We start from the raw sequence: 56884 nt of genomic DNA, 5'->3' as shown, positions 1-56884 counted from the left end.
ACTCGGGGAAGCCGCCGTGCGGGAAGGGGGGCGGCGGAGGACGTGTCCGCCGGGCCGCGGCGAGCGTCGAAATTCGGGAAAAGGCCCAAGATTCGCTCCGCGCGCCGAAGGTCGATGCGGCGCTTCGGACGCAGGCTGAGGCCGGCTTGTTAAGGCGGCCCTAAATCGGCGCGGCGGCCGCGCCACATTCGCCCCAAATGGGCGCCCCGCCGGCGCAAGGGCGCGGCGAAACTTTCGCCATGGTGTAGAAATCCTTGCCAAATCCGCTGCTTGGCCGCCTCTGCGCGCTCGCGTGCGGGGACCGGATGATTCCGTTAACGAAACGCCGCCAGAATGAGAGCGGAGCGTCCGGCGTCACGGTTGAGGGGAGCGATGGGGCTTTTGCTGCGCGCCGCCTTCTGGCTCGCGATCGTCTTCGCGTTCCTGCCCTGGCCGGCCGGCTCCGGCCTCGGCGAGATGGCCGCGGCGATGCGCACGCTAGGCGGCGACGCGGCGCAGGCGGCGTTGACGGCCGCCGTCGAGGGGGCGCGCGAGCGCGCGCTCAAGGGCTGCGCGCAGGATTTTCACGCCTGCGCCGGCGACGTCGGAGCGCTTGCGCGGCTGGCCGCCGGGGCGGGCGCGCCCGAGAGCGCCAGGGAACGTTTGAAGGAGAGCCCGCCGCCGCATGTCGTGAGCGCGCAGGCGTCCGATCCGCCGCGTCCGCCGCGCCGCCCCCCGTGAGGCGGCCGATATTTCTCTGGCCCTTCGCGCGCGCGAAAATATATATAGTGGCGCAGAGCGCGTCCGCGCGGCGCCCGCCGCGCTCCGGCGGCGCGGGCGCGTCGCGAATCAGGTCGGGCGAAGCCGCGCCGGCTTCCGCCCGCCAGCCGACAAGACGCGGCCCGCATGACCATCGACGAAATCACCGAGAACTTCAGCTATCTCGACGACTGGGAAGACCGCTACCGCTATCTGATCGAGCTCGGCCGCACGCTGAAGCCGCTCGACGCGGCGGCCCACACCGACGCCAACAAGGTGCGCGGCTGCGCCAGCCAGGTCTGGCTCGAGACGAAAGCCGGGACCGACGCGTCGGGCCGCACGATCCTGGTCTTTTCCGGCGACAGCGACGCCCACATCGTGCGCGGCCTCGTCGCCCTCGTGCTGGCGCTCTATTCGGAACGCACGCCCAAGGAGATTCTGGCGACCGACGCGCAGGCGCTGTTTTCGCAGCTCGGGCTGTCGCAGCACCTTACGCCGCAACGCAGCAACGGCGTGCGCTCCATGGTCGAGCGCATCAAGTCGGACGCGCGCGCCGCCGCCGCGGCCGCCTGAGCCGACGCGTCCGAGCCGACGTCGAAAGCTCTTTTCAGGAGCGTTTGTCAGGAAAGCGCCGCGCAAAATCCAGCTGCGCCGGCCGCATCGGGAAGCCGCCATGAATCAGCGCCGGAGCGCGTCGCGGCGGCTCGCCGGGCGATTCGTCGCCTTGAAGAGCGCGGGCGCGGCTCCGGCCGGAGCGGCCGCCGCGCCCGGCCGAATCACGCCCGCCGGCGCTGCTGGCCGAGGCCCATCTGCTTGGCGAGATTGGAGCGCGCCTTGGCGTAATTGGGCGCCACCATGGGATAGTCGGGCGCAAGGCCCCACTTCTCACGGTATTCGTCCGGCGACATGTTGTACTGGGTGCGCAGATGCCGCTTCAGCGACTTGAACTTGCGCCCGTCCTCGAGGCAGACCAGAAAATCGTTGGTGACCGACTTCTTGGCCGGCACCGCGGGCTTCGGCGCCTCGACCACGGGCGGATTGGTCCCCGAGGTGACGCGCAGCAGGGCGGAGTGAACCTCGTTGATGAGGGCGGGCAGATCGCTGGCGGGCACCGAATTGTTGCTGACATAGGCGGAGACGATGTCCGCCGCCAGTTCGATGTAGCTGTTGGACCCTGACGAATCGCTCATGGCGTTAGTTATCCCGAATAGAAGAGTCCGACGCCGCGCCGCCCAAGAGACATGAGAGCCGCGCCGGCTGCAAAGAGCGCCGAAACCCTGTTAACCCAAAGTCGTCACAATCGGCCGCCCGAATCGACTCGTGTGAACCTCTTTCATTATTAAAACTCGATTTGCACATCCGCAAGTAGCGTCGAGCAAACTTTCGTGCGGACAAACAAAAAACGTCGCCACGCCCGGGGTCGCCAATTGAGGCGACGATGAAAGGCCGTCGACGACCTGACGATTGTTGGAGAATGCGTCCCGGGGCAGACGCTAGACCGCGCCAATGCCGCCGCTCCCGCCGCCCGCGCCTTGTCCGGAGGAGCTTGTTTGCATAATTTGTGAACAGCGTCGGCCCCGGCGCCGCTTCAGCTCGCGCACATACGCACAGGATTTCCGCCGTGACCCCATCGCCGCAAGCGCCCGTCCCCCCGCCGCCTGCGGCCCGCGAGCCGCACGTGGCGCGCGTCCATGGCGTCGAGCTCTCCGACGAATACGCCTGGATGCGGGCCGAAAACTGGCGCGAGGTGCTGCGCGACCCTTCCGCCCTGCCCGCCGACGTGCGCGCCGCGCTCGAGGCGGAGAACGAATACGCGGCGCAGACGCTTCTTCCCTTCGAGGCGCTGCGCCGGACCCTCGTCGCCGAGATGCGCGGCCGCGTCAAGGAGGACGACGCGCAGGCGCCCCTGCCGGACGGGCTTTATCTCTACTACGCCTGTTACGACCAGGGCGCGCAGCATCCCTCCTTCCGCCGCTCGCAGGAGGACGGCGGCAAGGTCGAGGTTCTCCTCGACGCCGAGGCCGAAAGCCGCGGCAAGCCCTTCTTCGACCTCGCTCACGCGCGCCACACGCCCGATCACGCGAAGTTCGGCTGGTCGGCCGACGAGAAGGGATCGGAGCTGCATCTCATCCGCGTGCGCGACCTCGCCACGGGAAAAGACCTGCCCGACGTCGTCGCCGACACGGACGGCTCCTTCGTGTTCGGCGCGGATTCCGCTCACTTCTATTATGTGCGCATCGACGACGACAACCGCCCGGCGCAGGTTCTGCGCCATCGCCTCGGCGAGGATCCAGCGCGCGACGAGATCGTCTTCGCCGAAGCCGACCCGCGCTGGTTCATCCATCTGAAGCGCAGCCAGTCGGGCGCCTTCGCCGTGATCAGCGTCAGCGACCACGACGCGGCCGAAGCCTGGCTCATCGACCTCGCCGATCCGCAGGCGAGGCCGCGTCGCGTCGAGCCGCGCGCGCCCGGCCTGCGCTACGAGGTCGAGCACCGCGGCGGGCGCCTTTACATTCTGACGAACGCCGACGGCGCGCAGGATTTCTTCCTCGCGAGCGCGCCGCTCGAGGCGCCCGGCAAGGCGTCATGGAGCTGCGAGGTTCCGCATCGCCCCGGCCGCATGATCGTCGATTTCGCCGTCTTTCCCGAGCACCTCGTCTGGCTCGAGCGGGAGAACGGCCTGCCGCGGCTGATGGTCCGCCACGTCGAGAGCGGCGAGGACCACGCCGTCGCCTTCGACGAGGAGGCCTATTCACTCGGCCTCGAGGAGCGCCTCGCCTTCGACCAGCGCAGCGTCCGCTTCGTCTATTCCTCCATGACGACGCCGCGCGAGACCTACGACTACGATCTTTCGACGCGCGCGCGCGTGCTGCGCAAGCGCCAGGAGATCCCGAGCGGCCACGACCCGGCAGCCTATGTCTCGCGCCGCGTCTACGCGCCGGCCGCCGACGGCGAACTTGTGCCGGTCTCGCTCATCCATCGCCGCGGCCTCGACCTTTCCGCCGGCCCGCCGCTGCTGCTGTACGGCTACGGCGCCTATGGCCACTCCGTTCCGGCGGGCTTCTCCGCGCCGCGTCTCTCCCTGATCGACCGCGGCTTCGTCTTCGCCATCGCCCACATCCGCGGCGGGACCGACAAGGGCTGGCGCTGGTACCTCGACGGCAAGCTCGAGAACAAGAAGAACACCTTCACGGACTTCATCGCCGCCGCCCGTCATCTGATCGCGCAAGGCTTCACGCGCGAGGGAAACATCGTCGCGCACGGAGGCAGCGCCGGCGGCATGCTGATGGGGGCCGTCGTCAACATGGCGCCCGAGCTGTTCGCCGGGATCGTCGCCGACGTGCCCTTCGTCGACGTGCTGAACACCATCCTCGACGCCGAGCTGCCGCTGACGCCGCCCGAATGGCTCGAATGGGGCGATCCGATCCGCGAGCCGGCCGCCTTCGCGCGCATAAGATCCTATTCGCCCTACGACAACGTCGAGGCGAAGCGCTATCCGCCGATCTTCGCGCTCGGCGGGCTGACCGATCCGCGCGTCACCTACTGGGAGCCCCTCAAATGGATCTCGCGCCTGCGCGCCCGCGCGGACGGCGGGCCGTTCCTGTGCCGCACCAACATGGCGGCGGGCCATGGCGGCGCCTCCGGGCGCTTCGACCGCCTCGAGGAGGCGGCGCTGCAGCAGGCCTTCGCGATCGCCTGCGCGCAAGGGGCGTTCCGCGCCGGCCGCGAGCCCGTCAGCCCGACGCCTGCTGCTCCATGAAAGCCTTGAGCTCAGTCATGGAGGAGAAGCGGAACACGCCGCGCGGCGACGTCGCCTCGATCGAGCCGTCGGCGAACATCACATAGGACGTGCCTTCGGACTCATAGCGTCCGATCGCCGCGGCGTCCGACGGCGGCGCCGGCGGTTTGCGCGCCGGCGCGGCTCCCGCGCCCTCCGCAGTCCCCGAGCGCGGCCCGAGGCCGTCGAGGCCGACGGCGCGCGGCAGATGGAAGGACGACGCCGCGGGACGGCGGCGCGGAACCTCCCGGTCCAGCGTCTTGCGGCGCTCGTCCTGACCGGCCGAAGCGTCAGTCCGGTCCTGCGCCGCCGCATTTTGCGCGCCGCTCATGTCCTGCGCGATCGGGTCCGCCGGCGGCCCGGCCGAGGCCGCGCCGGGCGCCTCCGTCCGCGATCCCTGCGCTCGCGGCTCTTGCGCGCGGGGAAGCGGCTCGCCCGGCTGCGGCGGAGCGGCCCTCGCGGCCTCGGGCGGCGGCGGCGCGGCGGTCCGCTCCCGGATCGTCTGGGCGACGACGCGGCGGACGTCGTCGATCGAGGCCTCCGGCGTGTTGTCCGGCGGCGCGGGCGCCTCGACCCGACGGGAAGGCGCGTCGGCCGCGGCATTTTGCGCCTCGTCCCGGCGATCGGGCCGATCCGCCCAAACGACCGCGCGGCGCTCCGGCGCGCCGGAGACGGCGGGGGGCCGCGACGCCTCTTCGCCTCCGGCCTTCGGCGGCTCCCGGGGCGCTTCTCTCGTCAAAACCTTGGGCGCTTCCTCGAACGCGGCGGCGGCGGGCTGCGGCGGGGCGAGGCTCTCCGCCGGCTCGAAAACGAGCGCCGCGTCCTGCGACGGCGCGTCGAGCCGCTCCGCCTCCTCCTGCGCCGCGCCCGCAGGCGCCCGCGTTTCGACGAGGGCGGCGCGCAGCCGCGCGACCTGCGCCATGACCAGGGCGAGCGCCATGACGACAAGGCCGCCCGAAAGCAGCGCCGCTCCGGCTATGAGGCTCGCCCAGCCGCGCTCGACGGCGACGATGCCCCAACCGAAATTCATCGCATAGGCGCCGAAGGCGGCCGCGAGCAGTCCGACGATGAAGGTTGCGTAGCTCATGGTCCGCTTCCGGCCGCCCGTTGAGCGGCGCTCAGTTCCGGCCGCCGCGCCGGCGGCGTTGATGGCTCGCGCTTGCGGCGAAGCCAAGGCGGCGCGCCGCGATTTTGTCCGGCGATCCTTATCGCCCTCTTAAGCGTTGGCCCTGCGCCGGATCGCCGTCCGCCGGCGGTTGCCGCGCGCAGGCCGGCGGTCTACGTAAGCTTGAGCGGCCGCGCCCGCCCCACGTCAGGAGCAAACTCCATGTCCTTCACCCTGCCTGAGCTTCCCTACGCCTATGAGGCGCTGCAGCCTTACATGTCGAAGGAGACGCTCGAATATCACCACGACAAGCACCATCAGGCCTATGTCACCAACGGCAACAACCTGCTGAAGGGCAGCGGCCTCGAGGACAAGTCGCTCGAGGATATCGTGAAGGAGTCCTACGGCAAGAACGCCGGCCTCTTCAACAACGCCGCCCAGCACTACAACCATCTGCATTTCTGGCGCTGGATGAAGCCGAACGGCGGCGGCGCCATCCCCGGCGAGATCGAGAAGGCGCTCGTCCAGAGCTTCGGCTCGGTCGACAAGTTCAAGGAGGAGTTCACCCAGGCCGGCGCCACGCAGTTCGGCTCGGGCTGGGCGTGGCTGTCGCTGAAGGACGGCAAGCTTTCGGTCAGCAAGAGCCCCAACGGCGAGAACCCGCTGCTCCAGGGCGCGACGCCTCTCCTCGGCGTCGACGTCTGGGAGCACTCCTACTACATCGACTACCGCAACCGCCGGCCGGACTATCTCAAGGCGTTCATCGACAATCTCGTCAACTGGGACTACGTCGCCGAGCTTTACGCCAAGGCCGGAAAATGAGCGCCGCGCCCTAGGCGCGCCGCCCGTCTGGGCGCTCGCCGGCCGGACGGAGCCGTCCGGCCGACGGAAAACGCCATAGCCGCGGCGGGCGAGCCTGCGCGCGCCGCCTCATGAATCGGCCGGCGCGCCTCCCTTGTCCTGCGCCCGCGCCTTGACCCTCGCCGCGGCGTCCGCTTCGGCGACGACGTAGATCGCGCTCGCCTGCGGCCCCATCGGCCCCTCGGCCGGCGAGCGCGTCACCTCGACGAGCATGCCGACCTCGAGCGCGTCGAAGTCGCCGCGCATCACGCAATGACGCGCGAAATAGAGGTCCGGGCCGCCGCGCACCTCGATGAAGCCGTGGCCCTGCTCGGGAAACATGCGCGCGACGACGCCCGTCTCCGGCGCGTTCTCGAGCCGGCGCTGGGTGTTCTTGGAGAATTCCGCGTGCTGCTCGAGCCGTCGCTCGACGAGGTCGAAGGCGTGGTTGACGAGCGCCGTCTGCTCGCCCTTGCGCTTGGCCTCGGCCTTGGCGACGACCATCGGACGGCCGGGAACGTCGACCTCGACGGTCAGGCAGAGCGGCGCCACGGGCGCGCTGCGATGGGCGGCGCCGACGACGACCCGGCAGCCGATGACGTGCGAAAAGGCGTTCTCGAGCCGCTGCGCCCTGTCCGTTATGAGAGTCTCCAGCGCGTCGGAGTGCTGGATGTCGCGGAAGACGATCTGCAGCTTTCGATCCATGCCTCATCTCCTCCAGAAGGCCCGCGCCCAGGGGGAGGACCGCCGAGCGCCGGCGAAAGGACTTAACCTATGGCGCTGGCGCAAGTTCCGTCAATGACTTCGCGCGTGGCGCCAAGCCGTGGTCGACAAAAGGGATAATCGCCCTCCCTTGCGGAACGCAGAGCGAACAGATAAGGTCTGTTCACTCTTTGTGCGGACCGATTCGCGGTGGACGCGCCTTGCGCGCCGCCAGATTGCAGGTTTCGCGCGCGCCGGGGCGATCCGAATGCTGACCAGAAAGCAGAGCGAGCTTCTCCGCTTCATCAACGAGCGCATGAAGGAGACCGGCGTGCCGCCCTCCTTCGACGAGATGAAGGACGCGCTCGACTTGCGCTCCAAGTCGGGCATCCATCGCCTCATCATCGCGCTTGAGGAGCGCGGCTTCATCCGCCGGCTGCCGAACCGCGCCCGCGCCATCGAGGTGCTGCGCATGCCGGGCGGCGACGCCGAAGCGCGCGGCCGCAGGTTCGAGCCGAGCGTGATCGAAGGCGACCTCGGCCGCGTGCGCGCCCCCGCGCCCAGCCGGGAGGACGAGCCTCGCGAGATCGTCGCCATCCCGGTGATGGGGCGGATCGCCGCCGGCACGCCGATCAGCGCGCTGCAGAACCGCAGCCACACCATCGCCCTGCCGCCGGAGATGCTGCCGCAGGGCGAGCACTACGCCCTCGAGGTGCGCGGCGATTCGATGATCGAGGCGGGCATCTTCGAAGCCGACACCGTCGTCATCCGCCGCCAGGACACGGCCGAGACCGGCGACATCGTGGTGGCGCTCATCGATGACGAAGAGGCGACCCTGAAGCGCCTGCGCCGGCGCGGCGCCTCAATCGCGCTCGAGGCGGCCAATCCCGCCTACGAGACCCGCATCTTCGGCCCGGACCGCGTGCGCATCCAGGGCAAGCTCGTCGGGCTCTTCCGCCGCTACTAGAGCGTTTTCACCAAAAGTCGCAGACTTTTGCGTTGAGAAAACGCGTTTAAACAAATAGCTAGAGCGCGTTCGGCGAACTGGATTTCGCTGAACGCGCTCCAGACTTTCGCTTCCCGCCGGCCGCGCGCGCTATTCGAGCGGCGAGCCGTCGTCGCCGTCGGAAGCCTCGCGCGAGGCGGCGCCGTCCTCGCGCCAGTCGGGCGCCGCGCCTGCGTCGGCGGGCTCGGCGGAGGCCGGAGCGAAGGTCGGCTGCGGCGCAGGCTGCGCCTTGCCCCAGCGCCTCGGCGGCGCCGGCGACCACGGCCGGTCCTCCTCCGGCGCGCGCGCGGCGACGCGCTCGATCCCGCGCGTTCCGCCGCGGAAGGCGAGCGCGCCGCTCACGCGCAGGACGTCCCGGTCGATCACCAGCGGCGCGGCGCAGCCGCTCGGCGCGAACAGCGGCGTCACGACGACGTCGGCGCGCTCGCAGTCCTCGGCGAAGGCGGCGCGTTTCAGGACGAGAGAGACCATGCGGCCGTCGGCGAGGCGCCCGACGCAGGCCGTCCTGTCGCAGAAGTCCTTGCGCAGCGCCTCCCGCGGCGGGCGTCCGTCGGCGTCCGCGCGCAGCCACTGCTCGATCGAGAACAGGTTCGGCCGCCCGGCGAGCGCGACGAGGCGCCCCTCCGCCTCGCGATAGACGAGGGCGTCGCCGCCCGGCGACACGAGGAGGTCGAAGCGCGGACCTGACGCCGCGCCGACGAGCCCGACGACGAGCGGCGGCAAGGCGAGCAGCCTGAACGCCGGCGTGCGCCATAACGTCGCGCACAAAACGGCGAGGGCGAGGAAGGGCAGCGCCCAGGGCGCGAAGGCCGGCAGATTGACGCTGGAGCCGGGCAGCGCGCCGATCAGCCGCGCCGCATGCATGATCGCGTCGACGCCGAGCCCGATGAAGCGCCACACCGGCGCGTCGAGGCCGAGCGGATAGAGCAGCGTCCCGAGCAAGGCGCCGGGCACGGCGAAGAACTCGATGACGGTCAGCGTCAGCGGATTGCCGATGAGGACATAGGGGCTGAACTCGTGGAAACCCGCCGCCATGAAGGAGGTCGTCGCCGCGGTGGCGCAGAAGGTCGCGAACAGCACGCCGCCCGGCCCGTGCGCGAGCCTTTCGCGCAACGCCCGCCAGACCTCGCGCGCGGCCTCGCCCCTGACCGGCTCGGCCTTCAGGGCGCGCGCGCTCTCGAAGGCTTCGGCGCGCGCCGCCATGCGTCCCTCGTAGACGGCGACGAGCGCGGCGACGGCGGCGAAGGAGAGCTGGAAGCTCGCGCCAAGGATCGCCTCGGGCTCGAAGGCGACGACGTAGAGCGCCGCGAAGGCGAGGTTGCGCATGGTGAGGGCCTGCCGGTCGAACAGCGCCGCCCCGAGCATGATCAGCGTCATGACGAGGGCGCGCTCGGTGCCGACGCGCGAGCCGGTGGAAAGGTCGTAGGCGAGCGCCCCCGCCATGGCGGCGAGCGCCGCCCATTTCTTGATCGGCCAGCGCAGCGCGAGGCCCGGGACGAGCGCCAGCGCCCGGCGCAGGCCGACGAAGAAGATCGCCGCCACCAGCGTCATCTGCACGCCGGAGATGGTGATGATGTGGAAAATGCCAGCTTCGCGGATGGTCTCGCGCGCCTCCTCGGAGAGAAGGTCGCGCTTGCCGGTCACCATCGCCGCGGCGATCGCCCCGGCGTCGCCGCCGACCACCGCGTCGACGCGGCGCGAGAGCGCGTTGCGCGCGCGGTCGAGCGCCATCGCCGCGGACAGGAGCAGGCCGGGCGGCGCAGGCGGCGCCGTCGTCTCGACGCGTCCCAGCACATTGCCGACGCCGCCGATCCCGGCGAACCAGGCGTCGCGGGCGAATTCATAGCCGCCCGGCAGGCTCGCGCGCGCCGGCGGCGAGAGGCGCGCCTTCAGCCGGACATAGGCGCCCGCCTCGAACGGCGGCGCCCGGCGCAGGGTGAGGCGCACGCGGCGGGGCGTCGCCTGCGGCGCCGTCCCCTCGATCCGCTCGACGCGCAGCAGGAATCGCGCGCCGGAGCGGCGCAGGTCCATCTGCTCGACGAAGCCTTCGAGCGTCGCGACGCTCGTGCGGGTCAGCGTCGGCGCGCCGACGCGCGCCGCGCGCCAGGCGGCCGAAAGCTCGCCCGCGAACAGGGCGGCGCCGGCGCAGAAGGCGATGAACAGAAGGCGTCGCCCGCGCGCCGCGACGGCGAGGGCGCAGAACCCCAGCGCGAAACACGCCAGAAGCCAGACCGGCGGTTCGCGATCCGCGGTGAGATAGGCGACCGCGCCGGCGCCGGCGACGACGGGCAGCCACAGGAACAGGCGGCGCTGCGCGCATTCGGCCTCGAACGCCTGCGCCAGCGCCCGCCGGGCGCCAAGGGCGAGCTTGAGCGGGAAGGCTCCGGAAAGCCGCGCGGGAGCGGCGGCCGGCCCGGTCCATGATGCGTCGAGGGGACCGCTCAACGGAATGTCTCTCGGCCTCTTCGCGCCGCCCCGGCGGCCCGGCGCGAAAGGACGAAGGCCGACGCCCTGCCTTTTTCGCGCGCCTATGTTACATGACGCGCGCGCGGCCAAAAGGGCCGGCTCCGCTTCAGCCCTTGATATGAGCGAAAAAATAAGCGCTTAACACGTTCCGCCGCACGCCCCGCCTGCGTCGCGCCGCGCGCCGCCCACCTGGAGTAGCAAACGCCGCCATGTCGACGCCTCCCGTCACCCGCTTCGCGCCCTCCCCGACCGGCTTCCTTCATATCGGCGGCGCGCGCACGGCGCTGTTCAACTGGCTCTACGCGCGCCACGGGGGCGGACGCATGCTGCTGCGCGTCGAGGACACCGACCGCGAGCGCTCGACGCAGGAGGCGATCGACGCGATCATCGACGGGCTCGCCTGGCTCGGCCTCTCGTGGGACGGCGAAACCGTCTATCAGTTCGCCCGCGCCGCCCGCCACCGCGAGGTGGCCGAAAGCCTCGTCGCCGCCGGCCGGGCCTACCACTGCTACGCGACGCCGGAGGAGCTCGGCGAGATGCGCGAGGCGGCGCGGGCGGAAGGGCGCCCGCCCCGCTACGACGGGCGCTGGCGCGACCGCCCGGCGAGCGAGGCGCCCGCCGGCGTCAAGCCGGTCATCCGCCTCAAGGCGCCGCAGGACGGCGAGACGGTGGTGATGGACGAGGTGCAGGGCAAGGTCAGCTGGGCCAACCGGGACCTCGACGATTTCGTGCTGCTGCGCTCGGACGGCGCGCCGACCTACATGCTCGCGGTGGTGGTCGACGACCACGACATGGGGGTGACCCAGATCATCCGCGGCGACGACCATCTGACCAACGCCGCGCGCCAGATGCAGATCTATGACGCGCTCGGCTGGACGGCGCCGAAGATGGCGCATATCCCGCTGATCCACGGCGCCGACGGCGCGAAGCTCTCGAAGCGCCATGGCGCGCTCGGCGTCGACGCCTACCGCGCCATGGGCTTCCTGCCCGCGGCGCTGCGCAACTATCTGGTGCGGCTCGGCTGGAGCCAGGGCGACCGCGAATATTTCTCGACGCAGGAGATGGTCGAGGCCTTCGATCTCGCCCACGTCGGACGCTCGGCGGCGCGCTTCGACTTCGCCAAGCTCGAGAACATGAACGCCCATTACATGCGCGCGACGCCCGACGGCGAGCTGCTCGCCGCGCTCGAGGCCACGCTGCCCTTCCTGCCGGGCGGCGACGAGATCGCGGGCAAGCTCGACGCGCGGATGCGCGGCAAGCTGCTCGCCGCGATGCCAGGCCTCAAGGAGCGCGCGAAAACCCTGGTCGAGCTTCTCGACGGGGCGCAATTCCTGTTCGCGCGCCGGCCCTTGCCGCTCGACGACAAGGCGCGGGCGATCCTGACCGACGCGGCGCGCGCCCATGTCGCCGGCGTGCTGCCCATGTTCAGGGCGCTCGACGACTGGTCGGCGGCCTCGACCGAGCAGGCCGTGCGCGACTACGCCAGGGCCGAGAAGCTGAAGCTTGGCGAGGTGGCCCAGCCGCTGCGCGCGGCGCTGACCGGGCGCGGGACCTCGCCCGGAATTTTCGACGTGCTGGCGACGCTCGGCCGGGATGAGAGCGTCGGACGGCTGGAGGACCAGGCGGCCTGAGCGCGGCGTGGATCGTTTCTTGCGTGCGACGCGGCCCAAACGCTCTGGCGCTAGCCGGAAAGAACTACAGCATTTCGCGCCGACCTGGCGCAGGTTTCGCCCGCTTTGCGGAGCGATGAGTTCGCTTGAACGCCTGCTTGGCTTGGGATAGGAAGCCGGCGGCGTAAAGTCAGAGGTTGTTCAGACCCGTCGCCCCTCTTGTCTCTACATGAAGATCGGTCGACCGATCTCCCTTATCAGCGGAAGGCATCCTTCATGAGCGCATCCAGCGGGTCTTTCACCGTCGACGGCGCGAGCGTCGAATTGCCGGTCAAGACCGGAACGATTGGCCCGGCGGTCGTCGACATCGGCAAGCTCTACGCCAAGACCGGCATGTTCACCTACGATCCGGGCTTCACCTCCACGGCGAGCTGCGAATCGCAGATCACCTATATCGACGGCGACGAAGGCGTGCTGCTCTACCGCGGCTATCCGATCGCCCAGATCGCCGAGTACGGCGACTTCCTCGAAACCTGCTACCTGCTGCTCTACGGGGAGCTGCCGACCGCGGACCAGAAGCGCGACTTCGACCGCCGCATCACGCGCCACACCATGGTCCACGAGCAGATGGCGCGCTTCCTCCAGGGCTTCCGCCGCGACGCCCATCCGATGGCGGTGATGGCGGCGACCGTCGCCGCGCTCTCCGCATTCTATCACGATTCGACCGACATCTCCGACTCCAAGCAGCGCATGGTCGCCTCCATGCGGCTCATCGCCAAGATGCCGACGCTCGCCGCGATGGCCTATAAATATTCGATCGGCCAGTCGTTCGTTTATCCGAAGAACGACCTCGATTATTCCTCAAACTTCCTGCGCATGTGCTTCGCCGTGCCGACCGAAGAGTACAAGGTCCGCCCGACGCTCTCCCGCGCGCTCGACCGCATCTTCATCCTGCACGCCGACCACGAGCAGAACGCCTCGACCTCGACGGTGCGTCTCGCCGGCTCGTCGGGGGCCAATCCCTTCGCCTGCGTCGCCGCCGGCGTCGCCTGCCTGTGGGGGCCCGCGCACGGCGGCGCCAACGAGGCGGCGCTGAAGATGCTGACGGAGATCGGCGCGGTCGAGAACATTCCGAAATTCATCGCCCGGGCGAAGGACAAGAACGATCCCTTCCGCCTCATGGGCTTCGGCCACCGGGTCTACAAGAACTACGACCCGCGCGCGAAGATCATGCAGGAGACCTGCCACGAGGTGCTGAACGAGCTCGGCCTCAAGAACGACCCGCTGCTCGCCGTGGCCATGGAGCTCGAGCGCATCGCCCTCTCGGACGAATATTTCGTCGAGAAGAAGCTCTATCCGAACATCGACTTCTACTCGGGCATCACCCTCAAGGCGATGGGCTTCCCGGTGTCGATGTTCACCGTGCTGTTCGCGGTGGCGCGCACCTCGGGCTGGATCGCGCAGTGGAAGGAGATGATCGAGGACCCGGGCCAGAAGATCGGCCGTCCGCGCCAGCTCTACACCGGCGCGGCGCAGCGCGACTACGTCGAGCTCGGCAAGCGCTGAGGCGGCGCAGCCTCGACGAACATCCGCCGGCGCTCGAACGCGCCGGCTTTTTTTCGCCGCGCCTTCGCCCGCCCCGAAAACCATCGCGACTTTCCGGGCGAATGGTCTAAGGTCCGGGCCGGAGGGCAGCATGGCGCCAGCGCGAAAGACCGACATCCTCGTCGCCGGAGCGGGAGCCGCCGGCCTCTCCTCCGCCCTCGCCCTCGCCCGCGCCGGCTTCGAGGTCGTCTGCGTCGGCGGGCTCGACCGGCGCGCGAACGGACGCACCGTGGCGCTGTTCGAGGCTTCGCTGCGCTTCTACCGGGCGCTCGGCCTGTGGCCGACGCTCAAGGCGCGCTCCGCGCCGATCGCCCGCATCGCCATGATCGACGCGACCGGCTCGCGTTTCAAGGCGCCGACGCTCGCCTTCGCGGCCGCCGAGATCGGCCTTTCCGCCTTCGGCGCGAACGTCGAGAACCATGTCCTCGTCGAGGAGCTCGAGCGCGCCGCGCGCGCGACGCCCGGCCTCTCCTTGCGCGAGACGATGGTCGCGGACGCCTCGTTCGGGCCGGACGAGGCGCAGGTCCTGCTCGCGGACGGCGAGCGCGTCGAGGCCTCCCTCGTCGTCGCCGCCGACGGGCGCGCCTCGCTGATCCGCAGCCGCGCGGGCCTTGAGGCGCGCGCCTGGCGCTATCCCCAGACCGCGCTGACGGCGCTCCTTGCGCACGAGAAGCCGCACCGCTCGACCTCGACCGAATTCCACACCCGCGCCGGGCCCTGCACGCTGGTGCCGCTCGCGCCGCGAGAGGGCGCCCCGTTCCGCTCCAGCCTCGTCTGGCTGATGGAGGACGACGAGGCGCGCCGGCGCGCCGCCCTTTCGGACGCGGAGCTCGCCGCCGAGGTCGAGGCGCAGGTCGGATCGCTGCTCGGCGGCATGACGATCGAGGGCGCGCGCGGCGCCTTCGCGATGGCGGGCATGATCGCGCCGAAGCTGTGCGGCCCGCGCGTCGCCCTCGTCGGCGAGACGGCGCATGTCTTTCCGCCGCTCGCCGCGCAGGGGCTCAACCTCAGCCTGCGCGACGTCGCCGCCTTGGTCGAGGCGGTCGAGGACGCGCGCGCGGTGGGGCAGGACGTCGGCTCCCCGTTGACGCTCGAGCCCTACGACCGCGCGCGGCGCGGCGACGTCGGCCTGCGCGCCCATGGCGTCGACCTCCTGAACCGCTCCTTTCTCAGCGCCTTCGCGCCGGTCGATCTCCTGCGCGGAGCGGGCTTCGCCGCCTTCGCGGCGCTCGGCCCGCTGCGCCGCGCGCTGATGCGCGAAGGCGTGCTGACCCATGGCGCCCTGCCGCGCCTGATGCAGGCGCCGCAGCCCGTGAGGGAGCCGCGGGCGGGCGCGCGATGACCGGACGCGCCGTCGCGCTTTTGTGCGCTGGCCTGCTTTCGACGAGCGCCGCCGCGGCGCCGGTCTGCACGCTCGTCGAGACGCAGGACGGCGCGATTCTCCATCAGGACGGAGATTGCGCGACGCGCGAAAGCCCGGCCTCGACCTTCAAGATCGCGCTGGCCGTCATGGGCTACGACGTCGGAATTCTGGTCGACGCGCATCAGCCGGTCTGGCCCTACCGCCCCGAATACGCCGCCGCCCGCGCGAGCTGGCGCGCCGACGTCGACCCGACGTACTGGATGCTCAATTCCGTCGTCTGGTATTCGCAGAAGCTGACGCGCGCGCTCGGCCTCGAGCGGCTGACGCGCTACGTCGACGCGTTCGACTACGGAAACCGCGACCTTTCCGGCGACCCGGAGAAGCGCGACGGGCTGACGCAGGCCTGGCTCGGTTCCTCGCTCGCGATTTCTCCCGCCGGGCAGGCGCGCTTCCTGCGCGCGCTGCTCGAGCTCGCCCTGCCGGCCTCGCCGCAGGCGCAGCGGCGCGCCATGGAGATCGTTCCGGCGTTCGCCGCGGCCGGCGGATGGAGCGTCAGGGGCAAGACCGGCGGCGCCCAGCCGCGCGGCGCGGCGGACCGCTCCTTCGGCTGGTTCGTCGGCTGGGCGGAAAAGGACGGACGCTGCGTCGTCTTCGCGCGCCCGACGCGCGTCGAAGCGCCGTCGGCCGCGGTCGCCGCCGCCGAGGCGCGCGACGGCCTTCTGGCCGAACTGGCCGGCTTCGCCGGGGACGGCGGGAAGCCGGCGACGCGCCGCGACCCATAGCCGAGGCCCCGATTCTGGGATAGGTGAGGACGCTCGACCCCGCGCCCCGCGTCGGGCGCGTCTTGGCGAGAGGACAGCGTGCGGATCGCCACCTGGAACGTGAATTCGGCGCGCCAGCGCGCGGACCATCTCGTCCGCTTCCTCAAGGAGCGCGCGCCCGACGTCGTGTGCCTGCAGGAGATCAAATGCGTCGACGAGGCGTTCCCGCACGCCGAGGTCGAGGCGGCGGGCTACAATGTCGCGGTCCACGGCCAGAAAGGCTTCAACGGCGTCGCCATCCTGTCCAGGGCGCCGATCGAGACGGTCCGCGGGCTGCCGGGCGACCCTCTCGACGAGCAGGCGAGATATATCGAGGCGGTCGTTCCCCATGACGGGGCCGCCGTGCGCGTCGCCTCGCTCTATCTGCCGAACGGCAATCCGCCCGACTCCAACAAATACGCCTACAAGCTCGCCTGGATGGACCGGCTGACCGCCCATGCGCGCGCGCTCCTGAAGCTCGAGGAGCCGCTCGTCCTCGCCGGCGACTACAACGTCATCCCGGCCGACGAGGATTGCTACGATCCGGTCCTGTGGGCGCATGACGCGCTCGGCTCGCCGCAGACGCGGGCGCGCTTTCGCGCGCTCCTCAACCTCGGCTTCGTCGACGCGCTGCGCGCGACGAGCGAGGAGGCCGGGATCTACACGTTCTGGGATTATCAGGCGGGCGCGTGGCGGAGGAACAGGGGCCTGCGCATCGACCACGCGCTGCTCTCGCCGCAGGCCGCCGACCGCCTCGTCGACGCCAGCGTCGACCGCACGCGACGCGGCGAGGACAGGCCGTCCGACCATGTCCCGCTGATCGTCGAGCTGCGCTGAGGCTAGTTGCGGCGCTTCAGATGGTCCTCGAGATAGGCGAGCGCCGTCTGGCGCTCGCTCTCGCTGGCCGCGGCGAGGGACTTGTCGTAGAGGTCGACGATCCAGGCGTCCTTGGCCGAATCGGTCGTCGCCTCCCGCGCGAGGGTCATCCACATCAGGGCGCGGGCGTGGTCCGGACGCAACCCTTCCTCGCCCGAGAACAGCATGCGCCCGAGCAGCGCCTGCGCCTGCACGTGCCCCTTGTCGGCGGCGAGATAGAGCCAGCGCACGCCCTGACGGGAATCCTTGTCCCCGCCTGCGCCTTCGAGATACATGCGGGCGAGCCGGTACTGGGCCGTCGAGTCGCCGAAATTGGCCGCGGCGTATTTGAACAGCGCGAGGGCGCGGGCCGGATCGGGCGTGACCTTGCTCGCCTCGATGCCGCTCAGGCTGTAGGCGCCGAGCGCGACGAAGGCGTTCGCGACCAGCGAGCGGTCGCGCCAGTTCGGCCCGTCCTCGTCGTAATTCTCGACGATCTGCGAGAAATACTCATAAGCCTTGAGGTCGTCGTGCGGCACGCCCTCGCCCGCCGCATAGATGGTGGCGAGCTTCCACCGGGCGAGCGTCTCGCCGCCGGCCGCGGCGTACTTCAGGGCGGCGATGGCCGAATCGGACGCGCCGGCGCGAAAGTCCTCAAGGCCGGCGACGAGGGCCGCGCGCGGCGTGCCGAACCGGGAGACCGCGCCGCGATCGGGAATGGCCGCCGGCGCCGCGGAACCCGTCGCCGCGGCGAGATCGGGTCCGGCGAGGAGAGCGCCGCCGAAGGCGCGCACGCACGGCAGGGGCAGGCTGACCGCCAGTCCCATGAGCGCCGCCGCTCCGATTCGCCACGCTTTCGACATCAGCCGAGGATCCGAAACAGAAAAAACGCGGGCCATATTCAACCGCCGCGTTCCTTATGCAGGAACGCGGCGAACGGCGTTTTGGCGCCAGCGCGAAGAAAATTATTTCGCGCCCGGCTTGCCCGCGAACCGACCGACGGTCCGCGCGCTTCGCCTTCTCCCACCGTGAAGCCGCGCCTATTGACATAGGAACGATCCGCGCCGGGAAAAGTGCGTTTTCTCACACGCGTCGCACGCCGCGCGACACGGACAGCGTCCGCGCGCGACGGGAAGGGTCATCCGCTGAAGGGAAGGGCCAGTTCGCGCCGGCGGGTCCGTCGGCCGCTCGCGTCCGGCCCGACGACTACGCCGAAACTACTTGGGTTCTCACCCACAACCTTGTCGTTCAACCGCCGCCCGACTGCATGAGTAAGTCATGCGCAAACATTCAACTTCAGAGCGCGCGTCGCCGGCCGACCCTTTCCGACGCGAGCGCAACATAGGATCGCGGAGTTTTATAATTTTGAGAAGTAACCTTTTTCTTGAAGCGCCTCGTCAGAACAAGAACTTTCCTCTTGTGATCGAAAAGGCACATCTGGAAGGCGCGGTCCGCGCCGGCTCGTCGCCACGCTGATGCCCGCCGATCGCGCCCGCTTTACGGCGCCGCAACGGCGACGCCGATCAATTTTCGCGTGAGCTCTTAAGAAAGCGTGAGAACGCCTCGAGCGCCGCGTCGGAGACATGATGCTCCATGCCTTCGGCGTCGAGCTCCGCGCAGGCGCGCGGCACGCCGACGGCGACGAGAACGTCGACGACGAGGCGATGACGCGCCCGCGCCCTGGCGGCGAGGGCGCGGCCGGCCGCCGTGAGGAAGACGCCGCGGTAGGCTTTCGACGTCGCGAGCCCCTCGCGCTTCAGCCGGGCGATGCTCTTGATCGCGGTGGCGTGCGACACGCCGAGCCGCCGCGCGACGTCCGTCGGGCGCGCCTCGCCTCCGCTTTGCAGCAGATCGTCGATCAATTCGACGTAGTCCTCGAGCAGCGCGCCCGCCTGCGCCAGACGCGCCTTCTCGAAGCGGCGCGCCTGCTCGTCCTCCCCGGGCAGCGCCGAATCGACGGCCATGACTGCGGCTTCCGCCGCGCCCGATGCGAAGCCCTTCGCGCCCATGTCGGCCTCCTGCGTCGGCCGCAAGATGCGGCCTTTTGACATTTTTGTAGCCTTGGCTACATAAATCTGTAGCCAAGGCTATATCATGTAGCAACTCCTCGCGCGGAAGGACAGGCGTGGTGACGAAAGCGGCGCTCCAGGATCAGCTGAATTCCGGATTTTCCCTGTGGACCCCGCCGAGCGCAGACCATGCCTCTCTCGGCGCGGCGCATGGCAGCGTCGCGCTGCCGCCAGCCGGCCCCTCGGCCGGCGCGCGGCTGCGGCGGTTCATGGCGTTCGCGGGGCCCGGCTATCTCGTCGCCACCGGCTACATGGATCCGGGCAACTGGGCGACCGCGCTCGCCGGCGGCTCGCGCTTCGGCGCGGCGCTCCTGTTCGTCGCCGTACTGTCGAGCCTCATGGCCATCGTGCTGCAGGCGCTCTCCGCCCGGCTCGCCTTCGCCACCGGCCGCGACCTTGCGCAGGTCTGCCGCGACGCGCTGCCGAAGCTCTTCGCCATGCTGTTCTGGCTGATCATGGAGGCGGCGATCGTCGCCACCGACCTCGCCGAGGTCATCGGCACGGCGATCGGCCTCGAGCTTCTCCTCGGGATTCCGATGGGCGTCGGCGTGCTGCTCACCGCCTTCGACGCGTTCCTCGTGCTCGCCTTCATGCGCTTCGGCTTCCGCAAGCTCGAGGCCTTCGTCGTCTCGCTCCTGATCCTCATCGCCGCCTGCTTCGCCGTCGAGCTCGTGCTGTCGCGCCCCGACATCGGCGAGGCGGCGCGCGGGCTCATCCCGACGCGCGCATTGTTCACCGACCAGCAGATGCTCTACATCGCGCTCGGCATCCTCGGCGCGACGGTGATGCCGCATAACCTCTACCTGCATTCGGGCGCGGTGCTGACGCGGGCCGTCGGCACGAGCCTCGAGGAGCGGCGCGGCGCGATCCGCTTCGCGGTGCTCGACTCCTCGATCGCGCTCATGTTCGCGCTGCTCGTCAACGCCTCGATCCTGCTGCTCGCGGCGGCCGCCTTCCATGCGCACGGCCACATCGAGGTGGCCGAGCTGCAGGACGCCTACAACCTCATCGCGCCGCTGCTCGGCAGCGCGCTGGCGGCCAAGCTGTTCGCCGTCGCGCTGATCGCCTGCGGCCTCAATTCGACGCTGACGGCGACGCTCGCCGGACAGATCGTGATGGAGGGCTTCGTGCGGCTGCGCCTCAATCCGGTCGCGCGCCGCCTGCTGACGCGCTCGATCGCCATCGTCCCGGCGATCATCGTCATCTATCTCGGCGGCGAGAGCTCGACCAACAACCTGCTTATCGCCAGCCAGGTCATGTTGAGCCTCGCCCTGCCCTTCGCCGTCACGCCGCTCGTGATCCTCACCGCCTCGCGCAAATGGATGGGGGAGCTCAAGGCGCCCTGGCTCACCAGCGCGGCGGCCTACGCCATCGCCGCCGCGATCATCGCGCTGAATCTCAAGCTTATCTTCGACGCCGCGACCGGCGCGGGCTGACGCCTTCGCCGGGGGTGGACGCTTACCCCAGCCGCGCCAGCGCGCCGGCCAGTTTTTCCGCCCGCGCGCGCGCCTCGGCGAGGCGTTCGCGGTTCTCCTCGACGACCTCCTCCGGCGCGCGCGCCACGAAATCGGCGTTGGCGAGCTTGGCCGCGAGCTTCTTCGCCTCCGTTTCGCTCTTGCCGATCTCCTTCGCGAGGCGCGCCTTCTCGGCGGCGAAGTCGATGACGCCGGCGAGCGGCAGCGCGGCGAGCTCGCCGCGCACGAGCGCCTGCGCCGACTCCGGCGGCGCCTCGGCGGCGAAGGAGACGCCGGAGAGCCGCGCGAGGCGGCGCAGCGTCTCGTCGAAGCGGCGCGCCCGCGCCTCGACCTCGGGCGAGGGCGCGACAAGCACGAGCGGCATCTGCGCGCCGGCCGGGGCGTTCATCTCCGAACGGACGGAGCGGATTTCCGAGATGAGCTCGACGAGCCAGCCGATCTCGGCCTCCGCCTGCGGCGCCTCCAGCCCCTTGAGGTCCGGCCACGCCGAGAGCGCGAGCGGAGCGGCGCGCGGCGCGCCGGGCGGCGCCTTCTGCGCCCACAGCTCCTCGGTGAGGAAGGGCATGAAGGGGTGCAGGATCTTCAGGATCTGGTCGAAGACGAAGGCCGTCGTCGCCCGCGTCTCGTCCTTGGCCGGCCCGTCCTCGCCCTGCAGCAGGGGCTTGGCCAGCTCAAGATGCCAGTCGCAGAAGACGTTCCAGACGAAGCGGTAGGCGGCCCCCGCCGCGTCGTTGAAGCGATAGGCCTCGAGCGCCTCCTCGACCTCGGACGCGGCGCGCGCCGCCTCGCCGAGAATCCAGGCGTTCAGCGTCTCCTTCACGCCGCGCGGATCAAAGCCGGGAACGAGGGCGCAGCCGTTGATCTCGGAAAAGCGCGCGGCGTTCCAGATCTTCGTCGCGAAATTGCGGTAGCCCTCGACGCGCTCCTTCGACAGCTTGACGTCACGCCCCTGCGCGGCCATCGCCGCGAGGGCGAAGCGCAGGCAATCCGCGCCATATTCGTCGACGAGCTCGATGGGGTCGATGACGTTGCCCTTCGACTTCGACATCTTGGCGCCCTTGGCGTCGCGCACGAGGGCGTGGAGATAGACGTCGCGGAAGGGGACCTCGCCGGTGAAATGGAGCCCCATCATCATCATCCGGGCGACCCAGAAGAAGATGATGTCGAAGCCGGTGACGAGCACGCTCGTCGGATAGTAGCGCTCGAGCTCCGGCGTCTTGTCCGGCCAGCCCAGCGTCGAGAACGGCCACAGCGCCGAGGAAAACCAGGTGTCGAGCACGTCCTCGTCGCGCTTCAGCGGCGTCGGCGCGCCGTAATGGGCGTCGGCCTGCGTCTGCGCCTGCGCTTCGTCCATGGCGACGAAGAATTTCCCGTCCGGCGCGCGCCAGGCGGGAATCTGGTGGCCCCACCACAGCTGGCGCGAGACGCACCACGGCTCGATGTTCTCGAGCCAGTCGAAATAGGTCTTCTCCCAGTTCCGCGGATGGAACGCCGTGCGGCCCTCGCGCACGGCCTCGAGCGCCGGCTTCGCCAGAGTCCTGGCGTCGACGTACCACTGGTCGGTGAGCCACGGCTCGACGGCGACGCCCGAGCGGTCGCCGTGCGGGACCATGTGCGGATGCGCGTCGACGCCCTCGAGCAGGCCGCGCGCCTCCATCATCTCGACGATTCTTTCGCGCGCGGCCTCGCGGAACGAGCCGTCGAGGCGAAGCGTCTCCTCCTCGGGCGAAGCGTCGCGCAAAAAGGCCTCGTTGCCGTGAAGCTGCAGGCGCGCCTCGGCGTCGAAGACGTTGATGAGCGGCAGTCCGTGGCGCCGGCCGACCTCGAAATCGTTGAAGTCGTGCGCCGGCGTGATCTTGACCGCCCCGGTCCCCTTCTCGGGATCGGAATAGGCGTCGGCGACGATCGGGATGAGGCGGCCGACGAGCGGCAGGCGGACGCGGGCGCCGTGCAGATGAAGGTAGCGCGCGTCATCCGGATTCACGGCGACCGCCGCGTCGCCGAGCATGGTCTCGGGCCGCGTCGTCGCCACCGTGACGAACGCGCCGGTCTCGCGGCCCTCGGCGTCCCCGACCGGATATTTGAAGCGCCACAGATGGCCCTGCGTCTCGATCTGCGCGACCTCGAGGTCGGAGATCGCGGTGAGCAGGCGCGGGTCCCAGTTGACGAGCCGCTTGTCGCGGTAGATCAGCCCGGCGCGATGGAGCTCGACGAACACCTTGACGACGGCCTTCGAGAGCCCCTCGTCCATGGTGAAGCGCTCGCGCGACCAGTCGCACGAGGCGCCGAGGCGCTTCAGCTGCTCGACGATGACGCCGCCCGACTCCGCCTTCCACTCCCACACGCGCTCGAGGAATTTCGCGCGGCCGAGGACGCGCCGGCCGGGCTCGCCGTCGGCCGCGAGCCGACGCTCGACGACCATCTGCGTGGCGATGCCGGCGTGGTCGGTGCCCGGCTGCCACAGCACGTCGTCGCCGCGCATGCGGCGGTAGCGGGCGAGCGCGTCCTGCAGCGTCGCGTTGAGGGCGTGGCCCATGTGCAGCGAGCCGGTGACGTTGGGCGGCGGGATGACCAGCGAGAAGGGTTTTCCGCCGGCGCGGTCGGGGCGCCCGGCGCGGAAGGCCTGCGTCCGCCGCCACAGCGCGGCGACGCGGCCTTCGACCGCGCCCGGATCGAAAGTCTTGTCCATCATGAGCGTCGTTTCATCGGGGTCGGCGCGGATTTTTCCGCGCAATTGGACGGGCGCCGTCGAGAGCGCCGCCGGCCGCCAGCGATGGCCCACGGCGGCGCAAAAGGCAAGCGGCGAGGGAGAAGCTCAGGCCGCGCGCTCCAGCCTGCGGCCCGTCAGGCGCCCCGCCGTCCAGGCGACGCCAGGCGCGCGATCTCCTCGCGCACGAGACGTTCGACGAGCGGCGGCAGGCGCTCGTCGAGCCAGGCGGCGAGGAGCGGGCGCAACGCCTCGCGCGTCATGGCGAGAATCGCGTCGGAATTGTCGACGAAGCGCGCGGCGACGAGCGTGTTGAAGGCCTCTCCGACGCTCGCGGCGGCGGCGGGCGAGACGAGCGGCGGCGCGGCCTCCGGCTCCCGCGACGCGTCCATGGCGTCGAAGCCGCGCGCCGCCTCGTCGGCCGCGAACAGGGCCTGATCCTCGGCGATGATGCGGCGGATCGAGGCCAGAATATCCTCCATGGAGGACTCCGGCGCGTCCGCCTCGTCGGCGATGGCCTCGTCGGCCGCGGCGGCCTCGGCGGAATGGGCTGCGGTCATGGCCCTGGCGCTCTCCAACTGGACGGGCCTTCCGCCCTTTCGCTCCGCCGACTCGGCGACGGGCGCTGCCGGGAAAGGTTAGGCGCCCGCAAGCGCGCTGGCAAGCGCCTGCGCCGTCTTCCTCACTGCCCGTCGGGCGTGCGCAGCCCGATCCATTTGTCCTTGACCTGCTGGAAATGGATCGTCGGATCGTATTCGGCGACGTTGAGGCTGAGGTTGGCGGCGGAGAGCTTGCCGATCGCCGCCATCACCGCATAGGAGGCGACGACGCGGTCGCGCTGCGCGGTGACGAGGCTGACGCGGGTGTTGAGGAGCACCTGCTGCTGATAGAGCACGTCGAAGGTGGTGCGCTGCCCGACCTTGGCCTCCTCGCGCACGCCCTCGAGCGCGATCTCGGCGGCGCGGACCGCCGCCTTGGCCGACTGGATCACCGCGCGCGAGGTGTCGAGCTGGCCCCAGCTCGAGACGACCGCCGCGCGCACGGCGTCGCGCTGCAGGTCGGCGACGAGGCGCGCCTGCGTCAGCTGCTCCTTGGCCTGGCGCGCCTGGGCGTCGACCGAGCCGCCGGTGTAGATCGGCACCGTGAGCTGGCCGACGATCTGGTGGTTGACGAGGGTCGCGTTGCGCGTGCCCTGATAATCGGTGTAGCGCTGCGAGCTCGCGACGACCGCGAGGCTCGGGTAGAGCTGGGCCTCGATCACCTTGACCTGCGCTTCGGCGGCGTCGACGTTGTGCAGGGCGCCCTGGATCGCCGGATGCTCGGCGAGCGCGAGATCCACCGCCGCGCCCTGCGACTTCGGCAGCAGCGCCTCGATGGTGCGGGCGGGCTCGAGCCGCGTCGGCTCGACGCCGATGACCTGGCGGAAACTGGCGATGCTGTTCTGCAGCAGCGCCTGCGCGGTGAAATATTCGGAGCGCGAATTGGCGAGGCTCGCCTCCGCCTGCGCGACGTCGGTGCGGGTGACCTCGCCGACGTTGAAGCGGTCGCGCGTCTGGCGCAGCTGCTCCTCGAGGACGGTGATGTTGTTGCGGCGCAGCTCCAGCACGGCGGTGTCGCGCAGCACGTTCATATAGGCGGTCGCGCCGTTCTGCAGGACGTTCTGCTCGGTGTTGCGCAAGTCCTCGCGCGCGCCGAAGACGCCCGATTCGGCCTGCCGCACCGAGTTCAGCGTGCGGTTGGCGTCCCACACGTTCTGCTGGACGCTGATGCCGATGTTGCTCGGCGCGGTCACGCCATGCAGACGACCGCCGGACTGGCGGAAGTCGAGATAGTTCGCGCCGATCTGCGCGCCCGCCGAGGCCTGCGGACGCCACCCGGCGGTCGCGCGCGGAATATTCTCGTCCTGGGCGCGCACGCCGGCGCGCTGCTGGTTGAGGTCGGGATTGCCGACATAGGCCCGCGACAACGCGCTCGACATGCTTTCGGCGCGCGCCTGCGGCGCGCCGAGGGCGAGCGCGCAGACACCGAGCGCGGCGACGAGCCCCGCGGCGGGGAGAGGCCCCTTCAGCGCCCGCGCCCGACGCTTGAGGTCGGCGGGGCCTGATATGCAAGACGCCTCGGACACGCTTCGTTTCCTATTTCTTGACGCGTCCGGGCGCCCGGCGCGTCCTCTCTTGAACGGATTCGCGCGAACGCGTCAGGCCCCAAGGGCGCGTCGCCGCCCGGCGCGCGTTTCACCATGCGCGGAACGTCACGCATGCCGTCACGCGAAGGTGAAGCTCTCCGCGGCGCGGAAGGCGTCGAGGACCGGATGAGCGGCGTCGAACAGGGCGCGCGATCCGATCGCGCCGCCCGATTTCTCGAAGCGGGTCGCGACGCACGCCCCCTCGGGCGTCTGCAGCAGCGTGACCAGCCGGCCGCCGTCGGCGAGCTGGTCGAGGAGCGGGCCGAGATTGGCGGCGGCCGCGCCGTCGACGAGGATGACGTCGAAGGGCGCGGCGAGCGGCGCGCCGGCGACCAGCGGCGCCTCCAGAACACGGGCGTTCGCGACGCCGGCGGCGGCGAGATTGTCGCGGCATCGCGCGGCGAGGACGGCGTCGGACTCGACCGCGACGACCTCTTTGGCGAGGCCGGCGAGCAGCGCGGCGGCGTAGCCGGACGCGGCGGCGACGACCAGAGCCTTGTCGGAGGGCTCGACGCGCGCGCCCTGGATGAGCCGCGCGAGCACCAGCGGCGGCGGCAGGCGGCGGGCCCTCCCGCTCTCTCCCTCGAGATCGAGGGCGGCGTCGGAATAGGCGAGCGGCGCGAGCTCGCGCGGCAGGAAACGCTCGCGCGGAACCTCAAGCATGCGGGAGAGGACGGCGGCGTCGGTGACGTCGAACGTCTTGATCTGACGATCGACCATGGTGCGCCGCAATTCGCTCCAGGGATCGGCCGGGGCTTCCGTGGCGCCGTCAAGCATGTCGTTCTCACCTCGCCGCTGCTTCGACGCAGCAGTTTATAGGGTCGGCGCCTGACCCTGTCCATGACGCGCCCGCGCCGCACGCCATTCTTCCGGCGAGTGTGGCATTCTCGGCGCAGGCGTCGCAAAGCGGCCGCACGCCGCCGCCGGGACGACGCAAGCGTCCCACGCCCTCATAGAGAAAGCTCGCGCGGAGGGAGCGGCCTCAGCCCTTCAGCTTGGCGTTGCACTGGCTGTAATACACTTTGTATTTACAGAAATTTCGTTTTAATCTCAATAATGTCAATGCTATGCCGTCTCAATGGGGATACATTTTGGGGATACATTTCGATGAAGAAGCGGGGAGCGCACCTTCAGCTTCACAACGGCGTGTGGCGTGTCGCGCTTCGCGTCCCCAAGGCCGCTCAAGCCACGTTTGGCGGTAAGACCATCTTACGCAAGGGGCTTGGCACGAAAGACTTCGACGAAGCCGAGGTGAGGAAACTCGCCGTGCTGGCGGACTGGAAACGAGCCTTCGCCAACGCCGTCCTTGGAAAGCCGCTAAGACCGCCTCAGGAGGCCGCTGGGGAAACTTCAACGTGGCCGATGACACTTTCCCCTCAAGAGCGCGTGGCGGCCGTCTATGAGGCCCTGAAGGGCGCGGTAATCGAGATTGAAGGAGCGTCCGAGGAGGAGCCTTGGGCGGCCGTCGAGGATTATAGGGAGGCGGTCTTTGAACAAGCACAGCGCGCCGGCATGGACGAGCGGCAGTTACAGCAAGCATGGGGAGCCGTCGCCGGGAACCGCACCCTCACAGAGGCGGCGCTGGCGCGCTGGGAGCGCGAGGCCGTTGTTTCCGATGGTGTCAAGGCAATGTGGCGCAGGGAAGTCAAGCGGCTTTCGGACTGGCATGCGGACGGGCTTGCCTTTGAGACCATGAGCCGGCGAAGGGCCGGAGAATACATCGACCACCTTATTACCGGGGGCGCAAATAAGGTCACGATCGGGAATCGCCAGCGCGCCCTTTCGGCTTTCTGGAATTGGTCGATCAAACGGGGCCTAACAGAAATCAATGTCTGGTCCGGTCAGGCCCCGAGCGTGAAGAGGGAGCGGGATACGAGCGGCAAGCGGCCGCTGACCCATGAAGAAACTGTGGCGCTGATGAAGGCCGAAGGGAAACCTGCGGCCAAGGACGCGCTCTTGGTCGCGCTTCTGAGCGGCCTCCGGCGAGGCGAGATTGCAGCGCTGAAGTCTGAAGACGTGGGGGGAGGCTGGATCACGGTTCGGAAGGGAAAGACCGCCAGCGCGGCGCGGCGCGTGCCTGTCCATCCGGCTCTAAAAGAGACAATCGAACGGCGCGTCGGGAAGGCTCAAGCTGGCGTACTCTTCCCCGAATATGCGGCGACGCGGCTTGACAGGCTGAGCAAGGACGTTGCGGCCCTAATAGACGCCGCCCTACCTGACCTTCAACGCCAAGGGCGACAAGCCCCCGTAGACCTTCACAGCGGCCGGCGATGGTTCGCGGCAAGGATTGTCGAGGGACTGGAGCGGCCCGGTTGCCAGTATTCAAGCGTCACCCTCGACAAGCTCATGGGCCATCGCACTGTCAATCTCGCGGTGCAGACCTACGGGCAACAGGCGGGCAGAGAAGAAGCGATGAAGGCGGCCGTGGAGGGCATCGCATGGCCGCCCGTCAATCGCGCCCTACTTGCAGATGCAGACGTGGAGCCGGCCGAACCATAGCTCCAGCGTCCGGCCGTCAAGGGACCTTGCACCGCCCACGAAGGGGAGCGGGCGAGGCCCAGTCCAGTTTTGGACCTGCGGGACATCGCTCCAATTCGCCAAAAGCTCGTAGCCGAATGCGTTGAGGGCGAGCGTTCCGGGCTGTTTCTCGATTTCAAAATAGAAGGACATTAAGGGGCCTCTAAACGGGCACAGCCCGCCGCTAGATTTGATGAAGGCGCGAGAAAATTCAGCACGCAGTTGCATAAAAGTCAAGATCAATTGAAACTATTTGTTGTCCTGTTTATAGCATCTATGCGCATTTGCATTTACAGATGTCTGCGAATGCTTATGCGCATTTGCAAGGATGCCTTGAGGAAGACGGCGGCTTATTTTGCCGAAAATTTATGTGGGGTCTTTAACTAACTAAGGCGCGCGGTCTTTCCCCCGTGGCCGGGGCGGCCGATGCGTTCCCCAACCGGCGGGCGGACAAGGCGGGCGTTGCATTGCGGCTGATAAAACGCTGGCGCGTTCCACCTTCGCTCGCTGGCCTCCGACGCTTCGTCTCATGGCACATCCCGAGAGTGCACAGGGTATACCCTGAAGCACTGTCAGAAAGTGCGCTGAAATGAGTGCGTGAGGATTGACATCGACGTTTGCGCACTATATCTCTGCGCACATGATCCATACGCACTTATGGCGGGCCAATGAACCAGACTATCCTCTATGCGCGATGCAGCACGCTCGACCAGACAGTCGCCATTCAGCGCCAGCAAGCGGAGGCGGCGGGCTTCATCCTCGACGAGGTGATTGAGGATGAAGGCGTCTCCGGCGTCAATACGCTGTTTGCGGATCGGCCGGGTGGCAAACGCGCGCTCGACAAGCTGCGGAAGGGCGACACTCTTGTGGTGCGTTGGATTGATCGGCTCGGCAGGAACTATGAGGACGTGACCGGCACGCTGCGCGCGATGCTCGCCAAGGGCGTCATCGTGAAGACTGTCATTCAGGGTATGACCTTCGACGGGGCGGCCAAAGACGCCATGACGAAAGCCATTCGGGACGCGCTCATCGGTTTCATGTCGGCGATGGCAGAATCGCAGGCTGAGGCGACCAAGATCGCTCAGAAGGCCGGGATTGCGCACGCCAAGACCACCGAGCCGCAGAAGTATCGCGGGGCGAAGCCTTCGTTCACATCGGATCAGTTGAACCGGGCGCTTGAGCTTGCGGCCGGAAGCGAGCTTCAGCCTGCGGCGATTGGCCGGGAGGTGGGGCTTTCGCGGTTCACGGTCATGCGGATGCTGAAGAAACCTGAGGCCGCGCGGGAGGCGTTGGCGAAATGGGAAGGGAAATGACGAACAAGACCAAGCGGCCCGAACGGACGAAGCGCGCTGCTACGGGCGAAGACAGACAGACCCCGATCCGTCAGCATGAGGTTCGGCGCTGGCAACATGCGCTTGGCGTCAGGCGGGAAAAGGAGCCGGAGCGGCCGGAATGGGCGGAGGCGAACGATATCTGGGATGCGGTTGTCGCCAAGGCTCGGCGGGGCCTCAGGTCGAACGCGCCGCGCGAGAAGTTTTACCGTGCGGCATGCGTCGAGGTTGTCCGGTTCGCAGAGGCGAATGCGACCAAGGGAACTGACGTGCTCGAAACGCTCTATGCGATGCTGAAGCACAAGGACCGGCGCGGCTGCATTGGCGATGGCCGACGGCTCGGGAGGCACAAAAGGTTTCGCAGCGAAGCCGACTTCAGGGCGCAGGCGGTCGAAATGGTTCGGAAGACCAATCGCGGCAGGTTCGATCGGGAACGGGCGGCGTATGTGGCCGTGCGGGACTGCTACCATCAGCCCGACTATCTGGGGGAGCCTGTTGCGCTCGTCGTACCGCTTGAAGAGCTTACCGCGCGCCAGACAGTCGAGGCCGAAATTGCCGAAGAGAGGCGAGCGGCATGGCGCGAAGCCCCGAAGATTGCTCCGAAGACCGCAGGCTCAATCATGCGGATGCTTGAAACAGCGCCCGAAGACGGAATGCGGCCAATGGTCAAGATCGCGGAGGCGATGCTCCGGGAAGACCACGCGCGGCGAGAGGCGAGGCGAGCGCAGCGGGCGAAGGAACACGCTGAACATGCGGCAGTCGGCGAAAAGCTTGCGCGCACTTTGGGCGGCGGATTCGCGTGGATGAAGGCCGAATAGAAAGCGCGGCAGAAATCCCCGTTTGTTCAGCGCATTACATTAACCCTCCCATCGGGGAAACTCGACGACCGAACGGCGCTCCGGCCGATGGGCGTCAATTAGTCCCCTATTGGTCGGGCGGTAATCAACCCACACGCCAACCCGGGCAGGCTGGCCTTGCGTGATGCCGTGCGGGAACAGCGAACAATTCAACGTACAATGTATGTGAAATACCGCGCGCGTCCATGAGAGGACGGGCGTAAAGCATCTATGTATTTCTCTCACGCGAATAAGGATGAATAATGAATGAAACGGCTTGAGTATGAACAGGGCCTCAGACGACATGGAAGGCCAACCCGAGGGTTAACCTACGGGACAGATTATGTAACTGGCAAGACCGTCGTTCGGCAGATCGTTAGCAACGTGACTGATGACGAGGACGGGCTTGTCTATGCGACCTTCGATCTTGAAGACTGGATTGAGCTTCAGGCGGTTTACGGGATGAGCACGTTCATTTGCGAGTTTGACCGCAAGACTGGCGAGCCAAAGAACCTAGCGGCGGCTTCAAAGACCATCAGGAAGCTTCGGGGATCAGCCAAGGTGGACCTTGCGCGGACCGTAGACGGGACCCCGATAGAGTTCAGCCTGAAGCACATCAATGGCGACATCTTCGATTGCCGCAGGACGAACCTTAGAAGGGTCCGAAGATGGTCTGAGGCTACCATGCGGAGGCGCGCATTGGCGAAGGGACAGGACCGTGCTCGATAGCGAGACGATTCCTGCCGACGAAGCTGCGCAGATGGTGCGCCGGGGCGAGGCCGTTTGGGAGGGCAGCGCCGATCACAAGGCGAAAATGCGGGAGTGCTGGACGGGCGTCGCCGGGATGCTCGCCTATCATGTCGGCCTCGACAGATGGCTGTTCAGGGATGATCCGGTTCGGGGCGGGACGCTCACCATCAGCGCGGCGCAGACGGCGGTCAATCAGAAATTCCGCGTGCGCGTCGCGGCCGCGAAGCGCGGGGCGAAGACCGCAGAAGTCGGATGGGCCTCGCCCTTCCTTCCCGAGGTGACGGGCGTTCCGGGCCTCACCTCTGCCGGCAATGCGCGGAGAATCGGGCAAGACCCTCTCGCCGGAGACGTGCGGGACAGAATCATCATTCACGGGCTGGTCATGCGGCCCCTGAAGGACAGCATTGTGGTGGAGAACGGCCGGACGCTGTTGAACATGTGGGGCGAGCCGGGCGGGAATATGGCGCAAGCCATTGATAAAACTGGAGTAACTGCACAAAGCGACGCTGAAGCGCGGTCGCGATGGTTCTTGGATGTGGTCGAAATGATCTTCGACGGCGACCATGCTGCGGAGAGCTATTTCCTCGACTGGTGTGCGCATCTTGTGTGCCGGCCGGACGTGAAGATGATCCCGTCAGTGCTCATTACGAGCGAACTTCAGGGCATTGGGAAAAACTTTATCGGCGACACTCTCGCCGAGCTTGTCGGACGAAAGCATGTCCGCGCGCTGGACGCGGCGACACTGAAGGAATCGTTCAATGACTGGATCGCCGGGACGCTTCTGGTCATCGTGGATGAGTTGAAGGAGGGCGATGACTATTCGTTCGCCAACGGCGTCAAGGCGCTGCAAAGCCAAGACGAGGTCAACCTCAAGGTCAAGTACCGTGCGAACGAAACCATCGACAATTATTGCAACTTCCTGATGTTCTCGAACTATGACGTTCCTGTCAGGCTTGAGGAGAAGGACCGGCGATGGTTCATCTTTCAAAGCCCTGTCAGGGAACTTAGGGGCGCTGAATGGTGGCGTCCTCGCTACGCCAAACGGGAAGACCCTGAGGCCCTTGCAATGCTCCGGGCATGGTTCGGCTGGCGCTACGTCAAGCGCATCGAAAACGGCGCGAGGGTTGAACCTTCGACCGGCAGAATGCGCGCCCTCTTCGATCCCAAGGCCCCGCCGCCGATGACCGCAGCGAAGGAAGAAGTGATTGAAGCGAGCCGCGCGCCGTTCTTCAGCATCGTCCGGGATTTGCTCCTTTCGGGGGACATAACGGGCGGGCAGAAGATAGCGTTCGGCGAGATTATCGAGAAGTGCGAGAGTGCGTCGAAAAGCTTCAGACGTCCCCCGGATGGCGTCGCCGGGGCTGAACTGAAGCGGCTTGGTTTCGTCCCCAAGAAGACCGCGAAAGGCCGGCGTTGGGTTGCGCCGTTCTTGCCTGAAGCTGACCCGCCAACGGCCGACAACGGGGACTTCTGAAGTGTCGCCGTCCAAACGCAAGCGGGCGGTAAAAACAAACTTCAATGATATCAATATGTTGACGAAATTACGTAAAGTGTCAACCTATTGAAATAACAGCTTAAATTCCGGTTATCATACCCTTAGAACTCTGAAAATGGGCGTTCCACCCGTCACACCCGTCATAGTCAGCGGGCGGCGGCGAGCTTTGGCGCGCCAGTAAACCACAGACAGAATATGGAGAATATAAGATGGCCTACCACCACCCGGCCCATGGAACGATCTATTGCCGGCAGGACGTGGCGCGGACGCTCAAAGCTCCGGCGCGAGAATTTATTATGTTCCTTCACGAAATTGCGTGGACGACGCGGCCCGGGCGAAGCCGTGAAGAGGTGCATATCAATCCCCAGGTCGAAGCGCGTGGCCTTATCTGCTACCGCGACGATCATCGGCATGAAACGCGCTGCGGATCGCGCGCGACGCAACCTTATCCCTGCATCACGGGGGAGGGAATCAGCATTCTCCGGGACGCATGGCGCGCCTACCAGAAGGCGTTGAAACGCTTCCCCGATGATCGGCAGGGCGCGATAGGTGCCGCAAAGCGCGCGGGCATTGGAGCGTTCGACGAGCGGAAAGAGCGCCGAGGCAAAGCCGCATGATTTGGTATTCGACGCACGGGGGCGGCGGGGGAGTGATCCCCTGCCCTACCGTCGCCCACGCGATGGGGATACAATTTGGGGATACAAACGATTTACAGCTTTTAGTCAACTAGCTGAAATCGCTTGTATTTCAGCCCTTCAGCTTGGCGTTGCACTGGCTGTAATAGCCGCCGCCCGCCTGGATCCAGCGCAGGCCGCCGTTGGCGTTGGTCGCCTTGTTGGCCTTGTACTGGTCGAGGCAGGTCTTCATGCGCGCGCGCCCCGGCTTCTCGTTGGCGTAGGTCGCCGAGACGGCCGACGGGAACACGGCCGCGCCGGCCGCAGCCGGAGCGGCGGGGGCGACAGGAGCGGCGGGAGGCGCCTTGGCGACGGTCGGGGCCGGAGCCGGAGCGGCCGGGCTGGCCGGCGCCGCCGTCGAAGACGGCGCGGCGGCGGGAGCGGCGGGCGCCTCGCCGCGGGCTTGCGCCGCGCACTGGCTGTAGAATTGCGGCCATGTCAGCCCGCCGAGCGAGCCGGCCGCCTTCGCCGCCTGATATTTCTCGCTGCATTCCTTGCGGGTCGACTGAGCGGCCGCCGGCGTCAGGGCGTCGGCGACGAGCCCTAGGCCCGCGAGGACCCCGAGGATGGAGAACAAGCCGGAACCGGCGGTCCGGCGCGCGAAACCACTCATCGGCGCAACTCCAGGCTTTCATGCTTGAGGCGCCGGCTCACGCGACGCGCGAAAAAGTTTCCCGCGATTCGGGCGCCGCGTCAAACGTCTCCCGCGCGCTCCCGCACAGCGAAAAGCCGTCCGGGAGGACCCGGACGGCCGTTAAAATCGACTACACGAAATCGTGCGTCAGAGCTGCCCGCTCGCGGCGGCCGCGACCTCGGCGGCGAAGTCGCTCTCCTGCTTCTCGATTCCCTCGCCGAGCGCGTAGCGCACGAAGCCCTTGAGCGCGACGGGAGCGCCCGCCGCCTTCTCGGCCTCCTTGACCACCTGGCCGATGGTCTTGTTGGCGTGCTCGGCGTGGATCGAGGGCTGCTCGATCAGGCAGACCTCCTTGTAATAGGTCTTGAGGCCCGACTCGACGATCTTCTCGAGCACGTTCGCCGGCTTGCCGGCGTTCTTGTCGGCGAGCACCGCCTTCTCGCGGGCGACGACGGCCGGATCGAGCTGCGAGGGGTCGAGCGCGAGCGGCGCGGTCGCCGCGACATGCAGCGCGATGAGCCGGGCGAGCCCGGAAAGCGCGTCCGCGTCGCCTTTCGATTCGAGCGCGACGAGCACGCCGATCTTGCCGAGGCCCTCGGAGACGGCGTTGTGCACGTAATGGCCGACGACGCCATGCTCGACGCCGAGCGTCGCGGCGCGGCGCAGCGTCATATTCTCGCCGATCGTCGCCACCGCGTTGGCGATGGCGTCGGCGACGGTCCCGCCGCCCGGATAATGCGTCCCCTTGATCGCCTCGACGTCGGAGAGCCCCTTCTCGAGGGCGACGAGGGCGATCGCGCGGACGAGCGCCTGGAACTCCTCGTTGCGGGCGACGAAGTCGGTCTCGGAGTTGACCTCGACGACAGCCCCCTGCGCGCCGCGCGTCGCGACCGCGACGAGGCCCTCGGCGGCGACGCGGCCGCTCTTCTTGGCGGCCTTGGAGAGGCCCTTCTTGCGCAACCAGTCGATCGCCGCCTCGACGTCGCCGTCGACCTCGTTGAGGGCGGTCTTGCAATCCATCATGCCGGCGCCGGTCTTCTCGCGAAGATCCTTCACCATAGCCGCCGTAACGGTCGCCATCGTTCTCGATTCCCCAGAATTCATGAAGCGTCAGCGGGCGACGCGGCCTCAGGCCGCGACGAGGCTGCGCGCGAGATTGACCCAGCCGTCGCGCGCGACGCGCCCGCCGAGCTTGAGGTCGTGGTCGGTCTTCTCCGCCTGCTCGGGCGTCATCGCGGCGATCTGCCAGAAATGGAAGATGCCGCCGTCGTTCAGCTTCTTGACAACCTGCGGGCCGACGCCGGGCAGCTTGCCGAGGTCGTCGGGGGCGCCGCGCGGCGCGGTCAAAAGCTCGAACGCCTCGGCCGGGGCCTCGAAGGCCTCGGGCGCGGCGGCCTCGGCCGGCAGCTCCTCGGGAAGCGGCTCGGCCGCCTCGCCGAAGTCGACGCCGGAGTCGCCCTGGCCGCGGGCGATGCCGTCGAGCGCGGCGCGGGCGATCAGGTCGCAATAAAGGGCGATGGCGCGGCCTGCGTCGTCGTTGCCCGGGATCGGATAGGTGATGCCGTCGGGATCGCAATTGGTGTCGAGGATCGCCGCCACCGGAATGCGCAGGCGCTCGGCCTCCTTGATGGCCAGCTGCTCCTTGTTGGTGTCGATCACGAAGATGAGGTCCGGCAGGCCGCCCATCTCCTTGATGCCGCCGAGCGCCTTCTCGAGCTTGTCGCGCTCGCGCGACATCATCAGGCGCTCCTTCTTGGTGAGGCCGGCGGCGCCGCCCTGCAGCATGTCCTCGATCTTGCGCAGGCGCTGGATCGAGGCCGAAATGGTCTTCCAGTTGGTCAGCATGCCGCCGAGCCAGCGCGAATTGATGTAATATTGCGCCGAGCGCCGCGCCGCCTCGGCGATGGCGTCCTGCGCCTGCCGCTTGGTGCCGACGAGCAGCACGCGGCCGCCGCGCGCGACCGTGTCGGAGACGGCCTTCAGCGCCTGATGCAGCAGCGGCACCGTCTGGGCGAGGTCGATGATGTGGATGTTGTTGCGCGCGCCGAAGATGTAGGGGGCCATCTTCGGGTTCCAGCGGTGGGACTGGTGGCCGAAATGGGCGCCGGCGTCGAGCAGGCCGCGCATGGTGAAGTCGGGCAGGGACATGAGCTTTCTCCGGTTGAGCCGCCGCGGAGCGTGTGGGCGGTTTTCGGCCGGGCCTCGTTCCCCTGAAAAGAAACGCCCCCATAGAAAAACGCCACCGGAAGCGGCCCTTCATGCAGGGTCGCGCGATCCGCGTGTGGAATGGCGCGCTTATAGGGCCGCGCCAGCGCGAACGCAAGGGCGGCCCCGCCAAGCGGCGCCCCGGACGAGGCGCCGCCTGCTTTGGCTAGAACGGATAGTAGCGCAGGCTCCCGAGCAGGATATTTTCGCTCGCGTTCGCGGCGCCGCCGACCGCGTTGAAGCCGGTCTTCTGCGTGAAGGAATACTGCATGCCGACGCGCAGCTGGCCGAAGTCGCCCTGATAGATCTTCTGCCAGAAGCCGCCGGTGATCTGGCGCAGCCGCCTGACCATGCCGCTGCACGCCGTCGATCCCGGCGTCCAGCAGCCCGAGTTCACGAACAGCGGATTGCCGAGGCCGAAGGGATTCGCCGACCCGTCGGCGTTATAGGTCGTCGAATAGGTCGCGTTCTGCGTCTCCTGGCCCGCATAGGCGTAGAGGTCGAGGCCGGGCAGCGGATGGTAGGTGACGCCCGCAAGAAGCATGGTCTCGGAGATCGGCGCGAGCGTGCCGTTCCAGTTGAACGTGACGTCAGGCAGCTGGCCGGCGCCGTAGCGGCCGATGCCGCGGCCCGTCATTCCCGAGAATTGCGCCTCGAGCATCTTCGGCACGATGGCGACCGCGATCGATCCGCCGCCGCCGCCGCCGGAGACGTTGTAATTGTAATTGTTCACCTGCGAGTAGAAATCGCGATAGACGCCGAAGGCCTCAAGATGCACGTCGTGGCCCGCGAGGCTGGCGTCGTAGGCGACCTTGCCCAGGATGTCGGGAATGTGGTTGAGCGAGATCGCGTTGGCCGAATTGAACAGCGATCCGCCAGGAGGCGCGGCGTTGTAGACGAGCGTCGAGGGCAGCGTGTCCGCCTCCGTCCCGACCGTCGTGTAGCCGCCGAAGGTCGTCGCCGGGCTTTCGGCCGAGACGCCGGCCCAGAAGCCGCCGCCGAGCTCGCCGACGAGGCGCACCTGCGGCGTGCGCGTCCAGACGAAGCCCGGCACGTACTGCGCTTCGATCCCGAGCGGAAGAATCTCCTGCCGCGGCATGATGCCCTTGGCGTCGGCGGTGGCCAGCGACCAGGTCTGGCCGGCGAGCAGATGCAGGCCGACGCTGTCCCAGTCGGCGGCGGCGTAAAGGTGGCGCAGGCGCGGGTTGAAGGAGTTGCTCTCGTTGGAGTTCGCGGTCTGCGCGGCGCCGAGGAAATCCATCTCGGCGTAGCCGGAGAGATGGGTCTGCGGATCGACGTCGCCCTTGACGAGCAGCGAAGCCCGGCTCTGGCGCGCCGAGAAGCGGAACTCGTCGGTCTGGCCCGTCCGCACGTTGCCGTAGGGGATGTTCTGGAACGGCGTCGCGATGTCGGCGCCGACGAAGCGGCTGCGGTACACGCCTTCCATCGCCAAGAAGCCGCCCGGCGTGATGCTGACGCCGTTGATGAAGAGGCTCGGCGATCCGTTGGTCGGCATGCCGGTGACCGCGGCGCGCCGCGCGGCGACGCCATAGGCCGGCGCGCCGGTGAGCGGCGCGATGGCCACCGTCGGCATGCCGGCGCCGGAGCCGCCCGTGGACGCGGCCTGCGCCTTGGCCGCCTGGGCCTTGGCCGCCTGGGTCTTGACCGCGCTCGCCTGCCGGCGCTCCTCGCGGGCCTGCGCGTCCACTTTCGCCTCGAGCTTGCGCAGTTGCGCCTTGAGCAGCCGGATCTCCTCCGCCGTGTCGTCGGCGTAGGCGGCGACGGGCCCCAGGGCGACGCAGCCGAGGGCGACGGCGAGAACGGCTCGCCCGCGCGGCCCTCGCGCCGCAAAGGATTTGCTGGACATGATGAAAACGCTCCCCATGCGGCGTTCGTCCGCCGCGACGCGTCCGGGTAGCGGCCGCATATGTCAGGTAGCCGACTCTCAGCGATTTGAATTTTAAAGATTATTTTAGAGTTCTAGACGCGGAAGGAATAAACGCCTCGAAGCCGGTGCGCCGGCGCGCGGCAGGCGCCATAATGACGGCCACGGAGCGGATCCATGCAGCTCGACGTCGACCAGTCCATCATCGCCCGCCGCGACGCGATCGTCGCCGCCCTGAAGGCGATCGTGCCGGGCGAAGGCGTGATCGACGCCGAGGTCGGGCGACGCCCCTACGAGAGCGACGCCTTCACCGCCTACGCCAACCTGCCGCTCGTCGTCGTGCTGCCCTCGACGGTCGGCGAGCTTCAGGCCGTGCTGAAATACTGCCACGCGCAGGGCGTGAAGGTGGTGCCGCGCGGCGCCGGCACGTCGCTTTCGGGCGGCGCGCTGCCGCTTCAGGACGCGGTCCTCGTCTCGATGATGAAGTTCAACCGCATCAAGAAAATCGACTTCGAGAACCGCGTCGCCGTGGTCGAGCCCGGCGTCACCAACGCCGCCATCAGCCGCGCGGTCGACGCCGCCGGCTTCTATTACGCGCCGGACCCGTCCTCGCAGATCGCCTGCTCGATCGGCGGCAACGTCGCCGAGAACTCCGGCGGCGTGCATTGCCTGAAATATGGCCTCACCACCAACAATGTGCTCGGCGTCGAGATGGTGCTGATGGACGGCGAGATCGTGCGGCTCGGCGGCGCCTTCCTCGATTCGGAGGGCTTCGACCTGCTCGGCCTCGTCGTCGGCTCGGAAGGGATGCTCGGCGTCGTCACCGAGGTCACCGTGCGCCTCTTGCGCAAGCCGGAATGCGCGCGCGCCCTGCTCGTCGCCTTCGACTCGAGCGAGGCGGCGGGCGCCTGCGTCGCCGACGTCATCGCCGCCGGGATCATCCCCGGCGGCATGGAGATGATGGACAATCCGGCCATCCAGGCGGCCGAGGACTTCGTCGAGGCCGGCTATCCGCGCGAGGCCGAGGCGATGCTGATCGTCGAGCTCGACGGTCCGCCGGTCGAGGTCGACCACCTCGTCGGCCTCGTCGAGGCGATCGCCGTGAAGCGCGGGGCGACGCAGTGCCGCGTCTCGACGTCGGAGGCCGAGCGCCTCGTCTTCTGGGCGGGGCGCAAGGCGGCCTTCCCCGCCGTCGGGCGCATCTCGCCCGATTATCTGTGCATGGACGGCACCATACCGCGAAAAGAGCTGCCGAAGGTGCTCGCCGGCATAACCGAGCTTTCGAAGCGGCACGGGCTGCGCGTCGCCAACGTCTTCCACGCCGGCGACGGCAATCTGCATCCGCTCATCCTCTATGACGCCAACAAGCCCGGCGAGCTGCGGGCCGCCGAGGATTTCGGCGCGGATATTCTCAGGCTGTGCGTGGAAGTCGGCGGCGTGCTCACCGGCGAGCACGGCGTCGGCGTCGAGAAGCGCGACCTGATGCCGGAAATGTTCGACGAGATCGACCTCGACCAGCAGATCCGCGTCAAATGCGCCTTCGACGAGAAGCTGCTTCTGAACCCCGGCAAGGTCTTCCCGACCCTGCATCGCTGCGCCGAGATGGGTTTTATGCACGTGAAAGGCGGGGCGCTGCCGTTCCCGGACCTGCCGCGATTTTGAGGCGCCCTCCCCGGCTGGGGATTGCGGCGGCGTCCTCGCTCGGACGATCATCCCGGACAGGGCGCGCCGGCGGTTTCTTCTCAATTTGAAAGCGCGAATCCATTTTCGCCGGCGCGCCCATCCGCCCGGCCTTCTGGCGAGACGCCTTCAGACGAGGCATCGCGCGATGAGCGCGGCGAGTTCGGCCTGCCGCCGCATCCCGGTCTTCAGGAAGATCGCCTTCAGATAGGTGCGCGCCGTCTCATACGTCACATGATTGCGGCGCGCGGCCTCCTTGAGCGACCCGACGTCGACCAGCGCGAGCGCGAGCCGGGCCTCGGCCGGCGTCAGGCCGAAGGCCGCGCGCAGCGCCGCCTGCGTGGCCTCTCCTGTTGGTCGCCGCGCTTCGAACAGCGCCAGCGCGCGAGCGCCTGTGAAGGGATAGCGCGCCCAGCCATGCAGCGCGATGGCGCGCACGACATGACGCACGCCATAACGGTCGCGCACGGCCGCGACGGCGGGCGTCGAAGGATGCGTCATGCCCTGCGCCGCGGCCTTCAGAAGAAAATCGAAGCGCGCCTGACTGCGCGGGTCGCCAAGGGAAAGCATGCGCGTGCGCACGTCGATCAGCGCATCGACGAGTCCGTCCGCGAGCGCGTTGATCGTCAGCACGCAGCCGCGCTCGTCGAACACGATGCAGGGCTGCCCGATCAGCTCCAGCGCATCAGCCAGGCCGGCGACGCGCGAGAAGGCGAGCTTTTTCGCCAGCGTCGCCGCTTCCGCAAGCGGTTTCAGCAATGCTTTCAGCTGTTGCGTCTCCTCGCGCAAAAACGGCCCTTGGGCGATCGTGCGCTGAATCGACAACACCCAGCCGTCCCCCTCGGTGCGAAAGCCCAGTCCGGCGAACCAGCGGCGCCCGTGCTTAGCGAGAAAATCCTGATAATAGGGCGATCTGCGGATATCGTCCGCGTTTGTGAAGTCCTGATCGACGCCGACGCCGTTTTGCAGGATCGCCGGCACGGCGACGTAGCGATCGTCGCGCTCGTACCAGCCGCCCTTGATATAGTCGGCGGTCATCTCGTCGAGATCCGGCGATCCCAGAGGCCCCGGCAGCCGGCTGCTCAGCGAAAACAAAACCGCCCCCGCGCCGCCGGCGGCGCAGCTAACGTCGTCCAGCGCAAGCGGCCATTCGGCCGGGTCGAGCGCGGCCTGTTGCAGGCGGCGCGAAAGAAAATCAATGTCGAAAATACGCATCGCGTCCCTCGAAGGGCGCAAGTTGAGCGTAGTCTACAAGAATTTCACAGCTCGGGCGAGACGCAAGCCGCGCCTTTCGATTTAATGACGACATACGCGGCGGCGCCCCCAAACGAGGGTTTTTCGCAACCGCGAAACGGCCGATTTTCCCTCCGCATAGGGCGCTCGCAAATCACCAAAAAATCACAAGAACCAGCCTCTTGCCGCGAGCGTCCTATGCGCTCCCCATGCGCTCAATCGGCCTGCGGGCGGCGCGCGAGCAGGGCGGCGAGTTCCGCCTGCCGGCGCGTCCCGGTCTTCAGGAAGATCGCCTTCAGATAGGAGCGCGCCGTCTCATAGGTGAGGCCTGCGGCGCGCGCGGCGTCGAGGAGAGGACGGCCCGTCTCGAGCTCGCGCGCCAGACGCGCCTCCGACCGGGTCAAGCCGAACGTCTTTTTGAGCCCCTCCAGCTCCTCCTCCTCCGAAGGCCGCGGACGCTCGAAGATGACGAGGGCGCCGGCGTCGGCGAAAGGAAAGCGCGTCACGTCGTTCAGCGGCTCGACGCGCAGCGCCCGCCTGTCGCCGCCGCGCTCGCGCACGAACACGAGGCGGGAGGCCGGCGGATCGCCGAGCGCCGCCGCCACGGCCGCGTCGAACGCCGCCTGGCTCGCGCCGTCCGCGAAGGCGAGCCGGCGGCTCGCCACGTCGAGCCAGAGCGCGAGTTGCGCCTCGCCGGCCTCGTTGGCGAGCAGCGGCCGGCCGCCGCCGTCGAGCGCGACGCAGGGGCGCCCCATGAGCTCCATCGCCTGCACGAGCCCCTCGACGCGCGCGAAGCCGAGCCGCCGGGCGAGCGAGACAGCCTCGGAGAAGGCCGGCGAGAGCCGGCGCAGGCGCGCGACCTCCTCGGGCAGGAACGGCCCCTGCGCCGGCGAGCGATGGATCGACACGCCCCAGCCGCCCTCGAGCGGGAGGCCGACGAACCAGCGCCGATTATGCCGCGCGAGGAACTCCTCGTAGAACGGCGAGCGGCGCATCTCGTCGGCGCTGGCGAAATCCTGATCGACCACCGCTCCGGCGCGGCGGGCGATCGGCACGGCGCGCGCGCGAAGGTCGTGCGCGCGCCAGCCTCCCTTTTCATAGTCTTCGATAACGTCGACGAGGTCGGGCGAGGCGAGGCGGCGGGTCGGCAGCGCCCGCCTGGAATAGATGACCGCGCCGGCGCCGCCCACGCTGCGGCTCAGCGTGTCGAGCGCGCGCGGCCAGAGCGATGGATCGAAGGACGTCGCCTTGACGCTCTCAAGGACGGACTCGAAATCCCATTGCGCCATCGCAGCTCTCCGCACGCGATGGTAGAGCTTTCGGCCGGCCCCGCCAAGCCGAAGGCGCGTCAGCGGCTCGCGCGGCGGGACGCCGGCTTGTAGCCGTCCGTCAGGGTTTCGAGGAAGGCGACGACGTCGTCGATCTCGGCCTCGCTCAGCGCCGGCGGATCGCCGGGCTTGCCGCCGAACGGCGGGTCCATATTGACGTTGGCGCGGCAGCGCGCCGGCAGGTCGTCGAACTTCTCGACCTTGCCGTCGGCGCGGCGCGGATACCATTTTTCGGGCTTCGTGTCGCGCTCGACGTAGAAGGCCACCGCCTCGCGCAGGGCGCGCGCCGCGCCGTTGTGGAAGAAGACCTGGCGCAGCGCGACGTTGCGCAGCGGCGGCGCCTTGAACAGCCCGCAATACTCGTCCTTGTCCTTGAAGTCGGCGCGCTCCGGGCCGCCGAGGCCGAGATCGAAGAATTTCCGGTCGGCGTTCGCCGGAATCTTCATGTTGCGCGGCAGGCCGAGGGCGATGAAGCCGAAGTCGGAGAAATTGGGCCGCACGCCGATCAGCGGCGAAACGCTGAAGTGGCAGCTCGCGCAATTGCCCTTGGCCTCGTCGTTGAACAGTTCGAGGCCATGCTTCTCCTGCGACGAGAGCTCGACCTCGCCGGCGAGAAAGGCGTCATATTTGCTGGTGTAGGGAAAGAACTCCTCCGGCGTCTGCTGATAGGCCTGCAGCGCCTTAGCCCCGGCCTCGAGCGCGCTTTGCGGCATGGCCGGGCCGAGCGCCGCGCGCAGCTCCGCGCCATAGGCGGCCTCGATGCGCCGGCTGAGGTCGGCGCGGTCCGGATTGGCCATCTCGACCGGCGACATGAGAGGGATCAGCGCCTGCGCGCCCGCGCCGTCGACGCGTCCGTCCCAGGTGAGTCCGCCGGTCGGTCCGGCGTCGACGCTTTCGTCGCCGTCGTCGTCCGACTCATGATAATGCTCCGTGAAACGCGGCGTCGTCTGGCGATAGGTGAGGCTCGGGGCGGCGCGAAAGCTCTGCTGGTCGAGCCTGACGCCGCCCAATTGCGCCGGCAGCGCGTTCGGCGGCGAAAAGCCGCGCGCGGGATCGTGGCAGCTCGCGCAGGACATCGTCCCCGATCCCGACAGGGAGCGGTCGGCGAACATGCGCCGGCCGACGTCGGCGAGCGCCCTCGCCCGCCTGTACGCCTCGGCGCGGTCGGTCGCGGGCGAAGCTTCGACGGGTTCGGCGGCCCCGGCGGCCGGCCCCGGCGGCGCCGAAGCGGCGCGGGCGCGGAGCGCAGGGCCATGCGCCAACAGCGCCGCGGCGAAGGCCGCCAGAACGAGGCGTCCGGGCGTCGTCATCCTCATGTCGTTTCTGCTCCGGCGTCGAGGAGCGGCAAACTGCCCTTCCCGCATGACGCGCGCATGACGCCGCGGCTGGCGTCTGGAACCGGTCCAGGGCGTCAAACGCGTGTCGCACGACGCGCCTAACGGCATGCGCCATTCGGAACGTGACGCGTTGGGGGCGTTATGAGGGGCATTTTCAGGTTTTTCGCGCTGGCGGCGGGAGCCGTCGCGGCCGGCGGGGCGACGGCGCATGCCGAGGAGGCGGCGGCGCCGCAGGCCGCCGTCGACGCTCTCGCCAGGATCAAGACGGTGGTCGTGATCTACGCAGAGAACCGCAGCTTCAACAATCTGTGGGGGCTCTATCCGGGCGCCGACGGCGTGCGCAACGCGCAGGCCGCCGCAGCCTTCCGCCGCCAGAAGGACCGCGACGGCTCGATCCTGAAGGTGCTGCCGCCGGTGTGGGGCGGCCTCACCGCTCCGGGCGTGACGCCGCCGGTCACCGAAGCGCAGACCGAGAACATGCCGAACAAGCCGTTCCGCATCGACGACCCGAAGGGCTACGACGTCGGCCTCGACAAGGTGACGCGCGACCTGTGGCATCGTTTCTACCAGAACCAGATGCAAATCAACAACGGCGCCAACGACAAGTTCGCCGCCTGGGCCGACTCGGGCGGCCTCGTCATGGGCCATTACGACTCGAGCGACCTGCCGCTGTGGAAATATGCGCGGCGCTACACGCTCGCCGACCATTTCTTCATGGGCGCGTTCGGCGGCTCCTATCTTAACCACCAGTATCTGATCTGCTCCTGCGCGCCGCGCTACGCGCACGCCGACACGAGCGTCGCCAAGGGCTCGATCGCCGCGGTCAATCCCGACGGCGTCAGCCTGCAGGTCGCCTCCGGCGCGCCCCCCTCGGCGATCGACGGCGCGCCGAAATTCGTCAACGACGGCGCGATCACCCCTGATTTCTACACCGTCAACACCATGCAGCCGCCCTATCAGCCGAGCGCCGTCAAGCCGGCCTCGGGCCAGGATCCGCGCTACGCCGACCGCGGCAACGCGAGCGTGCTGCCGCCGCAGCGCAACCAGACGATCGGCGACCTGCTCACCGGCGCCGGCGTGACCTGGGCCTGGTACGGCGGCGCGTGGCAGGCGACGCTCGACGGCCAAAACGCCTCGCCGGTCCCGAACTTCCAGTATCATCACCAGCCGTTCAACTATTACGCGGCTTACGCGCCGGGCTCGGCCGCGCGCGCGGAGCATCTGAAGGACGGCGGCCTCGGCGGCGTGAAATTCATCGCCGACATCGACGCCGGCAAGCTGCCCGCGGTGTCGTTCTACAAGCCGCAGGGCAACCTCAACGAGCATCCGGGCTACGCCGACGTGCTCGACGGCGACAGCCACATCGCCGACATCCTGCGGCGTCTCGAGAAGAGCCCGCAGTGGAGGAACATGCTGGTCGTCGTCACCTATGACGAGAACGGCGGCTTCTGGGACCATGTGGCGCCGCCGAAGGGCGACCGCTTCGGCCCCGGCTCGCGCATCCCGGCGCTGATCGTCTCGCCCTACGCGAAAAAGGGCTATGTCGACCACACGGTCTACGACACGACCTCGATCATCCGCTTCCTGACCAGGCGCTACGATCTCCCCGTGCTCGCCGGCGTGCGCCTGCGCGACGCGGCGGTGAGGCGCCAGGGCGGCCAGCCGATCGGCGACCTGACCGGCGCGCTGCAGTAGGCCTGAACGGACCCCGGGCGCGACGATCCGCAAAGCAGGACGCCGGGCGTTCGCCCGGCGTCCTCCGTTTCAGCGTCCCTGCGGCAGCCCTCTACACATGCTCAACCGCGAGCACGCCGGCGATCGCCTTCAGCGCGCCGGCCGCCTGCGCCGAGACGCCGTACTTTCCCGGCAGCTTCATCTCGATCTCGCAGTCGGGCCGCTGCAGCACCAGCGCGACCTCGCCGTCGCCCTCGGCGCGCAGGCTGCGCCTGATCTCCGCCAGCGGCCCCTCGTCGGCGAGCACGATGCGCAGGCCCTTGCGCACGCGGCCCGCCGCCTTGTCGAGCGGCTCGGCCGTCAGGATGCGGGCGCGCACCTCCTCGCCCTCGACCGACGCCTGCAGCGACAAAAGCAGCGAGGCGCCCTTCTCGAGCAGGTCGCGATATTGCCGCAGCCCCTCCTCGAAGAGGATCGCCTCATACTGCCCGGACTGGTCGGAGAGCTGGACGATCCCCATCTTCGAGCCCGATTTGGTGCGCCGCTCGGCGCGGTCGAGCACGGTCGCGGCGAGCCGCCCGTTGGCCGCCCCGAGCTTCACGGCGCGCGAGAAGCCGGCGAAGGTCTGCACGCGCAGACGCTCCAGCACGGGGCCGTAGGCGTCGAGCGGATGGCCCGACAGGAAGAAGCCGACGGTGTCGAACTCCTTCTGCAGCCGCTCGGCCAGCGTCCACGGCGCGGCCCTCGCCAGCGGCAGACGGTCGGCCTCGCCGCCGCCGAACAGCGCCGACTGTCCGGCGCGGCGCTCCTCGTCGCGCCGCTGCGCGGCCGCCATGATCGCGTCGATGGTGGCGAAGACGCGGGCGCGGTCGCCCTCCATGTCGTCGAAGGCGCCGGCGCAGACGAGGCATTCGAGCATGCGCCGGTTGACCGCGCGCGGGTCGAGCCGCCCGGCGAGGTCGGCGAAATCGGCGAACGGGCGCGCGCCGCGGGCCTCGACCAGCGCGCGCGCCTGCCCGTCGCCGACGCCCTTGACCGCCGAGAGCGCGTAGCGGATGGCGAGCGCGCCGTCCGGCGACTCGAACACCTCGAAATCGGCGCAGGAGCGCTGGATCGAGGGCGGCTCGACCTTTCCCCCGTGGCGGCGCGCCTCGCCGGCGAGCTCGGCGAGCTTGTCGGTCGAGGCCTTGTCGAGGGTCATCGAGGCGGCGAGGAACTCCATCGGATGGTTCGCCTTGAACCAGGCGGTCTGGTAGGCGATCAGCGCATAGGCCGCGGCGTGGCTCTTGTTGAAGCCGTAGTCGGCGAATTTGGCGAGCAGGTCGAAGATCTCGCTGGCTTTTTGCGCCGGAATGCCGCCGTCCACGGCGCCGCGCAGAAAGCGCTCGCGCTGGGCGTCCATCTCCGCCTTGATCTTCTTGCCCATGGCGCGGCGCAGGAGGTCCGCCTCGCCGAGCGAGTAGCCGGACAGGATCTGCGCGATCTGCATCACCTGCTCCTGGTAGATGACGACGCCGAAAGTCTCCTTGAGCACGCCCTCGATCCGGGGGTGGATGTAGTCCGCCTCCTCCTCGCCGGCCTTCACGGCGCAATAGCGCGGGATGTTGGCCATCGGGCCGGGCCGGTAGAGGGCGACGAGGGCGATGATGTCCTCGAAGCGGTCGGCGCGCATCTCGACGAGCGCCCTGCGCATGCCGGCGCTTTCAAGCTGGAACACGCCGACCGTCTCGCCGCGCCCGAGCATGGCGTAGGTTTTTTCGTCGTCGAGCGGGATTTTTTCGAGCTCGACCACGATCCCGCGCTTCTTCAGGAGCCTCACCGTCGTCGCCAGCGTGGTCAGCGTCTTGAGGCCGAGAAAATCGAACTTCACGAGGCCCGCCGGCTCGACCCACTTCATATTGAACTGGGTCGCCGGCATGTCCGATTTCGGGTCGCGGTAGAGCGGCACGAGCTCGACCAGCGGCCGGTCGCCGATGACGACGCCCGCCGCATGGGTCGAGGCGTTGGAGTAGAGCCCCTCGAGCGTCTGGGCGATCTGCAGCATCTTGGCCACACGCGGCTCGGCCTGCGCCGCCTCCTTCAGGCGCGGCTCGCCCTCGACCGCCTGCTTGAGGCTGACGGGCGCGGCGGGGTTCTGCGGCACCAGCTTGGCGAGCCGGTCGACCTGGCCGAGCGGCATCTCGAGCACGCGGCCGACGTTGCGCATCACGCCGCGCGCGAGGAACGAGCCGAAGGTGATGATCTGCGCCACGCGGTCGGCGCCGTAGCGCTGGCGCACATAGGCGATCACCTCGTCGCGCCGGTCCTGGCAGAAGTCGATGTCGAAGTCCGGCATCGACACGCGCTCGGGATTGAGGAAGCGCTCGAACAGCAGTCCGAAGCGGATCGGGTCGAGGTCGGTGACGGTCAGCGCATAGGCGACGAGCGAGCCCGCGCCCGAGCCGCGCCCCGGCCCGACGGGAATGCCCTGCGCCTTGGCGTATTTGATGAAGTCCGCGACGATCAGGAAATAGCCGGGGAACTTCATCTTCCCGATGACGCCGAGTTCGAAGGCGAGCCGGTCGCGGTAGTCCTGTTCGCTGAAGCCCTCCGCCGTCCCGTGCGCCGAGAGGCGCGCGCGAAGGCCCTCTTCGGCCTGCCGGCGCAGCTCGGCCGCCTCCTCCTCCTCCGCGCCGCCCGCCGAGAAGCGCGGCAGCAGCGGCTTGCGCGTGCGCGGGCGGAAAGCGCAGCGCCGCGCGATCTCGACGCTCGCGTCGCAAGCTTCGGGCAGGTCGGCGAACAGGGCGCGCATCTGCCCGCGCGTCTTGAAGCGATGCTCGGGCGAGAGCTGGCGGCGCGAGCCGTCGCCGAGCACCGTCCCCTCGGCGATGCAGATCAGCGCGTCATGCGCCTCATAGTCTTCAGGCGCCGCGAAATAGGGCTCGTTGGTCGCGACGAGCGGCAGGCCGCGGCGATAGGCGAGGTCGACGAGGCGCGGCTCGACCTCGCGCTCGGCTGGCAGGTCGTGGCGCTGCAGCTCGACATAGAGCCGGTCGCCGAACAGCGCCTCGAGCGCCTGCGTCCGCGCGACCGCCTGACGCGGACGCGCGGCGGCGAAAGCCCTGTCGAGCGGGCCGCCGGGACCGCCGGTCAGCGCGATCAGGCCCGCGGCGCGCCCTTCGAGCCGCGCGAGGGCGACATGGGGCTCGGCGCCCGGCGCCGGATCGAGCCAGGCGCAGGAGACGAGCGCCATCAGGTTGCGGTAGCCCTCCTCGCTCGCGGCGAGCAACGCGATCCGCGCGCGGCCTGCCCCGGTCTCCTCGCCGCGTGCGGCCATCAGCGCGCCGTCGCCGAAGTCGACCGCGAGCTCGGCGCCGACGATCGGCTGGATTCCCTCCTTGGCGAGCTTCTCGGAGAACTCCAGCGCGCCGAACAGATTGTTGGCGTCGGTGACCGCGAGCGCCGGCATGGCGTCGGCGAGCGCGAGCTTGACGAGCCGCCCGACGGTCATCGCGCCCTCGCGCAGCGAATAGGCGCTATGGACGTGCAGATGGACGAAGCCGGCTTGCGCCGGCGCTACGACTTTGGTCATGGGCGGTCCAGGGCGCGCCGGACGGTCGCGGCGCCGGCGCAGCCTAGCAGCTTCGCCGGTCGATTGGCCGTGGCCGCGGCGTTGTCCCCGCCTTTCGCGCCGTGGTCCCACGCGCGAGGCCTGGCGAAATCCCGCATTTGGGTCACGACTGCCTCCGCGAAACGGACGATTCGTGCTATAACGCCGCAGCTTAACTTTCCGCCGGAGCAGATCCATGTCGCTCACGCAACCCATCGACGCCGCCGACGCCGCTTCGCCGCAGACGGGATGGCGCACGGTCGAGCCGATCGAGGTCTGCCGCGCGGCGATGCAGCGCCGCCCGTTCCTGGCGAAGCACCCGCTCGCCGAGCATCCGCTGTTCACCGTGGAGGCGTTGACCAGGGTCGCGGAAGCCGCCGCCAAGCGGCCGGGCGACCTCTGGGCCGACGCCGGCGACCTGTCGCTGACCGACAAATGGGGCTCCGTGCCCGAGCCCGACATGCCGATCCCGCAGCTGATCGACCGCATCGAGACGGCGGGCGCGTGGATCGTCATGAAGCATATGGAGGTCGATCCGCGCTACCAGGAGGTGCTCGACGGCTATGAGCGTTTCGCGCGCGAGGTCGCCGGCCCCGAGCTCTCGAGCCGGCTCTCCAGCGCCGAGATGCTCGCCTTCGTCACCTCGCCGCGCCGCAAGACGCCCTATCATTTCGACGCCGAGATGAATTTCATCGTCCAGATCCACGGCGGCAAGGACGTCTGGGTGTGCGACCCCAACGACCGCAGCGTGACGACGGAGCGCGAGATCGAGGAATATTACGGCAAGACGATCTCGGCCGGCACCTACAAGAAGCGCGCCGAAGAGGTCGCGCAGAAGTTCACGCTGCTTCCCGGCGACGCGCTGCACGTGCCCTCGCACGGCGCCCACTGGGTGCAGAACCACGACGGAATTTCGGTGACGCTCAGCCTCAACATGGAATATTCGCACTGGCGCTGCGCGGACATCTATTTCGCCAATTACCATCTGCGCCGGCTCGGCCTGTCGCCGCGCGCGCCCGGACGCTCCTGGGCCGCCGACGTCGCCAAGGGCGCGACGGTCGGAACGATGCGCGTGGCCAAGCAGGCGGCCAAGCGGGCGCTCGGCCGCTGAAGCCGCCGCCGCGACAGTATCGCCGGGAATTGGCGCAGCCCGTCTGAACGGCGCCCGCCAGGGCCGCGAGCGGACGCTTAGCCCGATGGGGCCGCCGCGCCCTCGACTGGCGTCACATCGCGTCGGGCGAGCGGTTAAGAGCGCTCCATCAGTCGGCCGGAACGCCAAGCACCGCGGCGAGCAGGCCCGGAAAGGCTGCGTCGATCGCGGCGCGGTCCAGCGAGTTCATATGCGTCGCGCCCTGGCCCCGCTTCTGAATCAGCCCGGCCTCCTTCAGCACCCGAAAGTGGTGCGACATGCTGGATTTCGGACGGCCGTTGTTCAGGGCCGCGCAGCTGCACTCTCCCTCGCTGGCCAGCTGGCGCACGACGCCGAGCCGCACCGGGTCCCCCAGCGCATGCAGCACCCGCTCGAGGCTCAAGGGCCGCGACGAACCATGCTCCCTCGTCGTCATGGACATCCTTTCGACGCCGTCGCCCTTGTTCGATAAATATCGAACTCGGCCTTGCCTTTGTTCGAAAAATATCGAACTATGACCTCGCAAGCAATGTCGAGGTCCTGATGGCGCGCCTGTTCGATCCCTATACGCTCAAGAGCGTCACCCTGCGAAACCGCGTGGCGGTTTCTCCCATGTGCCAGTACATGGCGCGCGACGGCCTGATCGGCGACTGGCACCGCGTCCATTACGCGTCGCTCGCGCGAGGCGGGGCCGGCCTCGTCGTCGTCGAGGCCGCCGCCGTCGCGCCCGAAGGCCGGATCACCTGGGGCGATCTCGGCCTGTGGAACGACGCCCAGGCGGACGCTTTGCGTCCCGTCGTCGTGGCTATTCGCGAGGGCGGCGCCGCGCCGGGCGTCCAGATCGCTCACGCCGGCCGCAAGGCGTCGGCCAATCGCCCCTGGGAAGGCGACGACCACATCGCCGAAGGCCAGCCGAACAGCTGGACCACCATAGCGCCCTCTGCGCTCGCGTTCGGCGGAGGGCTGGACCGCGTCCCCATGGAGATGAGCCTCGACGACATCGCGCGCGTTCAATCCGACACTGTGAAGGCGGCGATCCGGGCCCGCGACCTCGGCTTCGAGTGGCTCGAGCTGCACATGGCGCACGGCTATCTGGCGCAAAATTTCTTCTCGCCCCATTCCAACCAGCGCGCCGACGCCTACGGCGGCTCGCCGGAGAATCGGGCCCGCTATCTGATCGAGACCCTTGTCGCGGCGCGCAAGGTCTGGCCGGAGGACCGTCCCTTGACGGTGCGCCTCGGCGTGGTCGAGTTCGACGGCGGCGACGCCATGCTGGAGGAGTCGATCGCCCTGCTCCGGCGCATGAAGGCCGAGGGGCTCGATTTCGTCGACGTGTCGATCGGCTTCAACACGCCGGACGCGAAAATTCCGTGGGCGCCGAACTTCATGGCCGACATCGCCCAGCGGGTGCGTCGTGAGACCGGGCTGCCCGGAACCACCAGCTGGTACATCTCGAAGCCGGACGAGGCCGATGCGCTGGTGCGCGACGGCAAGCTCGATCTCGTCATGCTGGGGCGGCCGATGCTGGAGACTCCGCATTGGCCCTATATGGCGGCGAAGGCTCTCGGCGTCGAAAATCCAGCCTGGGCGACGCTGCCGCCGCCCTACGCGCACTGGCTCGCCCGTTACCGTTAGACTTCACGCTGGACGGCGGCGTCCGCTGGCGTCGCCGCCAGCGACAAGACGCAGCCGCGGCGTGAACGCTATTGCGGCGCGTAACCGATCCAGGGAAAGCCCGAGAGCGACTGCATCGTCAGATAGCCGGTGCGCGGCGGCGGCAGCGGCGCCGGCGGCGGGCCCCAGTAGCCGGCGTGCCAGACGCACCCGCCCGAAGGCTGGCAGACCCATTGCGCCTCGCGCCAGCCGGCGCGCGCGCGAACGTCCGCCTGAAGATCCTCGAGCGAGCTCATCGTATGGTCGAGCGCGTTGAACGGCCGTCCCGGCGGCGGGCCGCCGAGCGTCTGGGCGCTGGCGCAGCGCCCGCCGAAGCCGTAGACGCACGCCGCCGCCAGCGCCGTGAGAACCAGCGCCTTCGCGCCGCGTTTCGTTTTCATCGCGCCCTCCATGCGCATTCCGCCGGCGCCACGCCGCGCCTTGACCTTTGCTTCAAGCCGTATAACGCGCGGGGCGGCCGGCGCGTTCCCTGCGTCCTACAAAATCTCGCCGAGAAACTGGCGCGCGCGCGGGTGGCGCGGCCCGGAGAAGAACGCCTGCGGCCGGTCGATCTCGACGATGGCGCCCTCGTCCATAAAGACGACGCGGTCGGCGACCTGCCGCGCGAAGGCCATCTCATGGGTCACGCAAACCATGGTCATGCCGTCCTCGGCGAGCTCGACCATGGTGTCGAGCACCTCCTTGACCATCTCGGGATCGAGCGCCGAGGTCGGCTCGTCGAACAGCATGAGCTTCGGCGACATGCACAGCGCGCGGGCGATGGCGACGCGCTGCTGCTGACCGCCCGAAAGCTGGAGCGGATATTTGCCGGCCTGGTCGGCGACGCGCACCTTCTCGAGGTAGGCCATCGCCTTGCGCTCCGCCTCCGCGCGCGGCGTCTTCAGCACATGGATCGGGGCGAGCGCGCAATTCTCGAGAATGGTCAGGTGTGGAAAGAGGTTGAACTGCTGGAACACCATGCCGGTCTCGCGCCGGATCTCGTGGATGCGCCGCACGTCGCCCGACAGCTCGACCCCCTCGACGACGATGCGCCCGCCCTCATGCGCCTCGAGGGCGTTGACGCAGCGGATCAGCGTCGACTTGCCCGAGCCCGACGGCCCGCAGACGACGATCCGCTCGCCGGCCGCCACGTTCAGGTTGACGTCGCGCAGGGCGTGATAGTCGCCGTACCATTTGTTGACGTCGATCATCTCCAGCGCGAGGCGCGGCGGCGGGCTGGTCCGCAGCGCCCCTTTCGCGTTCCGCTCCGGCATCTAGCGTCGCCTCCCGTGCGAGAGCCGCCCCTCCAGCGCGCGCGAATAGCGCGACATGGCGAAGCAGAAGGTGAAATAGAACAGCGCGGCGAAGGCGTAGCCCGTCGCCGCGATGGTCGGCCCGGCCCAGACGGGATCGAGGCGCGCCGCGTCGATCGTGCGCAGGAAGTCGAACACGCCGACGACGGCGACGAGCGTCGTGTCCTTGAACAGGCTGATGAAGGTGTTGACGACGCCCGGGATCACCGCGCGCAGCGCCTGCGGCAGGACGACGAAGCGCTGCGCCTGCGCAGCCGAAAGGCCGAGCGCCGCCGCGGCCTCGTACTGGCCGCGCGGGATCGCGGCGAGGCCGCCGCGCACCACTTCCGCCATATAGGCGGAGGCGAACAGCGCGACGCCGATGAGCGGGCGCAGCAGCCGGTCGGGCGCGAGATTTTCGGGCACGAACAGCGGCAGCATGGTGTTGGCCATGAACAGCACGGTGATCATCGGCACGCCGCGCACGATCTCGATGAAGCCGGCGCAGAAAAGGCTGAGCAGCGGCAGCCGCGAGCGCCTGCCGAGCGCCAGCAGCACGCCGAGCGGCAGCGACACGACCATGCCGACGACCGCGACGAGAAGGCTGACGAACACGCCGCCCCAGAGCTCGGTCGGAACGCGCGGCAGACCCAGCGCCGGCGCGCCATGCAGCAGGACGAAGGCGAGGATGGGATAGGCCCCGAAGAACAGCAGCGCCGCGAGGCCGCGCCGCGGCGCGGAGAGGCGCAGCAGCCAGAAGGCCAGCGCCGCGCCGACGAGCATCGTCGCGTCGACGCGCCAGCGCTCGCCGACCGGATAGGCGCCGTAGATGAAATAGGGGAGCTTGCGCCAGATAAAGGCCCAGCAGGCGCCGGCGCCCGGCGCGCGACAGGCTTCGCCGTCCGGCGCGCTCCACACCGCGTCGAAGACGAGGAAGCGCAGCAGCGGCGGCGCGAGGGCGGCCGCGAGCGCGAGGCAGGCGAGGGTCAAAAGGCTCGCCCGCCAGCCGTGAAACAGGTTTTCGCGCAGCCGCTCGGGCAGGCTCGCGCGCGGGGCCGGCGGCGGGCGCGGCGGGGCCGGCGCCTGGCGCAGGTAGAGGAAGCCCTCGCGCTCCCCGGAGGCGGCGCCGCGCGCCATGCTAGCGCTCCCTCGGCGCATGGCGCCGGCCGTACAGGTTCATGGCGAGCGAGGCGAGCAGCGAGATCGCGAGGTAGACGGCCATGGTCATGAAGATGATCTGGACCGCGGCGCCGGTCTGGTTCAGCGCCGTGCCGGCGAACACCTGCACGAGGTCGGGGTAGCCGATGAACACCGCGAGCGAGGAGTTCTTGATGAGGTTCAGATACTGGTTGGTGAGCAGCGGGACTATGAGCTGCGTCGCCTGCGGCATGACGACGAGCCGGCGCGCCTGCGCGTGGGTCAGGCCGAGCGCCTCGGCGGCCTCGCGCTGGCCTCTCGGCACGGCCTCGATTCCGGCGCGCACGACCTCGGCGATGAAGGCCGCCGTATAAAGCCCCAGCCCGAGGGTGAGCGCGACGAATTCCGGCGTCAGGCGCATGCCGCCGGCGAAGTTGAACCCGACAAGGCGCGGCCGGTCGAAGCCGACCGGCGCGTCGGCGGCGACGAAGGCGGCGAGCGGCAGGACCAGCGCGAAGGCGCAGGCCGCGCCATGGGCGGCCATGCGCCAGGGCGCGGCGAGCCGTCGCGGCGGAACGGCGCGCAAGGCGAAAAACAGCGCGAGAGCGAGGACGCAGGCCGCGCCGACCAGCCCCGCGCCCGGCTCGAACACGGGCGCCGGCGCGAACAGGCCGCGATTGTTGAGGAACGCGCCGAACGGCAGCGCCAGCGACTCGCGCGGCGAGGGCAGCGGCTTCAGCACGGCGTTGTACCAGAACAGCAATTGCAGCAGCAGCGGCGTGTTGCGCGCGAGCTCGACATAGGCGAGCGCGCCGCGCGCGACGATCCAGTTGTCGGAGAGCCGCGCGAAGCCGATGAAAAATCCGAGGACGGTGGCGAGGACGAGCCCGACGGCGGAGGCGAGCAGCGTGTTGAGAAGGCCGACGAGGAAGGCCCGGCCATACGTCGAGCCGGCGCCGTAGGCGATCAGCGTCTGGTTGACGTCGAAGCCGGCCGGCTGGCCGAGGAAGGCGAAATCCGTCGGCACGCCGCGCGCCGCCATGTTGGCGCGAAGGTCGAGCACGGCGACGACGCCAAGGACGAGAACGATCGCGGCGAAGAGAAGCTGCGCGAGCAGCCCCCGCGCCCTGACGTCGTTCCAGAGGCGCGGCCGACGTTCGACAGGCGTCGGGAAGGCGCCGGCGGCCCGCGTCAAGCGCCCGGCCCTAGCGGATCGGCGGCGCGTATTGCAGCCCGCCCCTCATCCACAGCGCGTTGACGCCGCGCTTGATCTTGAGCGGCGAGCCTTCGCCGAGGTTGCGCTCGAAGATCTCGCCGTAATTGCCGACGTTCTTGACGATGCGATAGGCCCAGTCGGCGGTAAGCCCCAGCCCTTCGCCGAAATTGCCCTCGAAGCCGAGCAGGCGGCGCACCTCCGGACGGTCGGATTTCGCCTTCTCGTCGACGTTCTGCGCCGTCACGCCGAGCTCCTCGGCGTTGACGAGGGCGAAGAGGGTCCATTTGACGACGTTGAACCATTCGTCGTCGCCCTGACGCACGGCCGGGCCGAGCGGCTCCTTGGAGATGATTTCCGGGAGCACCACGGCGTCGTCGGGCTTGGCGAGCTTGAGTCGCTCGACGTGGAGCCCGGAGGCGTCGGTCGTATAGGCGTCGCAGCGCCCGCTTTCGAAGGCGCGTAGCGCCTCGTCGGCGTTGGCGAAATTGACCGGCTCGTATTTCATGTTGGCGCCGCGGAAGAAGTCGGCGAGGTTCAGCTCCGTCGTCGTGCCCTGCTGCACGCAGATCGAGGCGCCGGAAAGCTCCAGCGCCGAGGACAGGTTGAGCGACTTCTTCACGAGGAAGCCCTGCCCGTCGTAATAGATGATCCCGGCGAACAGGAAGCCCTGTCCCGTCTCGCGCGAGAGCGTCCATGTCGTGTTGCGCGACAGGACGTCGACCTCGCCGGACTGCAGCGCGGTGAAGCGGTCCTTGGCCGACAGCGGGATGAATTTCACTTTGGTCGGGTCGTTGAAGATCGCCGCCGCCAGCGCCCGGCAGAAGTCGGCGTCGATTCCCGTCCACTGGCCCTTGTCGTCGGGCAGGCTGAAGCCGGCGACGCCCGGATTGACGCCGCAGGCCACCTGTCCGCGCGCCTTCACCTGGTCGAGCAGTCCCGCCCGCGCGGCGGACGGCGCCGCGAGCGCGCAAAGGCCCGCAAGAAGAAGAACGGCGGCGAGCGCTCGGGCGGCTTTCGACATGCGGCGGGCTCTCCCTGATCCTGGCGCCGATTTCGCGCGGCGGCCATGCGCGCGAGCAACTAGAAGCCATCGCCCGACAGGGTCAAGCCTGAACCGGCCTTGAGGCGCGCGCGGGCGCGGGCTTGACGGGCGCGGCTTTCGCCTTGCAGTTTGCGCCGCGTCAAAGCCCCGGGGACCATTGGATGAGCGACGCCGATCATGAAGGCCGGGACGGCCGCCGCCTGCGCACGCGCCTCGTCGGCGCCGGACGCCGCCCGTCCGAACAGTTCGGTTACGTCAACACCCCGATCTATCGCGGCTCGACGGTGCTCTTCCCGACGTATCACGATCTCGTGACGCGGAACGCCCCGTTCACCTACGGCACCGCCGGCTCGCCGACGACGAAGGCGCTGACCGACGCATGGAGCGAGCTTTCCGGCGCGGCCGGGACCGTCCTCGCGCCGACCGGCCTCGCCGCCGTCACGCTCGCCCTGATGAGCGTCGTCGCGGCCGGCGACCACATCCTCGTCGTCGACTCGATCTATCGCCCCTCGCGCATCTTCTGCGACGGCGTCCTCAAGCGTCTCGGCGTCGAGACGGAATATTTCGACCCGCTCATGGGGACGGAGGTCGCGCGGCTGATGCGCGCGAACACCAGCGTCGTCTTCCTCGAAACGCCCGGCTCGCAGACCTTCGAGGTCCCGGACGTCCCGGCGATCGCCGCGCTCGCGCGCGAGCGCGGAATCTGCTCGATCCTCGACAACACCTGGGCGACGCCGCTGTTCTTCCCGCCGCACGCGCGCGGCGTCGACCTCGCGATCGAGGCCGGGACCAAATATCTCTCCGGCCATTCCGACCTGCTTCTCGGCCTCGTGTCGGCGAACGCGCGCTTCCTGCCGCAACTTCAGGCGACCGCCGACGCCTTCGCCATGTGCCCCGGCCCCGAGGACGTCTTCCTCGCCCTGCGCGGCCTGCGCACCCTCGA

47 protein-coding genes (2 of these 47 cut by a window edge) are annotated in these 56884 nt (G+C 68.8%); 22 read left to right on the top strand and 25 right to left on the bottom strand.

Annotation, left to right across the window (positions count from 1 at the left end):
- A protein-coding gene (locus ACE3OG_RS08815) for a sensor histidine kinase (RefSeq protein ID WP_374307724.1) crosses the window boundary here: on the bottom strand, positions 1–89 show its 5' end (the start). It extends 1648 nt beyond the left edge of the window; the window shows 89 of its 1737 coding nt (coding positions 1–89); it begins with the start codon at positions 87–89; its stop codon lies beyond the left edge, outside the window.
- 283 nt (positions 90–372) lie between these two features.
- Between ACE3OG_RS08815 and ACE3OG_RS08810 the strand changes: the two genes are divergently transcribed.
- Both ACE3OG_RS08810 and ACE3OG_RS08805 read left to right on the top strand, forming a co-directional pair.
- Positions 373–720, top strand: a complete 348-nt coding sequence (locus ACE3OG_RS08810; protein ID WP_374307723.1) for a hypothetical protein — start codon at positions 373–375, stop codon at positions 718–720.
- Between the two features lie 165 nt (positions 721–885).
- On the top strand, positions 886–1311 hold the full coding sequence (locus tag ACE3OG_RS08805; RefSeq protein ID WP_374307721.1) for a SufE family protein: 426 nt from the start codon (positions 886–888) through the stop codon (positions 1309–1311).
- Between the two features lie 203 nt (positions 1312–1514).
- Here ACE3OG_RS08805 and ACE3OG_RS08800 read toward each other — a convergent pair whose 3' ends face one another.
- Positions 1515–1928, bottom strand: a complete 414-nt coding sequence (locus ACE3OG_RS08800) for a MucR family transcriptional regulator (protein ID WP_374307719.1) — start codon at positions 1926–1928, stop codon at positions 1515–1517.
- Positions 1929–2359: 431 nt separating this feature from the next.
- Between ACE3OG_RS08800 and ACE3OG_RS08795 the strand changes: the two genes are divergently transcribed.
- The gene (locus ACE3OG_RS08795; RefSeq protein ID WP_374307717.1) at positions 2360–4498 is read left to right on the top strand and encodes a S9 family peptidase; all 2139 of its coding nucleotides are present in this window, start codon (positions 2360–2362) and stop codon (positions 4496–4498) included.
- Here the strand turns inward: ACE3OG_RS08795 and ACE3OG_RS08790 are convergent.
- Positions 4473–5603 carry a hypothetical protein gene (locus ACE3OG_RS08790; RefSeq protein ID WP_374307715.1) on the bottom strand — a complete coding sequence of 377 codons (1131 nt, stop codon included), beginning with the start codon at positions 5601–5603 and terminating at the stop codon, positions 4473–4475. The genes ACE3OG_RS08795 and ACE3OG_RS08790 overlap by 26 nt on opposite strands.
- A 240-nt stretch (positions 5604–5843) precedes the next feature.
- Here ACE3OG_RS08790 and ACE3OG_RS08785 point away from each other — a divergent pair, with 240 nt between their 5' ends.
- Positions 5844–6443: a superoxide dismutase gene (locus ACE3OG_RS08785; protein WP_374307713.1), complete on the top strand. Its 600-nt coding sequence runs from the start codon at positions 5844–5846 to the stop codon at positions 6441–6443.
- A 108-nt stretch (positions 6444–6551) separates the two neighbouring features.
- Here the strand turns inward: ACE3OG_RS08785 and ACE3OG_RS08780 are convergent, their stop codons facing one another.
- Positions 6552–7166: an HPF/RaiA family ribosome-associated protein gene (locus ACE3OG_RS08780; RefSeq protein WP_374307711.1), complete on the bottom strand. Its 615-nt coding sequence runs from the start codon at positions 7164–7166 to the stop codon at positions 6552–6554.
- A gap of 265 nt (positions 7167–7431) precedes the next feature.
- Here ACE3OG_RS08780 and lexA point away from each other — a divergent pair, with 265 nt between their 5' ends.
- A complete protein-coding gene (lexA, locus tag ACE3OG_RS08775; protein ID WP_374307709.1) occupies positions 7432–8130 on the top strand; it encodes a transcriptional repressor LexA in 699 nt (232 codons plus the stop codon).
- 129 nt (positions 8131–8259) lie between these two features.
- Here lexA and ACE3OG_RS08770 read toward each other — a convergent pair whose 3' ends face one another.
- The gene (locus tag ACE3OG_RS08770) at positions 8260–10614 is read right to left on the bottom strand and encodes a ComEC/Rec2 family competence protein (protein ID WP_374307707.1); all 2355 of its coding nucleotides are present in this window, start codon (positions 10612–10614) and stop codon (positions 8260–8262) included.
- A 230-nt stretch (positions 10615–10844) separates the two neighbouring features.
- On the opposite strand from ACE3OG_RS08770, the gene gltX reads away from it, so the two are divergent.
- The 5 genes from gltX (at position 10845) to xth (ending at position 16850) form a co-directional block, all read left to right on the top strand.
- A complete protein-coding gene (gltX, locus tag ACE3OG_RS08765) occupies positions 10845–12266 on the top strand; it encodes a glutamate--tRNA ligase (RefSeq protein WP_374307705.1) in 1422 nt (473 codons plus the stop codon).
- A 255-nt stretch (positions 12267–12521) separates the two neighbouring features.
- Positions 12522–13811 carry a citrate synthase gene (gene gltA, locus ACE3OG_RS08760; RefSeq protein WP_374307703.1) on the top strand — a complete coding sequence of 430 codons (1290 nt, stop codon included), beginning with the start codon at positions 12522–12524 and terminating at the stop codon, positions 13809–13811.
- Between the two features lie 130 nt (positions 13812–13941).
- Positions 13942–15192 carry an FAD-dependent monooxygenase gene (locus tag ACE3OG_RS08755; protein ID WP_374307701.1) on the top strand — a complete coding sequence of 417 codons (1251 nt, stop codon included), beginning with the start codon at positions 13942–13944 and terminating at the stop codon, positions 15190–15192.
- Positions 15189–15995 (top strand): class D beta-lactamase, encoded by an 807-nt coding sequence (gene blaOXA, locus ACE3OG_RS08750; protein WP_374307699.1) that lies wholly within the window; start codon positions 15189–15191, stop codon positions 15993–15995. Before ACE3OG_RS08755 ends, blaOXA begins: the two co-directional genes overlap by 4 nt.
- Positions 15996–16073: 78 nt before the next feature.
- Positions 16074–16850, top strand: a complete 777-nt coding sequence (gene xth, locus ACE3OG_RS08745) for an exodeoxyribonuclease III (protein WP_374307697.1) — start codon at positions 16074–16076, stop codon at positions 16848–16850.
- Positions 16851–16852: 2 nt separating this feature from the next.
- Here the strand turns inward: xth and ACE3OG_RS08740 are convergent, their stop codons facing one another.
- Both ACE3OG_RS08740 and mntR read right to left on the bottom strand, forming a co-directional pair.
- The gene (locus ACE3OG_RS08740; RefSeq protein ID WP_374307695.1) at positions 16853–17695 is read right to left on the bottom strand and encodes a tetratricopeptide repeat protein; all 843 of its coding nucleotides are present in this window, start codon (positions 17693–17695) and stop codon (positions 16853–16855) included.
- Between the two features lie 696 nt (positions 17696–18391).
- Positions 18392–18832, bottom strand: a complete 441-nt coding sequence (gene mntR / locus ACE3OG_RS08735; RefSeq protein WP_374307834.1) for a manganese-binding transcriptional regulator MntR — start codon at positions 18830–18832, stop codon at positions 18392–18394.
- 209 nt (positions 18833–19041) lie between these two features.
- Here mntR and ACE3OG_RS08730 point away from each other — a divergent pair, with 209 nt between their 5' ends.
- Positions 19042–20373, top strand: coding sequence for an Nramp family divalent metal transporter (locus ACE3OG_RS08730; protein WP_374307832.1), 1332 nt, complete (start codon positions 19042–19044; stop codon positions 20371–20373).
- 22 nt (positions 20374–20395) lie between these two features.
- On the opposite strand, the gene ACE3OG_RS08725 is transcribed toward ACE3OG_RS08730, so the two are convergent.
- The 4 genes from ACE3OG_RS08725 to ACE3OG_RS08710 form a co-directional block, all read right to left on the bottom strand.
- Positions 20396–23104, bottom strand: coding sequence for a valine--tRNA ligase (locus ACE3OG_RS08725; RefSeq protein ID WP_374307693.1), 2709 nt, complete (start codon positions 23102–23104; stop codon positions 20396–20398).
- 152 nt (positions 23105–23256) lie between these two features.
- A complete protein-coding gene (locus ACE3OG_RS08720; RefSeq protein ID WP_374307691.1) occupies positions 23257–23679 on the bottom strand; it encodes a PopZ family protein in 423 nt (140 codons plus the stop codon).
- A gap of 122 nt (positions 23680–23801) precedes the next feature.
- Positions 23802–25244 carry a TolC family outer membrane protein gene (locus ACE3OG_RS08715; protein ID WP_374307689.1) on the bottom strand — a complete coding sequence of 481 codons (1443 nt, stop codon included), beginning with the start codon at positions 25242–25244 and terminating at the stop codon, positions 23802–23804.
- Positions 25245–25382: 138 nt separating this feature from the next.
- The gene (locus ACE3OG_RS08710; RefSeq protein ID WP_374307687.1) at positions 25383–26081 is read right to left on the bottom strand and encodes a protein-L-isoaspartate O-methyltransferase; all 699 of its coding nucleotides are present in this window, start codon (positions 26079–26081) and stop codon (positions 25383–25385) included.
- A 330-nt stretch (positions 26082–26411) separates the two neighbouring features.
- Between ACE3OG_RS08710 and ACE3OG_RS08705 the strand changes: the two genes are divergently transcribed.
- The 6 genes from ACE3OG_RS08705 to ACE3OG_RS08680 all read left to right on the top strand — a co-directional run bounded on the left by ACE3OG_RS08705 (position 26412) and on the right by ACE3OG_RS08680 (position 32850).
- Positions 26412–27803, top strand: a complete 1392-nt coding sequence (locus ACE3OG_RS08705) for a tyrosine-type recombinase/integrase (protein ID WP_374307685.1) — start codon at positions 26412–26414, stop codon at positions 27801–27803.
- Positions 27804–28489: 686 nt separating this feature from the next.
- Positions 28490–29134 (top strand): recombinase family protein, encoded by a 645-nt coding sequence (locus ACE3OG_RS08700; RefSeq protein WP_374307683.1) that lies wholly within the window; start codon positions 28490–28492, stop codon positions 29132–29134.
- Complete coding sequence (locus tag ACE3OG_RS08695; protein WP_374307681.1) at positions 29131–29970, top strand: hypothetical protein; 840 nt, start codon at positions 29131–29133, stop codon at positions 29968–29970. The genes ACE3OG_RS08700 and ACE3OG_RS08695 overlap by 4 nt, the downstream gene beginning before the upstream one ends.
- Positions 29971–30255: 285 nt before the next feature.
- Positions 30256–30717 carry a hypothetical protein gene (locus ACE3OG_RS08690; protein WP_374307680.1) on the top strand — a complete coding sequence of 154 codons (462 nt, stop codon included), beginning with the start codon at positions 30256–30258 and terminating at the stop codon, positions 30715–30717.
- Positions 30707–32212 (top strand): primase-helicase family protein, encoded by a 1506-nt coding sequence (locus ACE3OG_RS08685; RefSeq protein WP_374307678.1) that lies wholly within the window; start codon positions 30707–30709, stop codon positions 32210–32212. Before ACE3OG_RS08690 ends, ACE3OG_RS08685 begins: the two co-directional genes overlap by 11 nt.
- A gap of 230 nt (positions 32213–32442) precedes the next feature.
- A complete protein-coding gene (locus ACE3OG_RS08680) occupies positions 32443–32850 on the top strand; it encodes a hypothetical protein (RefSeq protein WP_374307676.1) in 408 nt (135 codons plus the stop codon).
- A 130-nt stretch (positions 32851–32980) separates the two neighbouring features.
- On the opposite strand, the gene ACE3OG_RS08675 is transcribed toward ACE3OG_RS08680, so the two are convergent.
- From ACE3OG_RS08675 to ACE3OG_RS08660, 4 genes are all read right to left on the bottom strand, one after another.
- Positions 32981–33520, bottom strand: coding sequence for a hypothetical protein (locus ACE3OG_RS08675; protein WP_374307674.1), 540 nt, complete (start codon positions 33518–33520; stop codon positions 32981–32983).
- 168 nt (positions 33521–33688) lie between these two features.
- A complete protein-coding gene (gene tsf / locus ACE3OG_RS08670) occupies positions 33689–34621 on the bottom strand; it encodes a translation elongation factor Ts (RefSeq protein WP_374307672.1) in 933 nt (310 codons plus the stop codon).
- Between the two features lie 48 nt (positions 34622–34669).
- Positions 34670–35689: a 30S ribosomal protein S2 gene (locus ACE3OG_RS08665; RefSeq protein WP_374307670.1), complete on the bottom strand. Its 1020-nt coding sequence runs from the start codon at positions 35687–35689 to the stop codon at positions 34670–34672.
- A 223-nt stretch (positions 35690–35912) separates the two neighbouring features.
- Entirely contained in the window at positions 35913–37613 is a 1701-nt protein-coding gene (locus ACE3OG_RS08660; protein WP_374307668.1) for a hypothetical protein, read from the bottom strand.
- A gap of 195 nt (positions 37614–37808) precedes the next feature.
- Between ACE3OG_RS08660 and ACE3OG_RS08655 the strand changes: the two genes are divergently transcribed.
- On the top strand, positions 37809–39293 hold the full coding sequence (locus ACE3OG_RS08655) for an FAD-linked oxidase C-terminal domain-containing protein (RefSeq protein ID WP_374307666.1): 1485 nt from the start codon (positions 37809–37811) through the stop codon (positions 39291–39293).
- Positions 39294–39440: 147 nt separating this feature from the next.
- On the opposite strand, the gene ACE3OG_RS08650 is transcribed toward ACE3OG_RS08655, so the two are convergent.
- The 3 genes from ACE3OG_RS08650 to ACE3OG_RS08640 all read right to left on the bottom strand — a co-directional run bounded on the left by ACE3OG_RS08650 (position 39441) and on the right by ACE3OG_RS08640 (position 43188).
- Positions 39441–40349 (bottom strand): helix-turn-helix transcriptional regulator, encoded by a 909-nt coding sequence (locus ACE3OG_RS08650; protein ID WP_374307663.1) that lies wholly within the window; start codon positions 40347–40349, stop codon positions 39441–39443.
- A 410-nt stretch (positions 40350–40759) separates the two neighbouring features.
- On the bottom strand, positions 40760–41833 hold the full coding sequence (locus ACE3OG_RS08645) for a helix-turn-helix transcriptional regulator (RefSeq protein ID WP_374307661.1): 1074 nt from the start codon (positions 41831–41833) through the stop codon (positions 40760–40762).
- Positions 41834–41892: 59 nt separating this feature from the next.
- Positions 41893–43188, bottom strand: a complete 1296-nt coding sequence (locus tag ACE3OG_RS08640) for a cytochrome-c peroxidase (protein WP_374307659.1) — start codon at positions 43186–43188, stop codon at positions 41893–41895.
- A gap of 162 nt (positions 43189–43350) precedes the next feature.
- On the opposite strand from ACE3OG_RS08640, the gene ACE3OG_RS08635 reads away from it, so the two are divergent.
- A complete protein-coding gene (locus ACE3OG_RS08635; protein ID WP_374307657.1) occupies positions 43351–44904 on the top strand; it encodes an acid phosphatase in 1554 nt (517 codons plus the stop codon).
- A 91-nt stretch (positions 44905–44995) separates the two neighbouring features.
- Here ACE3OG_RS08635 and dnaE read toward each other — a convergent pair whose 3' ends face one another.
- Entirely contained in the window at positions 44996–48454 is a 3459-nt protein-coding gene (dnaE, locus tag ACE3OG_RS08630) for a DNA polymerase III subunit alpha (RefSeq protein ID WP_374307655.1), read from the bottom strand.
- A 214-nt stretch (positions 48455–48668) separates the two neighbouring features.
- Between dnaE and ACE3OG_RS08625 the strand changes: the two genes are divergently transcribed.
- Complete coding sequence (locus ACE3OG_RS08625) at positions 48669–49583, top strand: cupin-like domain-containing protein (protein ID WP_374307653.1); 915 nt, start codon at positions 48669–48671, stop codon at positions 49581–49583.
- A 148-nt stretch (positions 49584–49731) separates the two neighbouring features.
- On the opposite strand, the gene ACE3OG_RS08620 is transcribed toward ACE3OG_RS08625, so the two are convergent.
- On the bottom strand, positions 49732–50037 hold the full coding sequence (locus ACE3OG_RS08620; protein WP_374307651.1) for an ArsR/SmtB family transcription factor: 306 nt from the start codon (positions 50035–50037) through the stop codon (positions 49732–49734).
- A 107-nt stretch (positions 50038–50144) separates the two neighbouring features.
- Here ACE3OG_RS08620 and ACE3OG_RS08615 point away from each other — a divergent pair, with 107 nt between their 5' ends.
- Positions 50145–51236: an NADH:flavin oxidoreductase/NADH oxidase gene (locus ACE3OG_RS08615; protein WP_374307650.1), complete on the top strand. Its 1092-nt coding sequence runs from the start codon at positions 50145–50147 to the stop codon at positions 51234–51236.
- A gap of 68 nt (positions 51237–51304) precedes the next feature.
- Here the strand turns inward: ACE3OG_RS08615 and ACE3OG_RS08610 are convergent, their stop codons facing one another.
- From ACE3OG_RS08610 to ACE3OG_RS08590, 5 genes are all read right to left on the bottom strand, one after another.
- Positions 51305–51655, bottom strand: a complete 351-nt coding sequence (locus tag ACE3OG_RS08610) for a hypothetical protein (RefSeq protein WP_374307648.1) — start codon at positions 51653–51655, stop codon at positions 51305–51307.
- Between the two features lie 96 nt (positions 51656–51751).
- A complete protein-coding gene (locus tag ACE3OG_RS08605; protein WP_374307646.1) occupies positions 51752–52528 on the bottom strand; it encodes an amino acid ABC transporter ATP-binding protein in 777 nt (258 codons plus the stop codon).
- Positions 52529–53683: an amino acid ABC transporter permease gene (locus ACE3OG_RS08600; protein WP_374307644.1), complete on the bottom strand. Its 1155-nt coding sequence runs from the start codon at positions 53681–53683 to the stop codon at positions 52529–52531.
- Between the two features lies 1 nt (position 53684).
- On the bottom strand, positions 53685–54878 hold the full coding sequence (locus tag ACE3OG_RS08595) for an amino acid ABC transporter permease (RefSeq protein WP_374307642.1): 1194 nt from the start codon (positions 54876–54878) through the stop codon (positions 53685–53687).
- A gap of 10 nt (positions 54879–54888) precedes the next feature.
- Complete coding sequence (locus tag ACE3OG_RS08590) at positions 54889–55920, bottom strand: amino acid ABC transporter substrate-binding protein (protein ID WP_374307640.1); 1032 nt, start codon at positions 55918–55920, stop codon at positions 54889–54891.
- A 182-nt stretch (positions 55921–56102) separates the two neighbouring features.
- On the opposite strand from ACE3OG_RS08590, the gene metC reads away from it, so the two are divergent.
- On the top strand, positions 56103–56884 hold the 5' portion of the coding sequence (metC, locus tag ACE3OG_RS08585) for a cystathionine beta-lyase (RefSeq protein WP_374307638.1). It continues 406 nt past the right edge of the window; only the first 782 of its 1188 coding nucleotides appear in the window; its start codon is at positions 56103–56105; its stop codon lies beyond the right edge, outside the window.

It is taken from the genome of Methylocella sp., from assembly GCF_041905455.1.
Classification (GTDB): domain Bacteria; phylum Pseudomonadota; class Alphaproteobacteria; order Rhizobiales; family Beijerinckiaceae; genus Methylocapsa.
This window is presented reverse-complemented; position numbering and strand designations above follow the sequence as displayed.

Bases quoted from the DNA above. Each gene is read 5' to 3' on its own strand.
- ACE3OG_RS08810 (WP_374307723.1), top strand. From the start codon at position 373: ATGGGGCTTTTGCTGCGCGCCGCCTTCTGGCTCGCGATCGTCTTCGCG.
- ACE3OG_RS08805 (WP_374307721.1), top strand. From the start codon at position 886: ATGACCATCGACGAAATCACCGAGAACTTCAGCTATCTCGACGACTGG.
- ACE3OG_RS08800 (WP_374307719.1), bottom strand. From the start codon at position 1,928: ATGAGCGATTCGTCAGGGTCCAACAGCTACATCGAACTGGCGGCGGAC.
- ACE3OG_RS08790 (WP_374307715.1), bottom strand. From the start codon at position 5,603: ATGAGCTACGCAACCTTCATCGTCGGACTGCTCGCGGCCGCCTTCGGC.
- ACE3OG_RS08785 (WP_374307713.1), top strand. From the start codon at position 5,844: ATGTCCTTCACCCTGCCTGAGCTTCCCTACGCCTATGAGGCGCTGCAG.
- ACE3OG_RS08780 (WP_374307711.1), bottom strand. From the start codon at position 7,166: ATGGATCGAAAGCTGCAGATCGTCTTCCGCGACATCCAGCACTCCGAC.
- lexA (WP_374307709.1), top strand. From the start codon at position 7,432: ATGCTGACCAGAAAGCAGAGCGAGCTTCTCCGCTTCATCAACGAGCGC.
- gltX (WP_374307705.1), top strand. From the start codon at position 10,845: ATGTCGACGCCTCCCGTCACCCGCTTCGCGCCCTCCCCGACCGGCTTC.
- gltA (WP_374307703.1), top strand. From the start codon at position 12,522: ATGAGCGCATCCAGCGGGTCTTTCACCGTCGACGGCGCGAGCGTCGAA.
- ACE3OG_RS08755 (WP_374307701.1), top strand. From the start codon at position 13,942: ATGGCGCCAGCGCGAAAGACCGACATCCTCGTCGCCGGAGCGGGAGCC.
- blaOXA (WP_374307699.1), top strand. From the start codon at position 15,189: ATGACCGGACGCGCCGTCGCGCTTTTGTGCGCTGGCCTGCTTTCGACG.
- ACE3OG_RS08740 (WP_374307695.1), bottom strand. From the start codon at position 17,695: ATGGGACTGGCGGTCAGCCTGCCCCTGCCGTGCGTGCGCGCCTTCGGC.
- mntR (WP_374307834.1), bottom strand. From the start codon at position 18,832: ATGGCCGTCGATTCGGCGCTGCCCGGGGAGGACGAGCAGGCGCGCCGC.
- ACE3OG_RS08725 (WP_374307693.1), bottom strand. From the start codon at position 23,104: ATGATGGACAAGACTTTCGATCCGGGCGCGGTCGAAGGCCGCGTCGCC.
- ACE3OG_RS08720 (WP_374307691.1), bottom strand. From the start codon at position 23,679: ATGACCGCAGCCCATTCCGCCGAGGCCGCCGCGGCCGACGAGGCCATC.
- ACE3OG_RS08710 (WP_374307687.1), bottom strand. From the start codon at position 26,081: ATGCTTGACGGCGCCACGGAAGCCCCGGCCGATCCCTGGAGCGAATTG.
- ACE3OG_RS08705 (WP_374307685.1), top strand. From the start codon at position 26,412: ATGAAGAAGCGGGGAGCGCACCTTCAGCTTCACAACGGCGTGTGGCGT.
- ACE3OG_RS08700 (WP_374307683.1), top strand. From the start codon at position 28,490: ATGAACCAGACTATCCTCTATGCGCGATGCAGCACGCTCGACCAGACA.
- ACE3OG_RS08695 (WP_374307681.1), top strand. From the start codon at position 29,131: ATGACGAACAAGACCAAGCGGCCCGAACGGACGAAGCGCGCTGCTACG.
- ACE3OG_RS08690 (WP_374307680.1), top strand. From the start codon at position 30,256: ATGAAACGGCTTGAGTATGAACAGGGCCTCAGACGACATGGAAGGCCA.
- ACE3OG_RS08680 (WP_374307676.1), top strand. From the start codon at position 32,443: ATGGCCTACCACCACCCGGCCCATGGAACGATCTATTGCCGGCAGGAC.
- ACE3OG_RS08675 (WP_374307674.1), bottom strand. From the start codon at position 33,520: ATGAGTGGTTTCGCGCGCCGGACCGCCGGTTCCGGCTTGTTCTCCATC.
- tsf (WP_374307672.1), bottom strand. From the start codon at position 34,621: ATGGCGACCGTTACGGCGGCTATGGTGAAGGATCTTCGCGAGAAGACC.
- ACE3OG_RS08665 (WP_374307670.1), bottom strand. From the start codon at position 35,689: ATGTCCCTGCCCGACTTCACCATGCGCGGCCTGCTCGACGCCGGCGCC.
- ACE3OG_RS08660 (WP_374307668.1), bottom strand. From the start codon at position 37,613: ATGTCCAGCAAATCCTTTGCGGCGCGAGGGCCGCGCGGGCGAGCCGTT.
- ACE3OG_RS08655 (WP_374307666.1), top strand. From the start codon at position 37,809: ATGCAGCTCGACGTCGACCAGTCCATCATCGCCCGCCGCGACGCGATC.
- ACE3OG_RS08650 (WP_374307663.1), bottom strand. From the start codon at position 40,349: ATGACCGCCGACTATATCAAGGGCGGCTGGTACGAGCGCGACGATCGC.
- ACE3OG_RS08645 (WP_374307661.1), bottom strand. From the start codon at position 41,833: ATGGCGCAATGGGATTTCGAGTCCGTCCTTGAGAGCGTCAAGGCGACG.
- ACE3OG_RS08640 (WP_374307659.1), bottom strand. From the start codon at position 43,188: ATGAGGATGACGACGCCCGGACGCCTCGTTCTGGCGGCCTTCGCCGCG.
- ACE3OG_RS08635 (WP_374307657.1), top strand. From the start codon at position 43,351: ATGAGGGGCATTTTCAGGTTTTTCGCGCTGGCGGCGGGAGCCGTCGCG.
- dnaE (WP_374307655.1), bottom strand. From the start codon at position 48,454: ATGACCAAAGTCGTAGCGCCGGCGCAAGCCGGCTTCGTCCATCTGCAC.
- ACE3OG_RS08625 (WP_374307653.1), top strand. From the start codon at position 48,669: ATGTCGCTCACGCAACCCATCGACGCCGCCGACGCCGCTTCGCCGCAG.
- ACE3OG_RS08620 (WP_374307651.1), bottom strand. From the start codon at position 50,037: ATGACGACGAGGGAGCATGGTTCGTCGCGGCCCTTGAGCCTCGAGCGG.
- ACE3OG_RS08615 (WP_374307650.1), top strand. From the start codon at position 50,145: ATGGCGCGCCTGTTCGATCCCTATACGCTCAAGAGCGTCACCCTGCGA.
- ACE3OG_RS08610 (WP_374307648.1), bottom strand. From the start codon at position 51,655: ATGAAAACGAAACGCGGCGCGAAGGCGCTGGTTCTCACGGCGCTGGCG.
- ACE3OG_RS08605 (WP_374307646.1), bottom strand. From the start codon at position 52,528: ATGCCGGAGCGGAACGCGAAAGGGGCGCTGCGGACCAGCCCGCCGCCG.
- ACE3OG_RS08600 (WP_374307644.1), bottom strand. From the start codon at position 53,683: ATGGCGCGCGGCGCCGCCTCCGGGGAGCGCGAGGGCTTCCTCTACCTG.
- ACE3OG_RS08590 (WP_374307640.1), bottom strand. From the start codon at position 55,920: ATGTCGAAAGCCGCCCGAGCGCTCGCCGCCGTTCTTCTTCTTGCGGGC.